At 68.7% G+C, this 57,411-nt stretch carries 47 protein-coding genes and 2 pseudogenes (2 of these 49 cut by a window edge); 28 read left to right on the forward strand and 21 right to left on the reverse strand.

Annotation, left to right across the window (positions count from 1 at the left end; translation table 11 throughout):
• Both ACXIZN_RS10370 and ACXIZN_RS10375 read right to left on the reverse strand, forming a co-directional pair.
• Positions 1-273, reverse strand: the 5' portion of a protein-coding gene (locus ACXIZN_RS10370) for a response regulator (RefSeq protein WP_457953940.1). Its footprint begins 132 nt before the window's first position; 273 of the gene's 405 nt are visible here — the first part of the coding sequence; it begins with the start codon at positions 271-273; its stop codon lies beyond the left edge, outside the window.
• Positions 274-344: 71 nt separating this feature from the next.
• Positions 345-650, reverse strand: coding sequence for an ANTAR domain-containing protein (locus tag ACXIZN_RS10375; protein WP_457953941.1), 306 nt, complete (start codon positions 648-650; stop codon positions 345-347).
• 190 nt (positions 651-840) lie between these two features.
• Between ACXIZN_RS10375 and ACXIZN_RS10380 the strand changes: the two genes are divergently transcribed.
• Positions 841-1,473, forward strand: coding sequence for a response regulator (locus ACXIZN_RS10380; RefSeq protein WP_457953943.1), 633 nt, complete (start codon positions 841-843; stop codon positions 1,471-1,473).
• A 134-nt stretch (positions 1,474-1,607) separates the two neighbouring features.
• Here the strand turns inward: ACXIZN_RS10380 and ACXIZN_RS10385 are convergent, their stop codons facing one another.
• A complete protein-coding gene (locus ACXIZN_RS10385; RefSeq protein ID WP_457953945.1) occupies positions 1,608-2,585 on the reverse strand; it encodes an Acg family FMN-binding oxidoreductase in 978 nt (325 codons plus the stop codon).
• A gap of 130 nt (positions 2,586-2,715) precedes the next feature.
• On the opposite strand from ACXIZN_RS10385, the gene ACXIZN_RS10390 reads away from it, so the two are divergent.
• Positions 2,716-4,458 (forward strand): GAF domain-containing sensor histidine kinase, encoded by a 1,743-nt coding sequence (locus ACXIZN_RS10390; protein WP_457953946.1) that lies wholly within the window; start codon positions 2,716-2,718, stop codon positions 4,456-4,458.
• A gap of 6 nt (positions 4,459-4,464) precedes the next feature.
• On the opposite strand, the gene ACXIZN_RS10395 is transcribed toward ACXIZN_RS10390, so the two are convergent.
• Positions 4,465-4,761, reverse strand: coding sequence for a dsRBD fold-containing protein (locus ACXIZN_RS10395; protein ID WP_192742150.1), 297 nt, complete (start codon positions 4,759-4,761; stop codon positions 4,465-4,467).
• A gap of 138 nt (positions 4,762-4,899) precedes the next feature.
• Here ACXIZN_RS10395 and ACXIZN_RS10400 point away from each other — a divergent pair, with 138 nt between their 5' ends.
• Both ACXIZN_RS10400 and ACXIZN_RS10405 read left to right on the forward strand, forming a co-directional pair.
• Positions 4,900-5,877, forward strand: coding sequence for an Acg family FMN-binding oxidoreductase (locus tag ACXIZN_RS10400; RefSeq protein ID WP_457953948.1), 978 nt, complete (start codon positions 4,900-4,902; stop codon positions 5,875-5,877).
• A 77-nt stretch (positions 5,878-5,954) separates the two neighbouring features.
• Positions 5,955-6,908: a DUF6528 family protein gene (locus ACXIZN_RS10405; RefSeq protein ID WP_457953949.1), complete on the forward strand. Its 954-nt coding sequence runs from the start codon at positions 5,955-5,957 to the stop codon at positions 6,906-6,908.
• A gap of 168 nt (positions 6,909-7,076) precedes the next feature.
• Here ACXIZN_RS10405 and ACXIZN_RS10410 read toward each other — a convergent pair whose 3' ends face one another.
• Together ACXIZN_RS10410 and ACXIZN_RS10415 are read right to left on the reverse strand one after the other, a co-directional pair.
• Positions 7,077-8,066, reverse strand: coding sequence for an alpha/beta fold hydrolase (locus tag ACXIZN_RS10410; protein WP_457953950.1), 990 nt, complete (start codon positions 8,064-8,066; stop codon positions 7,077-7,079).
• Between the two features lie 78 nt (positions 8,067-8,144).
• A complete protein-coding gene (locus ACXIZN_RS10415) occupies positions 8,145-9,122 on the reverse strand; it encodes a GlxA family transcriptional regulator (protein ID WP_457953951.1) in 978 nt (325 codons plus the stop codon).
• A 150-nt stretch (positions 9,123-9,272) separates the two neighbouring features.
• Between ACXIZN_RS10415 and ACXIZN_RS10420 the strand changes: the two genes are divergently transcribed.
• Entirely contained in the window at positions 9,273-9,872 is a 600-nt protein-coding gene (locus tag ACXIZN_RS10420) for a hypothetical protein (protein ID WP_457953952.1), read from the forward strand.
• A 1-nt stretch (position 9,873) separates the two neighbouring features.
• On the opposite strand, the gene ACXIZN_RS10425 is transcribed toward ACXIZN_RS10420, so the two are convergent.
• Positions 9,874-10,689 carry a LuxR C-terminal-related transcriptional regulator gene (locus ACXIZN_RS10425; RefSeq protein WP_457953953.1) on the reverse strand — a complete coding sequence of 272 codons (816 nt, stop codon included), beginning with the start codon at positions 10,687-10,689 and terminating at the stop codon, positions 9,874-9,876.
• Positions 10,690-10,797: 108 nt separating this feature from the next.
• Here ACXIZN_RS10425 and ACXIZN_RS10430 point away from each other — a divergent pair, with 108 nt between their 5' ends.
• Positions 10,798-12,447, forward strand: coding sequence for an AMP-binding protein (locus ACXIZN_RS10430; RefSeq protein WP_457953955.1), 1,650 nt, complete (start codon positions 10,798-10,800; stop codon positions 12,445-12,447).
• On the opposite strand, the gene ACXIZN_RS10435 is transcribed toward ACXIZN_RS10430, so the two are convergent.
• Complete coding sequence (locus ACXIZN_RS10435) at positions 12,404-14,473, reverse strand: AMP-binding protein (protein ID WP_457953957.1); 2,070 nt, start codon at positions 14,471-14,473, stop codon at positions 12,404-12,406. The two genes, ACXIZN_RS10430 and ACXIZN_RS10435, sit on opposite strands and share 44 nt — an antisense overlap.
• A gap of 256 nt (positions 14,474-14,729) precedes the next feature.
• Here ACXIZN_RS10435 and ACXIZN_RS10440 point away from each other — a divergent pair, with 256 nt between their 5' ends.
• Positions 14,730-15,455, forward strand: coding sequence for a flavin reductase family protein (locus ACXIZN_RS10440; protein ID WP_457953959.1), 726 nt, complete (start codon positions 14,730-14,732; stop codon positions 15,453-15,455).
• Here the strand turns inward: ACXIZN_RS10440 and ACXIZN_RS10445 are convergent.
• Complete coding sequence (locus ACXIZN_RS10445) at positions 15,386-16,630, reverse strand: P-loop NTPase fold protein (protein WP_457953960.1); 1,245 nt, start codon at positions 16,628-16,630, stop codon at positions 15,386-15,388. The genes ACXIZN_RS10440 and ACXIZN_RS10445 overlap by 70 nt on opposite strands.
• On the opposite strand from ACXIZN_RS10445, the gene ACXIZN_RS10450 reads away from it, so the two are divergent.
• Complete coding sequence (locus ACXIZN_RS10450) at positions 16,623-17,108, forward strand: hypothetical protein (RefSeq protein WP_457953961.1); 486 nt, start codon at positions 16,623-16,625, stop codon at positions 17,106-17,108. The two genes, ACXIZN_RS10445 and ACXIZN_RS10450, sit on opposite strands and share 8 nt — an antisense overlap.
• Here the strand turns inward: ACXIZN_RS10450 and ACXIZN_RS10455 are convergent.
• Positions 17,031-17,261: pseudogene (locus tag ACXIZN_RS10455) on the reverse strand (P-loop NTPase fold protein); the annotation flags it as partial. The gene ACXIZN_RS10450 and the pseudogene ACXIZN_RS10455 sit on opposite strands and share 78 nt — an antisense overlap.
• On the opposite strand from ACXIZN_RS10455, the gene ACXIZN_RS10460 reads away from it, so the two are divergent.
• Together ACXIZN_RS10460 and ACXIZN_RS10465 are read left to right on the forward strand one after the other, a co-directional pair.
• Complete coding sequence (locus ACXIZN_RS10460; protein ID WP_457953963.1) at positions 17,197-17,346, forward strand: hypothetical protein; 150 nt, start codon at positions 17,197-17,199, stop codon at positions 17,344-17,346. The pseudogene ACXIZN_RS10455 and the gene ACXIZN_RS10460 sit on opposite strands and share 65 nt — an antisense overlap.
• 702 nt (positions 17,347-18,048) lie before the next feature.
• Positions 18,049-19,287, forward strand: a complete 1,239-nt coding sequence (locus ACXIZN_RS10465) for an MFS transporter (protein ID WP_457953964.1) — start codon at positions 18,049-18,051, stop codon at positions 19,285-19,287.
• Here ACXIZN_RS10465 and folE read toward each other — a convergent pair.
• Positions 19,277-19,873 (reverse strand): GTP cyclohydrolase I FolE, encoded by a 597-nt coding sequence (gene folE / locus ACXIZN_RS10470; protein WP_257486309.1) that lies wholly within the window; start codon positions 19,871-19,873, stop codon positions 19,277-19,279. The two genes, ACXIZN_RS10465 and folE, sit on opposite strands and share 11 nt — an antisense overlap.
• 134 nt (positions 19,874-20,007) lie before the next feature.
• Here folE and ACXIZN_RS10475 point away from each other — a divergent pair, with 134 nt between their 5' ends.
• Positions 20,008-20,733 (forward strand): helix-turn-helix transcriptional regulator, encoded by a 726-nt coding sequence (locus ACXIZN_RS10475; protein WP_457960493.1) that lies wholly within the window; start codon positions 20,008-20,010, stop codon positions 20,731-20,733.
• A gap of 5 nt (positions 20,734-20,738) precedes the next feature.
• Here the strand turns inward: ACXIZN_RS10475 and ACXIZN_RS10480 are convergent, their stop codons facing one another.
• Positions 20,739-21,191: a carboxymuconolactone decarboxylase family protein gene (locus tag ACXIZN_RS10480; protein WP_457953966.1), complete on the reverse strand. Its 453-nt coding sequence runs from the start codon at positions 21,189-21,191 to the stop codon at positions 20,739-20,741.
• 87 nt (positions 21,192-21,278) lie between these two features.
• The gene (locus tag ACXIZN_RS10485) at positions 21,279-22,661 is read right to left on the reverse strand and encodes a cytochrome P450 (RefSeq protein ID WP_457953967.1); all 1,383 of its coding nucleotides are present in this window, start codon (positions 22,659-22,661) and stop codon (positions 21,279-21,281) included.
• 99 nt (positions 22,662-22,760) lie between these two features.
• Between ACXIZN_RS10485 and ACXIZN_RS10490 the strand changes: the two genes are divergently transcribed.
• The gene (locus ACXIZN_RS10490; protein ID WP_457953969.1) at positions 22,761-23,357 is read left to right on the forward strand and encodes a TetR/AcrR family transcriptional regulator; all 597 of its coding nucleotides are present in this window, start codon (positions 22,761-22,763) and stop codon (positions 23,355-23,357) included.
• On the opposite strand, the gene ACXIZN_RS10495 is transcribed toward ACXIZN_RS10490, so the two are convergent.
• Positions 23,275-24,069, reverse strand: a complete 795-nt coding sequence (locus ACXIZN_RS10495) for a glycosyltransferase family 2 protein (protein WP_457953970.1) — start codon at positions 24,067-24,069, stop codon at positions 23,275-23,277. The genes ACXIZN_RS10490 and ACXIZN_RS10495 overlap by 83 nt on opposite strands.
• Before the next feature lie 2 nt (positions 24,070-24,071).
• Complete coding sequence (locus tag ACXIZN_RS10500; protein WP_457953971.1) at positions 24,072-24,701, reverse strand: class I SAM-dependent DNA methyltransferase; 630 nt, start codon at positions 24,699-24,701, stop codon at positions 24,072-24,074.
• A 122-nt stretch (positions 24,702-24,823) separates the two neighbouring features.
• On the opposite strand from ACXIZN_RS10500, the gene ACXIZN_RS10505 reads away from it, so the two are divergent.
• A complete protein-coding gene (locus tag ACXIZN_RS10505) occupies positions 24,824-25,168 on the forward strand; it encodes an MmcQ/YjbR family DNA-binding protein (protein ID WP_457953973.1) in 345 nt (114 codons plus the stop codon).
• A 1,123-nt stretch (positions 25,169-26,291) separates the two neighbouring features.
• On the opposite strand, the pseudogene ACXIZN_RS10510 reads toward ACXIZN_RS10505, so the two are convergent.
• The 6 genes and pseudogenes from ACXIZN_RS10510 to ACXIZN_RS10535 all read right to left on the reverse strand — a co-directional run bounded on the left by ACXIZN_RS10510 (position 26,292) and on the right by ACXIZN_RS10535 (position 34,304).
• Positions 26,292-27,546 (reverse strand): annotated as a pseudogene (locus tag ACXIZN_RS10510) (DUF222 domain-containing protein).
• Between the two features lie 348 nt (positions 27,547-27,894).
• The gene (abc-f, locus tag ACXIZN_RS10515; protein ID WP_457953974.1) at positions 27,895-29,514 is read right to left on the reverse strand and encodes a ribosomal protection-like ABC-F family protein; all 1,620 of its coding nucleotides are present in this window, start codon (positions 29,512-29,514) and stop codon (positions 27,895-27,897) included.
• Between the two features lie 244 nt (positions 29,515-29,758).
• Entirely contained in the window at positions 29,759-31,168 is a 1,410-nt protein-coding gene (locus ACXIZN_RS10520; RefSeq protein ID WP_457953975.1) for a GH1 family beta-glucosidase, read from the reverse strand.
• Positions 31,165-32,022 carry a carbohydrate ABC transporter permease gene (locus ACXIZN_RS10525; RefSeq protein WP_034323760.1) on the reverse strand — a complete coding sequence of 286 codons (858 nt, stop codon included), beginning with the start codon at positions 32,020-32,022 and terminating at the stop codon, positions 31,165-31,167. Before ACXIZN_RS10525 ends, ACXIZN_RS10520 begins: the two co-directional genes overlap by 4 nt.
• Positions 32,019-32,999 carry a carbohydrate ABC transporter permease gene (locus ACXIZN_RS10530; protein ID WP_457953977.1) on the reverse strand — a complete coding sequence of 327 codons (981 nt, stop codon included), beginning with the start codon at positions 32,997-32,999 and terminating at the stop codon, positions 32,019-32,021. The genes ACXIZN_RS10525 and ACXIZN_RS10530 overlap by 4 nt, the downstream gene beginning before the upstream one ends.
• A 3-nt stretch (positions 33,000-33,002) precedes the next feature.
• The gene (locus ACXIZN_RS10535; protein WP_457953978.1) at positions 33,003-34,304 is read right to left on the reverse strand and encodes an ABC transporter substrate-binding protein; all 1,302 of its coding nucleotides are present in this window, start codon (positions 34,302-34,304) and stop codon (positions 33,003-33,005) included.
• A gap of 227 nt (positions 34,305-34,531) precedes the next feature.
• Here ACXIZN_RS10535 and ACXIZN_RS10540 point away from each other — a divergent pair, with 227 nt between their 5' ends.
• The 15 genes from ACXIZN_RS10540 to ACXIZN_RS10610 form a co-directional block, all read left to right on the forward strand.
• Positions 34,532-35,578 (forward strand): LacI family DNA-binding transcriptional regulator, encoded by a 1,047-nt coding sequence (locus ACXIZN_RS10540; RefSeq protein ID WP_185927236.1) that lies wholly within the window; start codon positions 34,532-34,534, stop codon positions 35,576-35,578.
• 384 nt (positions 35,579-35,962) lie between these two features.
• On the forward strand, positions 35,963-36,976 hold the full coding sequence (locus ACXIZN_RS10545) for a LacI family DNA-binding transcriptional regulator (RefSeq protein WP_457953980.1): 1,014 nt from the start codon (positions 35,963-35,965) through the stop codon (positions 36,974-36,976).
• 77 nt (positions 36,977-37,053) lie between these two features.
• Positions 37,054-38,025, forward strand: coding sequence for an ABC transporter substrate-binding protein (locus ACXIZN_RS10550; protein ID WP_457953982.1), 972 nt, complete (start codon positions 37,054-37,056; stop codon positions 38,023-38,025).
• 39 nt (positions 38,026-38,064) lie between these two features.
• On the forward strand, positions 38,065-39,585 hold the full coding sequence (locus tag ACXIZN_RS10555) for a sugar ABC transporter ATP-binding protein (protein WP_457953984.1): 1,521 nt from the start codon (positions 38,065-38,067) through the stop codon (positions 39,583-39,585).
• Positions 39,582-40,619 carry an ABC transporter permease gene (locus tag ACXIZN_RS10560; protein ID WP_457953985.1) on the forward strand — a complete coding sequence of 346 codons (1,038 nt, stop codon included), beginning with the start codon at positions 39,582-39,584 and terminating at the stop codon, positions 40,617-40,619. The genes ACXIZN_RS10555 and ACXIZN_RS10560 overlap by 4 nt, the downstream gene beginning before the upstream one ends.
• The gene (yjfF, locus tag ACXIZN_RS10565; protein ID WP_457953987.1) at positions 40,616-41,599 is read left to right on the forward strand and encodes a galactofuranose ABC transporter, permease protein YjfF; all 984 of its coding nucleotides are present in this window, start codon (positions 40,616-40,618) and stop codon (positions 41,597-41,599) included. The genes ACXIZN_RS10560 and yjfF overlap by 4 nt, the downstream gene beginning before the upstream one ends.
• Positions 41,600-41,750: 151 nt before the next feature.
• Positions 41,751-43,424: a ribulokinase gene (gene araB / locus ACXIZN_RS10570; RefSeq protein ID WP_457953988.1), complete on the forward strand. Its 1,674-nt coding sequence runs from the start codon at positions 41,751-41,753 to the stop codon at positions 43,422-43,424.
• Positions 43,421-44,107 (forward strand): L-ribulose-5-phosphate 4-epimerase, encoded by a 687-nt coding sequence (locus ACXIZN_RS10575; protein WP_126735004.1) that lies wholly within the window; start codon positions 43,421-43,423, stop codon positions 44,105-44,107. The genes araB and ACXIZN_RS10575 overlap by 4 nt, the downstream gene beginning before the upstream one ends.
• Positions 44,104-45,609, forward strand: coding sequence for an L-arabinose isomerase (araA, locus tag ACXIZN_RS10580; RefSeq protein WP_257486325.1), 1,506 nt, complete (start codon positions 44,104-44,106; stop codon positions 45,607-45,609). The genes ACXIZN_RS10575 and araA overlap by 4 nt, the downstream gene beginning before the upstream one ends.
• A 26-nt stretch (positions 45,610-45,635) precedes the next feature.
• The gene (gene chvE / locus ACXIZN_RS10585) at positions 45,636-46,763 is read left to right on the forward strand and encodes a multiple monosaccharide ABC transporter substrate-binding protein (RefSeq protein WP_457953990.1); all 1,128 of its coding nucleotides are present in this window, start codon (positions 45,636-45,638) and stop codon (positions 46,761-46,763) included.
• A gap of 4 nt (positions 46,764-46,767) precedes the next feature.
• Positions 46,768-48,291: a multiple monosaccharide ABC transporter ATP-binding protein gene (mmsA, locus tag ACXIZN_RS10590; RefSeq protein ID WP_007032200.1), complete on the forward strand. Its 1,524-nt coding sequence runs from the start codon at positions 46,768-46,770 to the stop codon at positions 48,289-48,291.
• A gap of 3 nt (positions 48,292-48,294) precedes the next feature.
• A complete protein-coding gene (mmsB, locus tag ACXIZN_RS10595) occupies positions 48,295-49,542 on the forward strand; it encodes a multiple monosaccharide ABC transporter permease (protein WP_457953991.1) in 1,248 nt (415 codons plus the stop codon).
• Positions 49,543-49,741: 199 nt separating this feature from the next.
• A complete protein-coding gene (locus ACXIZN_RS10600) occupies positions 49,742-52,276 on the forward strand; it encodes an alpha-L-arabinofuranosidase C-terminal domain-containing protein (protein WP_457953993.1) in 2,535 nt (844 codons plus the stop codon).
• A 2-nt stretch (positions 52,277-52,278) separates the two neighbouring features.
• Positions 52,279-53,736, forward strand: coding sequence for a family 43 glycosylhydrolase (locus tag ACXIZN_RS10605; RefSeq protein WP_457953995.1), 1,458 nt, complete (start codon positions 52,279-52,281; stop codon positions 53,734-53,736).
• A 22-nt stretch (positions 53,737-53,758) separates the two neighbouring features.
• A protein-coding gene (locus ACXIZN_RS10610; protein WP_457953997.1) for a glycoside hydrolase family 2 TIM barrel-domain containing protein crosses the window boundary here: on the forward strand, positions 53,759-57,411 show its 5' portion. The gene runs 82 nt beyond the window's last position; only the first 3,653 of its 3,735 coding nucleotides appear in the window; the start codon lies at positions 53,759-53,761; the stop codon falls past the right edge of the window.

The raw sequence follows: 57,411 nt of genomic DNA on the forward strand, positions 1-57,411 counted from the left end.
GTGCGCGGAGAACGCCATCAGCCGCGTATGGGGCACCCGCCGGCGGATCTCCCGCGCCATCCACGCGCCGCCTCCGCCGGGGATCCGCACGTCCAGCAGCGCGACCTCCGGGACCAGCAGCTCCGCGAGCGCGACCGCTTCACCGGCCTCGACCGCGACGGCGACCACCTCGATGTCCGGTTCGGATTCCAGGAGGGCCCGCAGGGCGTCCCCGATGACCGGGTTGTCGTCCGCGACGAGCACCCGGAGCCTGGAGGGCGGCGTTCGGTTCATCACCCGGTCCGAGCCCGCGCGGTCTGTGGCGCCGGTGGTGGTCGCGGGCCCCCCGCCGAACTTGGCGTGACTCAGCAAGAGATCCGGCGGTCGCCCTCGCTCGGCTGCTCGATGAGCGTCCTGGCGACGTCGTGGATCTTCATGTTGTTGTTGCGGCAGAAGGAGCGCAGCAGTTCGAACGCCGCGTCGACGTCGATCTGGTAACGCTCGGCGAGGATCCCCTTCGCCTGCTCGATGGGAAGCCGGTTGTCGAGCGCGTACTGGAGCTGCTCGGCGCGGGCACGGTAGAAGCGGATGCGGTCGCGCATGGCCACGAGGTCGTCGGCCGGGTCGGGAGATCCGGCCGAAGGGGCCGTCGAAAGCGTGGTCTCGGACATGAGGTCGATCGTCGCAGCGGCCGGACTGCTCCGGAAGAAGAGAACGTCCTGACTCGAATGATGCAAATGGACCTGGTCCGGCCGGTGGCAGCCACTCGAACGGGCGCCGAACAGGGCCCTTTGGCCTGTCGCAGTGACCGGCCGTGCGCCGTACGCTCATATCCGAGGAGGGGAAACCGTGGAGGTCGGAATGCTCCGGGTGTTTCTGGTCGACGATCACGAGGTGGTCCGCCGCGGCGTCGCGGACATGCTCGAGGAGGACGGCAGCCTGTGCGTCGTCGGTCAGGCCGCCACGTTTTCCCAAGCACTGGCGAGGATTCCGGCGTTGCGGCCGGATGTCGCCGTGCTCGACGTGCGGCTGCCGGACGGCAACGGTGTCGAGCTCGCCCGCGAACTGCGCTCCAAGATGCCCGAGCTGAAATGCCTGATGCTGACGTCCTACACCGACGAGCAGGCGATGCTGGACGCGATCATGGCGGGCGCGAGCGGATACGTCATCAAGGACATCCGGGGGATGGACCTGGTGGCGGCGGTCAAGGAGGTCGGCCTCGGCCGGTCGTTGCTGGACACGCGGGCCGCCGCGACGCTGATGGCGAAGTTCCGCGACGACGCGGTCAAGAAGGGGCCGCTCGCCGGGCTTTCCGACCAGGAACGCACCCTGCTGGAACTGATCGGCGAGGGACTGACCAACCGGCAGATCGCCGAGCGGATGTTCCTCGCGGAAAAGACCGTCAAGAACTACGTGTCCCGGCTGCTGACGAAACTAGGGATGCAGCGGCGGACCCAGGCGGCCGTGCTGGCCACGGAACTTCGGCGGCAGTAAGCCCACGTGCTTGGCGGGACGACACAGCGCCCGGCCGGAGCGGCCTCGTGCCGTCCGGCTGAACACGCGTGTCGTCCGTTCAATCACGCGAGATCGCCGTTCACGCGAGGTTGATGGTCGTGACGGAACCTGGCTCAAGCGGAGATGAGCGTGTCGAGCAGCATGTCCTCCAGCGGGCGCCGCGGCGTCCACGGCAGCTGCGACCCGTAGCCGACCCGCAGGAGCACCTGCGGCCACACCCCGCAGCCGAGGAGCCGCCGGAGTTCGGCGCGCGCCCCGCGGACCATGATCGGCGGCGAGATGAACGACGCGTCGAGGCCCGCTGAGGTCGCGGTCAGCAGAACCCGTTGCAGCGCCTGGCCTGCTTGCAGCCGGTCGAGCCGTTCGTCGGTCAGCGATCCGATCACCACCACGAGCGGAAGTGGCAGCGTGCCGCTGTGGTCTTCGCCGAATTCGGCGAGGAGCCAGCCTTCGTCGGCGGGGGAGCCTTCTGTGGCGTAGAACGGCACTCCGTCGCGAGTGCCCGGGCCCAGCCCGGTCCATCGGCCGAGTTCGGCGAGGAACGCGGGGTCGGAGAGCTGCTCCCGCCGGGCGCGGGAGGTGAGGTCGTGCAGGAGGCGGCATTGGTCGGCGTCGAGGCTCGACATCCACGCGTGCTCGAGCTCGGTCGCGTGGCGGAGTGCGGTGAGCGTGGGCTTCGGGACGGCGTTGGACAGGAACGGCCGCCGGTTGGTCCGGCGGCGGGGGATCGCGCGGGCGAGCCGGACGACCTTCGGATCCGGTGTGCGCTCGGCGAGCGGGCGGACGACGGCCAGCAGATCGGGATCGGCGCGGCTCGGCATCAGCGTCGTCGCCGGATGGAAGCCCAGTGCGTGAATCGCCGTCCGGAGGGTGAACAGGGCCGCACCGCACGAGAGAACGATTTCCCGGCCGTCCGGATCAGTGGCGGGCAGGAGCCGGCGCGGATCGGCGTGGACTTCGATCCCGGTGGCGGTGCACCGGAAGAGCCACGGCTGGGTGTTGTGCGTCGACGGGGCCAGCGTCGCCGACCGGAGCACCGAATTCACCTGTTCGGAGTTCAAACGTCCGACCCTGGTGACTTGTATGGTCATGGTTTCCCCCGCCGCCGCGCCACGGGCAATAAGGTTGTCTCGTGAAACGGTCCCCGCCCGCGGTGCGGGGCCGAAAGAGGAGAAAGTCACCGCGGCAGCGAGTCGTCCCGATCTTCGGAGGCGCGGCAGGATGTCGGCTCATGACCGGCTGGACGGAAACGACGACCGGATCACCGGCGCTCTCTCCCAGCTGCGGATTCGTGAGGTGCTGCGGGATCTGCAGGACCGCATCGAACGGCTCGTCGGCACCCGCGACAAGATGGACGGCCTGCTCGAAGCGGTGCTCGCGGTCGCCTCGGGGCTCGAGCTGGACGCGACACTGCGCCGGATCGTGCAGGCGGCCATCGATCTCGGCGAAGCCACTTATGGCGCGCTGGGGGTGATAGCGGACGACGGTTCCCTCGCCGAATTCGTCTATCTCGGTATCGACGGCGAGACGAAGGAACAGATCGGGCATCTCCCGAAGGGGCACGGACTGCTGGGTTTCGTCATCGACGAGGCGAAACCGGTGCGGCTGGCCGACATCTCGCGGCATCCCGCGTCGGCCGGGTTCCCGCCGCGACATCCGCCGATGCGCTCGTTCCTCGGCGTGCCGATCCGGGTGCGCGACGAAGTGTTCGGGAATCTCTACCTCACCGAGAAACGCGGGGAGAATTTCACCGAGGACGACGAGGTGGTCGTCCAGGCCCTCGCCGCCGCGGCCGGGATCGCGATCGAGAACGCCCATCTCTACGAGCGGGCGCGGATCCGCCAGCAGTGGCAGGCCGCCACCAGCGAGGTGACCACGGAACTGCTGGGCGGCACCGATCCGGTCGACGCGCTCAACCTGATCGCGGGCCGGGCCTTGGAACTGACCGGTTCCGACCTCACTTTGCTGGCACTGCCCGGTTCCGGCAGGCTCGACGTCAGCCCGGACGAGGAGGACGAGGCCGACGAACTCACGATCGCCGTCTGCGCGGGCGCGCGGGCGGCGGAGCTGACCGGGACGCGGATCGGGGTCGCCACCTCGTTGCCGGGGGCGGTCTACCGCGACCGGACTCCGCGCAGCGTGCCCGAACTCCTCCTCGGCGCCGAGGAGGAGTTGCGCCTCGGGCCGACGCTCGTGGTGCCGCTCCGGGCGCGGGAGCGGACCTCCGGCGTGCTGATGGCGATCCGGAATCCGGGTGCCGTCCCGTTCGAGCTCTCCCAGTTGCCGGTGGTGGCCTCGTTCGCCGACCAGGCCGCGCTGGCGCTGCAACTGGCCGCGCGGCAGCGCACCGCCAGGGAACTCGACGTGCTCGCCGACCGCGACCGGATCGCCAGGGAACTGCACGACCACGTGATCCAGCGGCTGTTCGCGGTCGGGCTCGCCATGCAGAGCACCCACCGCCGGGCGGACTCGCCGGAACTGCGGCGGCGGATCGGCGAGAGCATCGACCAGATGCACGAGATCGTGCACGAGATCCGCACGGCGATCTTCGATCTCCACGGCGGCGAGGCCGGCCAGCAGGGCGTGCGGCTGCGGCACCGGCTCTACGACTCGATCACCGAACTCACCGATGGCACCCCCATCCACCCCACGGTCAGCCTGTCCGGGCCGCTCGACTCCATTCCGCTCGCCTTCGCCGAACACGCCGAAGCGGTGGTGCGGGAAACGGTCGGCAACGCGGTCCGGCACGCGCGGGCGAGCGGGGTTTCGGTGAGCGTGGCGGTGAAGGAGGACGTTCTGCGGATCGTCGTCACCGACGACGGCACCGGTATCGGCGGTGAGCCCCTCGAGCCCGGCGGGCTGCGGAACCTGCGCGATCGCGCGGAGAAGGCGGGCGGAGCTTTCCGGGCGGAGACGCGGAAAGGGGGCGGAACCAGGATCGAGTGGTCCGCCCCCTTGCGCTGATCGGGGTCAGTTCGTCGACTGCGTGGTGAGGACCCCGTCGACTTCGACCGAGCGGGCGACGTCGGAGGCGACGGTCTCCAGCAGTTCGGCGGTGAGGTCCGAGAGCGCCCGCGTCACCGCGAGGTACGAGCCGATCTGCGAGGCCGAACCGTTTCTCAGCCCGGCCTCCGCGATTCCGACACCGACGAACTCGCCGCCGTCTTCGAGCCGGAGCAGCGCTTCCGCGCGCACCCGGTACGGCTCGTGCTGCAGGGAAACATCGATCGTCCACTTGTCCGTCATCGTCGGCTCCGTTCCGGTCATCGAGACTCCCATCACCGCCGTTCGTGGCACAGGGTCCTTGGTCCTCGTTCCCCGGAATCGGGGGCGAAAGTCCTCGGAAGTCGTGACCGGCGGCCGCTGCGGTCGCCGGGTACCCCGGCCGAAGGTGGACCAACCCTCGTGTTCCGGAGAGAGGCCACGATGAAGATCCCGCTGCCGACCCATGTCGACCAGGCGGTGGCGGCCGCCGTCCGCGCGCCGTCCCCGCTCAACACCCAGCCGTGGCGGTTTGTCGCCGACCGGGACCGGATCGAGGTGTGGCTCGACCGTACGAGGGTGCTCCGGATCGCCGACCCGGACGCCCGCGAGGCGCGGCTGTCGTGCGGCGGGGCGATGTTCAATCTGATGATTTCGTTGCGGTCCAACGGCAAGACCCTTTCGCTGCGGGCGATGCCGAAGCCGGACGAGCCGGATCTGCTCGCCGAACTCGAGATCGACGGCGACCGGTTCTCCTCGCCGGAGGAGCGGAGGCTGGCCGAAGCCGTCTTCCGCCGTCACACGAACCGCCGTCCGTTCCTGGACCGGCCGGTGCCCCTGTGGGCGCGGACGACGCTGCGTGCGGCCGCGCTCGTGGAAGGCGGGCTGCTGGAGCTGTTCGGGCGTGGTGACCGGGCGAACGCGGTCGTGCACGTCCTGCATCGGGCCGAAGCCGCGCAGGCACGCAACGGAGCGTTCCAGGCGGAGGTCGCGTTGTGGACAAGGCGGACGCCGCACGCGCCGGACGGCGTCCCGGCTCCGACCAGGCCGCCGTCGCCCCATCCCATTCCCGCACAGGAGCCCTTCTTCACCGCCGAGCCCGAGGGAGGTGAGCCGGTGCTCGGCGCGGTGCTGACCGCGGACGGCGGGCCTGCCGCGGATCTGCGGGCGGGGATGGTGCTGCAGCGGGTACTGCTGACGGCGACGGCCGCCGGGCTCGCGACGTCGTTCGTCGGCAGGGCGTTCGAAACCCCCGAGACGCGGGCCGCGATGGACCGGATCTTCGCCGACCTCGGCCGGCCGCACGCCGTGGTGCGCTTCGGGTACGGCCGCCCGGTGCCGATGACGGCCCGCCGCGAGGTCGGTGAAGTCCTGCTCCGGCGGTCCGAAGCGAGCCTCTGATCGGGGTCATCTCGCCGACATCCACGTTTCGGGCCGCCGCCACCCACCCGTCACCCGGGGCGGGTTCGGTCTCCCTTATGAAGATCATGCGGAAATCCTGGGTGGCGCTGGTCATCGCGGGCCTCTCGGTCGCGGCGTCCGCGCCGGCGGTGGCGGAGGCACGCGATCGCGGTTCGATCGTCATCACCGAGCAGGCGTCCAAGCGGATCCTGGTCCTGCCCGCCGACCGGGCCTCCTGGCAGAACCGGAAGGTGAGCTGGGCGTGGGCCCCGAACGCCGCCAACGGCCTGGCGGACCTCACGGGTTCGTGGAGCAACCCGAGCGACGCGAAGCTCGCCGAGCGAGGCGGCGAGAAGTACCTGCTGACGTCGGCATCGGGCGGTTTCGCCGCCGTCGTGCCGTATCCGGCGGGCGACCGGGCGTACTGGGCGGCGAACGTCGGCGGGCCCGCCAACCCGCACAGCATCGAGCTGCTGCCGGACGGGAACGTCGCCGTGGCGGCCAGCACCGGTGGCTGGGTGCGGATCTACACCGCTTCGCAGGGGCAGCGTTCGACGACCTACACCGAGTACCGGCTGGTGGGGGCGCACGGCGTGGCGTGGGACGCCGGCCGGAACGTGTTGTGGGCGCTGGGCACGGACGCGCTCGTCGCGTTGACCGTCGGCGGCACGCCGGCCGCGCCGGTGCTCACCGAACAGCGCTCCGTGTCGGTGCCGACGAAGGGCGGGCACGATCTTCAGCCCGTCCCGGCACGGCCGGATCTGCTGTGGGTGACCACGGAAACGGGGGTCTACCAGTTCTCGAAGACGAGCGGCGGGTTCACCCAGCGCTACGCGGGCGCGCGGGAGATCGACCGGCCGCATGTGAAGAGCGTGTCGACGAACCAGCGGACCGGGCAGGTCGTGACCGCCTCGGTGCAGGACGGGCACCTGTGCACGTGGTGCACGGACACCGTCCGGCTGGCCTTTCCACGCGCCGAGCTGGCGCTGCACGGCGCGTGGATCTACAAGGCCCGCTGGTGGATCGGTTGAGCTGAACTTCCATGTCGGTACCGGCCGTTCGGGGGGCTGCCCGGCCGGTACCGACACACCAGGGAAGAGGGGACCCCGTCGCGAGAATGACGCGCGGCCGCGTCTTTCACCTGACCGAGTGAATCGGTCCGTTCGGCGGGCGGCATTGACCCATTCGGGGTATACGGCTCACCCGAGGAAGGTGCGCAGCTCGTCGATGACCGCCCGCGGCTGTTCTTCGGCGACGAAGTGCCCGGAACCGGAGATCTTCCGCACCCGGACGTCGGCCGCCTTCGACGGCAGGACCGCGGCGAGGTAGTCGTAGTTGAACTCCGAACCCAGCCCCAGCATCGGGGCGGTGATCTTCGCGTAGGCCTTCTGGTCCTCGATGTCCGCTCCGAACGCCTGGTACCAGCCGTTCCCCGCGCGGATCGCGTCCGGCCGGTCGTACGCGGCGGCATAGATCGCCCGGTCCCGGGCACCGATCGAGGCCGGATCGGCCGCGAGATGGTCGAACATCCAGTCGACGAGGAAACGCGACCGGCCGGCCAGCAGCTGTTCGGGCAGGATCGCCACCTGGTTGAAGGCGAACCACCAGACGTTCACCGGTTGTCCGGGCGGAGCCAGCATGGGGAGCTGGTACAGGCTTTCGTCGGGATGCGAGACGTCCATGAGCGTGACGGTCTTCGTCGCCTCGGGGTGGTTGGCGGCGAAGGCGAACGCGACCATGGCGCCGATGTCGTGCCCGGCGATATGCGCCTGCCGGAGACCCAGCGTGCGCAGGAGTTCGAAGATGTCGCGGGCCATCGTCTTCTTGTCGTACCCGCCTTGCGGTTTGCCTGAGCCGCCCATGCCCCGCAGGTCGACGGCGATGACGCGGTACCGCTTCGCCAGCTCCGGCATGACCTTGCGGTACTGCCACCACGTCTCCGGCCAGCCAGGCAGCAGGATCAGCGGCTCGCCCCGGCCACCGGCGACGTAGTGCAGCCGCGTCCCGTTGACGTGGGCGTACTCGCTGCGGAAACCGCCGGAGAGGGACCGGGCGAGTGCCGCGTCGTCGGGAGCGCCGGACTGGCCGGCCTCGGCGAGGCCACCCGAGGCCACCAGCGCGGCCGCGGCACCCGCGCCGAGGGTGAGCATGGACCGGCGGTTGAGGAAGGAACGGCTGTCTTCGGTCATGCCTCGATCGTGGCCTGGCCGAGGTGCCGGCCGTGAGCGGTGTTTTCGCCAACCGGGGTCTGTTTTGAGACAGCCCGGTCAAGACAGCATGGGTTCGGGCACGCTCAGCCTGGTCCCGAACGTCTCGCGGTAGGACACCGGCGTGACCCCGACCTGCCGGCGGAAATGCGGGCGGAGCGCGGCGGACGAGGAGAACCCGCAGTACCTGGCGATCTCGTCGACCGGGAGGTCGGTGGATTCGAGCAGTTGCTGCGCGCGGATGACACGCTGATGGGTGAGCCACGTGCCGGGCGCGGCACCGGTGATCTCGCGGAACCGGCGGTCGTAGTTGCGCCTGCTCATATGCGCCCGCCTGGCGAGTTCGTCGACCGGGAGCACCGTGTCGAGCCGGGTCAGCGCCCAGGCCATCGTCTCCGACACCGGGTCGCCCTCGTCGAGTTCCGGCATCGGCGACTCGATGTACTGCGCCTGCCCGCCGGGCCGGTGCGGCGGGACGACCATGCCCTTCGCCAGCCGGTTCGCCACCTCCGCGCCGCACCATGAGCGGATCAGGTGCAGGCCGAGATCCATCCCCGCCGCGCCGCCGCCCGCGGTCAGGATGTCGCCGTCGTCGATGTACAGCACCGATTCGTCGAGGAGGACGGCCGGGAACCGGGCGGCGAGCAGCGGGGCCATCGCCCAGTGCGTGGTCGCGGGGCGCCCGTCGAGCAGGCCGGCCGCGGCCAGGACGAAGGCGCCGCTGCACAGCCCGGCCACCCGGGCTCCCCGGTCGTGTGCCGCGCGGAGCGCCTCCAGGGCGGCTTCCGGCGGATCCTCCATCGGCGACCGCCAGTTCGGGACCAGCACCAGATCGGCGTCCCGGACCGCGGCGAGGTCTTCGGGGACCGGCACGGTCAGCCCGCCGCCACGCAGCGCGGTCCCCGGTTCGCCGCCGACGACCTTGAGGTCGAGGTCGGGCAACTCCCCGAAGGCCGAAGCCATCTCGAACACGCCGAACGCGAAGGACATCGCGCCGAGCGACGCCCCGTTGAAGACCACCACGGCCAGCCGTCTCATGGGGCGATTCTAGAGACTCGTGAGTGGTGAGGACGGTTCTAACCGTCATTACCGCTCACGAGACCTGACCTGCGGCGGAGCCGGTGATCGACTGTCCGAAGGGGACGGTAGATTCCTCGCGCACAGGTTGCCAGGGGGAAGGAAGCATCGATGTCGTACCCACAGGGACCGCAAGGGCCGCAGTGGCAGCAGTACCCCCAGCAGCAGGGCTATCCCCAGCAGCAGTACCCGCAGCAGGGCTACCCGCCGCCGGGCTACGGCGGGCCACAGTACCCGGGACAGCAGCCGCCGAAGAAGGGCAACGGCCTGCTGATCGGGCTGATCGCCGGAGGCGGCGCGCTCGTGGTGGTCGTCTTCGTGATCCTCGCGTTCGTCGCGCCCGGATTCCTGCTGAGCGACAGCAAATCCTCGAGTTCGGCGAGCGCGACGCAGGCCCCGCTGCACCTCGATTGGGGCCCGGTGCTGGCGGGCAAGTTCATCCTCGCGGTGTTCGGCGACGAGCCGGCCAAGGCCGCCGAGTCGGCCTGCGCGGACGCCAAGGACGACGTCCGCAAGGCTGCGAAGGAGTACGGCGACCGCAACGCGTCGCTCACCGCGCAAGAACCGCGCGCGGCAGGCCCGGACCTGATCGTGGTGACCATGACCGGCACCCTGAACTACAGCGAGAACTTCACCGGGACGATGGAGGTGCGGCGAGAGGCAGGCGACAAGTACTGCATCTCCTCGGTCTCGCCGGTGCCCGCGGGCTGAGTCAGGGGAGCAGGCCGATCCGCCGCGCGCGCGTGACGGCTTGCAGCCGGGAGGTCGCGTCGAGCTTGCGCATCGCGTCCCGCAGGTAACTCTTGACCGTCTCCGCGGTCAGCCCCAGCCGGTGCGCGATCTCGGCGTTCGTCAGGCCGAGCGCGACGAGCGCGACGGTGTCCAGTTCCCTCGGCGCCAGGCGCACCACGGGGGAAGAGGCGCCGGTGAGGTTGGCGCACACCTCGTCGAGGCGGTCACGGAGAACGCCGTCGGCGATCTGACCGGAGAGCGCCCGGAGCTCGCCGTAGACCTCACGCAGCCGTTCCCTCGGCGCGGCGTCCTCGCGATGCTCCGCCAGCGGCCGTGCTTCCGCCAGGCGGCGCTCGATCTCGTCCTCCACGGCCAAGGTCTGTTCGAGATCGCGCGCCGCGTGCAGGGCGGCGGTGATCGTCCGGTCGGAGAGGGTGGCCTCGTCGCGCAGGCCGCCGTAGAGCACGGCGCGGACCCGGCGGCGCACGACGACGGGGATCGCGACCACCGAGTGGATGCCCTCATCGCGGACCGGCTCGTCGTAGTCGTGACTGATCGTGGTCGCGCTGTGGTAGTCGTTGGCGACCACCGGCCGGGTCAGCGCGAACGCCTTGCCGCCGAGGCCGCGGCCCGCGCGGACGGACAGGCCGTTCAACGCGGTGCCGCGATTGCCGAGGAACGCGGTCAGCCGCATCCGCGGTGAGGTGCCGGCGACCCCGGCGAAGCCGACCGGCAGGCCGGTGTCGCGGCGCAGGTCCGAGACCGCGCCGAGGAGCTGGGCGTCGTCGACCGGCATCGGCTCACCCTCCTTGGTGATCCCCCTCGATCGGGGGTGGTGGACGGATCGGGTCCGCCCGCACGATTCCCGGAACTGTACGCCTTCGCCAACGTCCCGGGAGAAACGATGACCGAAGCTCACGTCCGGCGGTTGCTCGAGGTCTACGACGACGAGCGGGCCGGCGCGGCGACGCTGTTGTGCGACCGGCATCCGGCGGAGGCGGTCGCGTTCACCGTGGTCGAAGCGGATCTGACCAGCCACGATCTCACCTACGGCGAGCTGCGCGAGCAGTCGGAACGATTCGCCGGGGCGCTGCTCGGCCTCGGGGTCGGGCCGGGGGACCGCGTCGCGACGCTGATGGGCAAGTCGGCGGAGCTGGTCGTGGCGCTGCTGGCGATCTGGCGGCTGGGCGCGGTGCACGTCCCGCTGTTCACCGCGTTCGCGCCGCCCGCCATCGCGTTGCGCGTCACCGGCAACGACACGAAGGTCGTCATCGCCGACGCCGGCCAGCGCTCGAAGCTGACGCCGTCCGCTGATCTGCCGGTCGACCCCTCGCGGCGGATCGTGGTCGTCGGTGACGGCGAGCCGGGCGATCTGTCGTTCCGGGAGATGCTGGCCGACGCCGCGCCGCTGCGGGGAGCCGCGGTGACCGGTGGGGCCGGGGTCCTGGTCGAGCTGTTCACCTCCGGGACCACGGGAACGCCCAAGGCCGTCCCGATTCCGCTCCGCGCGCTCGCGGGTTTCCAGGCGTACCAGGACTTCGCGCTCGACGTTCGCGCCGACGACGTCTTCTGGAACGCCGCCGACCCCGGCTGGGCCTACGGGCTGTACTACGCGATCATGACGCCGATGGCGACCGGCAGGCGGAGTCTGTTGCTGCACGCGGGTTTCTCGGCCGAACTGACGTGGGCGGTACTGGAGCGGTTCGGTGTCACCAACTTCGCGGCCGCTCCGACGGTGTATCGCGCGCTCCGGAACTCGGCCGCCCCGGTGCCGGACGGTCTCCGCCTCCGGCACTGTTCTTCGGCGGGGGAACCGTTGACCCCGGACGTCCTGGAGTGGGCGTCGTCGAAGCTCGGCGTCGGCGTTTACGACCACTATGGACAGACGGAACTCGGCATGGTGGTGGGCAACGCGTGGCATCCGGACCTCCGCTCGGAGGTCAAACCCGGCTCGATGGGACGGGTCCTGCCCGGCTTCGCGGTCGAGGTCCTCCGTGAAGACGCCGACGTGGTGGCCGAGCCGGGAGAGCGGGGACGCGTCGCCGTGGACCTCCCGGCGAGCCCGCTGGTGTGGTTCCGGGGCTACCGCGACGCGCCCGAGCGCACCGCCGCGCGCTTCAGCCCCGACGGCCGCTGGTACTACACCGGCGACGTCGCCGCCAAGGACGCCGACGGCTACTTGACCTTCGCTTCGCGGGACGACGACGTCATCCTGATGGCTGGCTACCGGATCGGCCCGTTCGACGTGGAAAGCGTTCTGCAGCAGCATTCCGCGGTGGCCGAATGCGCCGTCGTCGGTGTCCCGGACGCGTTGCGCGGCGAGGTGATCGTGGCGTACGTGGTCGCGCGGGACGGTGCCTCCGCCGACACCGCGTTGGTGGCCGAGTTGCAGCGGCTGGTCAAGACCCGCTTCGCCGCGCACGCCTACCCGCGTGAGGTGCACTTCGTGACGGAGCTGCCCAAGACACCCAGCGGGAAGATCCAGCGGTTTCTCCTACGGGAGCGGCATTCTACTGATCGATCGGCCAGGTCTCGTCCCGAAGGAGCCGCTTGAGTACCTTGCCGGTCGCGTTTCGTGGCAGTTCCTCGACGAAGTACACGTCCCGCGGCACCGCGAAGCGCGCCAGCCGGTGATGGATGTAGGCGCGGACGTCGTCCGCGCTCATGCGGGCACCGCGTTTCGGCACGATGTACGCCGCGAATCGTTGCCCGAACTCACGATCCGGCACGCCGATCACCGCGGCCTCATGGACGCCGGGCAGGGCGGCGATGGCTTCCTCGACCGGGCGAGGGGACACGTTCTCCCCACCGGACACGATCATTTCGTCCGCCCGGCCGGTGACGAAGAGCCGTCCGGCGGCGTCCTGGTAGCCGACGTCGCCGGTCGCCATCAGGTTCTCCGCGCGGGGCACGCTGGCGCCGTCGGTGTAGCCGTCGAAAAGCATGTCGTTGCCGACGAAGATCTGTCCCTCCCAGCCCGGCGGGACCCGATTGTGGTCGTCGTCGAGGATGGCGACACGGGTGCCGGGCGGGCACCGGCCTGCCGTCGTCGGCGCGGCGCGCAGGTCCTCGGGCGTGGCGATGCTGGCCCACGAAACCTCGGTGGAGCCGTAGAAGTTGTAGAGCACGTCGCCGAAGGTGTCCATGAACTCGGTGACGATCGTGCCCGGCAGCGCGGATCCGCTGCTGGCCACGATCCGCAGCGACGAGAGGTCGTAGCGGGCGCGGACCCGTTCCGGCAGGTCGAGGATGCGCTGCAACATGATGGGCACGGCGAACAGCACACCGCAGCGGTGTTCGGCGATGGTCCGCAGGATCTCCTCGGCGTCGAACCGGCGGATCAGCGACAAGGACGCGCGCACGGCCATCCCGATCTGCATGCCGGCGAGGCCCCAGCTGTGGAACAACGGCGCGGCCACCACGAACCGGTCCCCGGAGTGGAGCGGGATGCGGTCGAGCATGGCGGCCGACGTCGACAATCCCTTCGGGGTCGGGCGGCGCGCGCCCTTGGGGGTTCCCGTGGTGCCCGAAGTGAGGACGACGAGCCTGCCGATCCGGTCCACCGGTTTGAGTTTGGTGGCGGGCACCCCGGCGATCAGCTGATCGATGGTCGGGTAGCCGTTCTCGGTCTCCGGCCAGGTGGACAGCCGCAGGAAATCGCCGGGGATGCCGGCGATGATCTGCGAGAACTCGTCGTCGGCAAGCACCGCGACCGGTTTGTGCAGCCCGATCACGTCCGCGACCGCGCCGGCGGAAAGCCCGGTGTTGAGCAGGATCGCGTCCACGCCGAGTTTGCTGCACGCGATCAGTGACTCGACCATCGCGGCGTGGTTGCGGCACAGCAAGGCGATCCGGTCACGGGCGCGCACGCCGCGGGCCGCGAGCGCGTTCGCGAGCTGGTTGCTGCGATCGGCCGTCTGCTTGAACGTCCGGACGTTGCGTTCGTCGCGCAACGCGACGTCGTCCGGCACGCGGGCGGCGTTGGCCGTGTAGCCGCCGGCGACGGTGGCGCCCCATTGCGACAACGACGTGAGCTGCCGGGCGATCTTGTCCGGACGCGCGGCCGCGAGCACCCCGGCCTTGATCAGCGTGCTCGCCGTGTGCAGCGTGGTGGCCTTGGTGTGCGCCGGTTCCTCCTGGGGCGACGCCGCCCGGCCCGAAAGGTGCAGATCGATCCGGCGGGCCGTGGCGCGGACGGTGCGCTTGAAGGACGCGGCGGACACCAGATTGGCGTGCGGTGCCGGAAGCATCAGCTGGGCGGTGAGTTCCGTGCCGCCGTCGGGAGCCTGGCGCAGCTCGACCGAGACCCAGTTCCCGTCGTCCTCGACACCGCACCAGACGACGTGCTCGCCCGGCCGCCAGACGCGGGCTTCGATGTCACCGACGACGAGTGCGCCCGGCCGCGGCTCCAGCCGGACGAGGCATTTCGGACCGCGCCCGCGTTCGGCGGGGCGCTGGATCTCGCACCAGCTGATCTCCGCGACGAACCTCGAGTAGGACTCGGGATCGCCGATCACTTCCCAAACCTGGCCGGGGGAATGCCCGAGAATCGAGCTCGCCTGGACCACATCGTCTCGCATGCGATTCGCCTCACCACGCGCGTTCGGGTGTTGACCGGGCCGCTGCCGGCGCCTCCTTCGTCGTTCAAGTCCGGCGAACCTACCAGCAATCGGCCGAACGCAATACTCCGAACGACCGCGGGTTCGCGTTCGTTCAAGGGGAACCACCACGGAAAGGGTAGATGTTCGCGTGGCGCGGTGCCGTCCGCCGACGGTGCCGATCGCGACGTCCGATTTACGCCGGTCTCCCGCGCGCGAGGCGGCGAAGCTGGCGAACGTGACAGCTTCCACGACGGCGGCCGAGGCCGCGCACACCCGTATCGAGCCGGGAATCCTCTACTTCGGCACCCCGGTGGTGCTCATTTCCACGGTCGACCAGGCCGGCGCCCCGAACCTGGCGCCGATGTCGTCGGCGTTCTGGCTCGGCTGGCGGGGGATGCTCGGCTTGGGCGCGAAATCCAAGACTGCGCAGAATCTCATGCGTAACCGTGAATGTGTTCTGAATCTCCCTTCCGACGCGCTGGCCGCCGCCGTCGACAGGCTGGCCCTGACCACCGGATCGGATCCGGTCCCCGCCCGCAAGCACGAACGCGGTTACCGGCACGAACCCGACAAGTTCGCCCGGGCGGGCCTCACCCCGGTGGATTCGGAGACGGTCCGGCCGCCGCGGGTCGCGGAATGCCCGGTGACGATGGAGGCCGTCGTCGAGGCCGTCCACCCGCTCGCGGAGGACGACCCGAAACAGCGCGGCGGCGTCCTCGTGTTCGAGGTGCGCGTGCAGCGCGTGCACGTCCACGACGACGTGCGGATGCCGGGCACCGAAGACCGGATCGACCCCGACCGGTGGCGGCCGCTGATCATGAGTTTCCAGAAGCTCTACGGCCTCGGCCCGCAGGTCCATCCGTCGACACTGGCGCGGATCCCGGAACGGCTCTACCGCGGACCGGACATCGAGCGATCGCGGGCGAACGAGAACCGGTTCACCAGCGGCAGCCAGCGCTGATAGGACGCGGCCAGCTGTGGCCACATTTCGCCGGACAGGCCGCGTTCGAGCTTCGGCCGCAGTTCGTGGTCGTTCATCGACGACACGATCTCGACGGCCTTGTCTTCGGGGTCCGTCCCTTCGAGGCTCGAGAACCACCGGACGGCGTCCGGATGCCCGACGTGGACCGCGAGCAGCACCAGCACCGCGCGGAACGGTGCCTCGCGGTCGCCGTCAGCGAGGAACTCGGCCAGTTCTTCACCGGCGAAACGCGCCCGCAGCAGGCGATACAGGTTCAGCAGTCGCTTCGCGGCCCTTGGGGACCGGATGAGCGGGGCGAGCGTCGGCAGGAAGTCCAGTTCCGCCCGTGAGATCACCAGTCGAGGAGGTCGTACGTCTATTGTGGACTGTTCGGACGACGGTTTCGGTGCTTCCGCGCGAGGAGCCGGAGCGGCCGCGGCCAGGAGAGGACGGTCGCCGGTGGCCGGATCCGTTCCGGCGGGAGCGGGCGCCGGGCCCGCCTCCGGGACTTCGGTATCGGCGAGCCCGCGCACGAGCCCCGCGAACCCTGGATCGTCCATGGGGGACAACGTGAACGGCACCTGGAAGATCTTCTCGAGGTAGCTCTCGGCGAAGGATTCGGGGTCGTCGCCGAGCATCTCCTCGTAGTGCTGTTCGACGGCCTTCTTGAGCCAGCGGGAGTCGACGCCGACCACGACGACGAACACCGGCAGCGCCAGCAGGAGATGGATGGCTTCGAGGACCTGGACGACGACCGTGGGCGGGCAGCGATCGAGGTCGTCGACGTACAACACGGTCCGTTCGATCTTCCCCGAACCGTGCGGCACCTCGGCGAGCATGGTCGCGAACGTCTCGAGATCCTTGCGCAGCAAGGAGACCACGCCCAGATGCTCGACGTAGTCCGAAATCCGGGACTCGGCGAACGACACGAGATCCAACCCGGGCGCGAGTTCGGCGACCGCCTTCTCCAGCCGGTCGGATTCGGCGTCCAGTTCGGCGAGCCGCCGCTCGGTCTCTTCGTCCTCTTCGGACGGTCCGCCGAGTTTGCCGAGCGCCTCGTGGATCCGGCCCGCGCTGGCGCGCATCCGCAGGACGACGGTCAGCACGGAGCTCACCGCGGTGAGCCCGCCGAGCACGCCGGACACCTGCGACCGGCCGACGAGCAACGTGACCACCAGGACCGTGACCAGCCCGCCGATCAGGACCAGCAGCGGGACCGGATCCTGCCGCAGGCGTCGCCAGAACTCGGCGACGTCCGACCGCAGCCCGCCGGTTTCCTGGGCCAGCCGTTCGAGGTCTTCGGCGGTCGGCCGGTCGACGCCGATCCTGGACGCGATCCACGCTTTGTCCGCCCTCGGTGAGGCTGTCGAACACCGCGCGGACGTACTCGCGCGGCTTCCGGCGCCTCCGCTTCGCTTGTTTCTGTTGAGCGGTCAAGGTTCTGCGTTCGAGGCGGACCGCACTGAGCCTGCCGAGCAGGGTCTTCTCGGCCTTGCGGCGTTCGGCGAGCAGGTCGGCCTGACGCTGAAGGTCGTTCTCGGCGCCGCTCGCGGCGAGGTTGTCGAAGATGTGCGTGGCGAGGCTGGCGAGGAGGTTCGCTTCGCTGTAGTGCCAGGCGTTGAAGCTGATCTGACGAACGCTCGAACAGTATGAGGACACGGACTTCCCGTGCGCGCCTGCCTCGGTTTCGGCCACTCGCGCGGAATCGGCGAGCTCGCGGACGCGTAGTTGCATCTGGCGCATGAAGAAGCTCTTGCCCGAACCCCAGCTGCCGAACAGGCCGATCGACAGGGGAGGGGTGATCATCCGGGAGACGACGAGGTCGGCGAGCATGCGCACGTCGGGACCGATGCCGAGGCGGTCGACGCCGTCGTCGGTGTCGGGGCGGTAGTCCGCGACGTGGGCGGCGAACGGATCGGGCTCCCCGCTTCCGGAACTCACCGGGTTTCGTGCGACGGCGATCTCGTCGATCGTGCGGATGGGCCCCGAGCCGGGGAACATCGCCTTGGCTTCCTCGCGTTCGACGGCGGAGAGCGCCGGGCCGATACGGAGGACGGTCGGTCCGAGGCGATCGATGGCGGCACGCAGTTCGGGATGATCGTATTGGCTTTCGCCGACCAGCCCCAGAAGGCGGCGCCGAGGATCCTTGTCGAGCCACTTGGCCACCGCGGCGGGGTCGCGTCCGAGGGTCTGGGGCAGTTTCCGGTCGAGCCAGAGCACCGCGTCGCTGTCGTGCCGGTCCGTCGCGAGCTCGTCGAGTTCCGGCTCGATGACCAGTTCCGTTCCGGCGTGCATCGTCGTCAAGGCTTCCAGGGCCGAACGCCTCGCACCCGAGTAGACCTCGTGGACGAGGAGGGTGAACGGCGTGGTCGCGAGCGCCGACCTGAGCGGACCGTCTACATCCCTGGGCAGATAGGGTCCCGGTTTCGTGCCCGGCGCCTTGTTCATCAGCAGAACCGACGGATCGACATCGCGCACCAGCACCATCCGTGCTCCCCTCCCAAGGCCGAACGGAAGGGCAGTCTAGGGGGCAGTCGCTCAGCTGTGGGTGAAACTCCGCATCCGCTCGGTCACCGGTGGCTACGTTGGCCCCATGACTGGGGAGAGGCTCGACGGAAGGTACGCGAAGCTCTGGGCGGCGAGCACGACGTCCGCGCTGGGCAGCGGTCTCGCGACGGTGGCGGCGCCGTTGCTGATCGCTTCCCGCACCGACGAGCCGCTCGTGGTCTCGGGCGGGTTCGCGGTGGCGTGGCTGCCTTGGCTGCTCTTCTCGCTGCCCGGCGGAGTGCTGGCCGACCGGGTGGACCGGCGCAAGCTGATGATCACCCTCGACTGGATCCGCGTGCCCGCCGTCGCGCTGCTGGCCGTCGCGATCTCGATGGGCGACGTCAGCATCGCCTTGCTGTACGCCGTGCTCTTCGTGATCAACGCGTGCGAGGTCGTCTTCCGGACGTCGAGCGGGGCGATGCTGCCCGCGATCGTGCCGAAGTCGTTGCTGGAACGGGCGAACGGGCGGCTGTACGCCGGGACGACGCTCGCCCACGGCATGCTTTCCGGTCCGCTGAGCGGATTCCTGTTCGGCGTCGCGGCGAGCATCCCGTTCTACGTCAACGCCGGCACGTACGCGGTCAGCGCGCTGCTGCTCGGATTGATCGCCGGCGCGTACCGGTCACGGGCCGTCGAGCCGGTCGAGCGCCGGTCGATGCGATCGGAAGTGGCCGAGGGGTTCCGCTGGCTCGCCGGCCAGCGCCTGCTGCGGACCATGATCGGCTTGATCGGGATGCTGAACCTGACGCTCGTCGCGGCCACCTCGGTCCTGGTACTGCTCGCGAGGGAGCGGCTCCAGCTGGGTTCCGTCGGGTACGGCCTGCTCTTCACCTGCATGGCGGTGGGCGGGCTGCTCGGCTCGGTCATGGGCGCCCGGCTGATCGCCTGGTGCACGCCGACCTGGACGTTGCGGATCGGGCTGCTGATCGAGGCCGGGACCCATCTGGTGCTCGCGACGAGCACGAGCGCGCCGGTCGTCGGGGTGACGTTGTTCCTCTTCGGGGTGCACGGCGCCCTGTGGGGAATCGTCGGGAGTTCCCTGCGCCAGCGGCTCACCCCGCCCGGCATGCTGGGCCGGGTCGGCAGTACCAGTCTGTTCGTCATCGCCGGCGGCAACTGCGTCGGTGCGCTGCTCGGCGGGGCGGTGGCGTCGAAGTTCGGGCTGACGACGCCGTACTGGGCCGGTTTCGTGGTGGCGGTGATCGTTTCCGCCCTCACCTGGCGGGTGTTCGATCGCGAGGTCGTCTCCGCGGCCTACGCGCAAGAGCCCGCTGTCAGCCGTTGATCCCGGTGAGCGCGAAGAACTCCTGGCGCGAACGAGCGTCTTCGCGCAGCGTGCCGAGCAGGGTCGAGGTGACGGTGCTCGACCCGACGGCCTGGACCCCGCGCAACGTCATGCACGAGTGCTCCGCTTCGATCACCACGCCGACGCCGCGCGGTTCGAGCTGTTCTTCGAGCCAGTCGGCGACCTGTTTCGTGAGCCGTTCCTGAACCTGCGGACGGCAGGCGAAATGCTCGACGATCCTGGCCAGCTTCGACAGGCCGAGGATCCGGTCTCCCGGCAGGTAGCCCACGTGCGCGACCCCGACGAACGGCAGCAGGTGGTGCTCGCAGACCGACCGGACCGGGATCCCCCTGGCGAGCACGAGCTCGTCGTAGCCCTCGTCGTTGGGGAAGGTCGTGAGATCGAACGGCCGGGGGGTGAACAGCTCGGCGTACGCGCGCGCCATCCGGCCGGGCGTGCCGCGGAGGCTCTCGGAGTCCAGCGAGATGCCCAGTGCGGTGAGGAGATCGGCGGCCGCGGTCTCGGCAGCCGCCAGGTCCGGCCCCGGCCCGGATTCGTGCACGACGCGCAAGGCAGGAGTGGACATTGGGCCTCCTAGGCTGAACCGATCCCCCGGTGGATTAAACCAAGACTTTTGGGTGTTTTGCCACCCGGCGGCTCATCTTACATGGTAGATCGACACTCCAGAATGTTCCGCCGGTTGAGATAGGCGATATCGTGGTGAACGTGACAGTGTCCGACCCGCTAGACCCGGACGGCCTCGACGCCCCCTCCATCGCCGCGGTGGCGGCGCTCGACGACGACCTCCGTCGCGGCATGTACGCCTACGCCCGGCGCGCGAGGCGGCCGGTCACGCGTGACGAAGCCGCGGCGGCGGTCGGGATCTCCCGCAAGCTCGCCGCCTTCCATCTCGACAAGCTCGTGGCGGCGGGGTTGCTCAGATTCGGCTTCGCGGCAGGCCCGGTGGTGAAGGTGGGGCGCAGGCCGAAGGTCTACGAACCCGTCGACGAGACCATCCAGGTGCAGCTTCCCGCCCGGCGGCACGAGATCCTGGCGGGCATCCTCGCCGAGGCCGTGCTCGCCGAAGGGAGCGGTGAGACAGCGCGGGAAGCGGTACTGCGGGTCGCGGGGGAGCGCGGTCTCGCGGCGGGTGAAGAGGAACGCGCGCGAACCCGTCCGGGCAGGCTCGGCGCGGAACGCGCGCTCACCGTCGCCGAAGGGGTGCTTCGCCGCTACGGCTTCGAGCCGAGCCGGGACAGCAGGACCTGTGTCCGGCTGCGGAACTGCCCGTTCCATCCGCTGGCCGCCGAGGCTCCGGAGCTGGTCTGCGGGATCAATCAGGCCTTCCTGGCCGGTTTCCTGAACGGCGTGCGCGCCGGGAACGTGGAGGCGGCCCTCGTTCCCGGCGCGGCGGAGTGCTGTGTGGAGCTACGGCAGGCCGAGTAGGCCGATCAGGCGGCGCCGGCGATCTGCCGCGTGGCGACGTTGAGCCGGTTCCAGGTGTTGATGGCGGCGATGGAGAGGACCAGGCTCGACAGCTGCGCTTCGTCGTAGTGCCGGGCCGCCTCGTTCCAGACCTCGTCGTCGACCGGGTCGGCCCGGTCCGCGATCCGGGTGATGGCCTCGGCCAGCGCGAGCGCCGCCCGTTCGGCGTCGGTGAAGTAGGCAGTGTCGCGCCATGCCGCCACGGTGAAGATCCGCTCGTCGGACTCGCCTGCCTTGCGCAGCTCCTTGGTGTGCATCTCCAGGCAGCCGCTGCATCCGTTGATCTGGCTCGCGCGGACGTGCATCAGGTAGTGCGTGGTCTTCGGGACACCGGTGTCGCCGATCGACTCCGCCAGCGCGATCAAGGCCTTCAACGTGGCGGGGTTCGCGAGGGCGGGATTCGGGATGCGGGTTTCCATGTTCGTTCTCCTTCGGGGTTTCCGTCTTGCTTTCACCGCACTGACGGATCCCGGCACGGAGATGTGACCGGTGTGCGTAACCCCGCGTTAGGCGGGCGCGGACACCGTGGCGCGGTCGCGGAGCGACACCTCCAGTTTGAAGCCCTCTGGCTTGAGGGTCAGCAGTTCCTGCACCTTCAGCCGATAAGACGGGTCACCGCGCAGCTCGTACCGGCTCAGCAGCATCCCGAGCACCAGCGTCGCCTCGTGCAGGGCGAACTGCCGCCCGATGCAGGCGCGCTCGCCGGTGCCGAAGGGTTTGTAGACGTGCGCCGGACGGGCACGGTTGCGTTCCGGGGAGAAGCGGTCCGGATCGAACGACTCGGGATCGTCTCCCCACACGGGATCACGGTGCAGTGCCGGGATGAGGACCAGCGCCCACTGTCCCTTCCGCATCGGGTATTCACCGCCGACGACGGTGTCCACCTGGGCCTGGCGTGCGAACGCGGGCGCCGTCGGCCAGAGCCGGAGCGCTTCGTCGAGCACTCGCCGGACGTAACGGAGCTTCGCGACTTCCTCGTAGGACGGGTCCGGATTCCCGCCCCAGACCTTGTCCACTTCGGACCGTGCGCGGGCCAGGACGTCCGGATTCCTGGCGAGGTAGTAAAGGGCGAACGACAGCGCGCCCGACGTGGTCTCGTGCCCGGCCACGAGGAAGGTGATGATCTGGTGCCGGATGTTGTCCTCGTCCAGCGCCTCACCGGTGCTCGGCTGCGTGGTGTTCAGCATGAGCCCGAGCAGGTCTTCGGTGCTCGTGTCGTTCCGGCGCGCCTCGATGACGTCGGCGACGACGGAGTGGAGGAACGCCAGGTCGGCTTCGTTGCGCGCGTTCGCCTTGCGGCTGAGGAGTGGTCCGATGACCGGCGGCTGGATGGCCATCCGCTGCGCGTGACGCAGCGTGCGGACCATCGCGGCGACGAACGGATGCGGCTCGGCGCGTTCGAACGAAGAGAAGCTGTAACCGAATCCGGTCCGGCCGATGGTCTCCAGCGTCAGCTTGGTCATGTCGTCCGCGACGTCGACCTCGCCGCCCTTGTCCCACGTGTCCAGCAGCTCGCGGGTGATCGCCAGCATCGTCGGGTGGTAGCGCCGCATGGCGTTGCGGCTGAACGCGGGCGCGAGGATCTCGTGCGCGCGCCGCCAGTTCGGCTCTTCGTTGTGTGCGGTGAACAGACCGTCGCCGCCGAGCGGGCGCAGGTTCGAAATCGCGGGCGTGACGTGCTTCGCGAAGCGCTTCTCGTCGGAGAGGTCGGCGACCGTCTCGGCACCGTTGACGAACACGATGCTCCGGCCGAACACCTTGCGCTCGAAGACGGGGCCCAGCTCGGCCGCGTGCCGCATCGAGTCCTGGACCGGCGTCTTCGGCGATACGCCGAGCACGTCGCCGATCAGCGGGATCCGTCGCGGGGGATGGGGGAGAGCGGTGGCCATCGAGCCCCTCCTGATGAGCACTGTGAGCACTGTTGAACCGGCATCCAATAGCGAGCCTGGCCTGTTACTGAACTCGTGTCAAGTAAGTACGATGCCCAGATGGCGCCGAGTACCTCCGGGAAACCCCGCAGCAGGCTGAGCACCGCCGAGCGACGGGAACAGCTGCTGCGGATCGGCGCCCGCCTGTTCGCGGAGCGGCCGTACGACGACGTGTGGATCGAGCAGGTCGCGGATATCGCCGAGGTGTCCCGGGGGCTGCTGTACCACTACTTCCCGACCAAACGGGACTTCGTCACCGAGGTCATCAAGGCGCAGGGCGAACGCCTGCTCGAGATGACCAAGTCCGATCCCACGCTCCCCGTCGCGGAACAGTTGACCGCAGGCCTCGACGCGTACCTGCGCTACGTCGAAGCCAACGAGGACGGCTACCGGGCGCTGCACTCGGGCACGTCGATCGCCGTCGACGGCGTGCGCGAAGTCCTGGACAACAACTTCGCCGAGCAGGGACGCCGGATCCTGGAGGTGCTGTGCCCGGACGGCGAGCCGCCGGAGACCCTGCGGGTGCTCGTCCGCGGGTGGCTGGCCTTCGTCGTCGCGGTCTGCCTCGACTGGCTCAAGTACCGGAAGCTGACCCGGGACCAGATCCGGGATCTGTGCGCGAAGGCGTTGCTCGACCTCGTCGACGTGCCAGCATGACCTCGGCGCGCTCCTCGATCAGCTTCATCCGCGCGAGCCGCTCGCCGTCGTCGTTGTGCGCCGCGGACCGGGTGACCTGACCGGCCCACTTCCGGTAGAACATGCCGCACGTGGAGACGAAGTAGCCGTCGGAGCAGGCGTTCGCGGCGAGGACCAGCCCGGTGTCCTCCGACGCGGGCAACGCCATCCAGCCGCCGAGCTCCAGCAACAGCTCACGCCGGATGCACAGCGTCCCGGCCACCACCGACGACACGTACCCGTTGCGCCGCCAGTGGCGCAGGATCGCGCCGCGCTCGATCCTTCCCTCGTCCGGGTCGCTGTCGACGCCGGCCGTGGTCCCGTCGGGAAAGAGGTCGAGCACCCGGCAGGTCGTCCAGCCGACCTCGGGATCCTCCAGCGCCGCGATGTCCCGCGCGAGCGCGCCGGGTGCCAAGAGGTCGTCCGCGTCGAGTGCCTTGATCAGCTCGCCGGTGGAGCGCGACAAGGCCAGCATCCGTGCGACCCCGGGGCCGCCCCGCCGCCCCGAGCCGGGCAGTACGCGCTCGTCCGCCGGGAGGACGCCGTCGAGCAGACCGGTCTCACCGTCCTCCTGTACCAGCCATTCCCAGGCCCACCCCGGCGGGAGTTCCTGCGCGGCGAGGGATTCGTAGGCCTCGGCCAGATACGGCAGGCTCGGCGGGTGGACCGGGGTGATCACGCTGACGACGCGCATGATCAGGCCGGGCGACGAGCCGTGATCAGGAGGTGTTCCTCCGGCGGTGTCCCCGGTTCGTCCGCGGTGAAGACCTCCGTATGGGTGCCGGTGACCTCCATCCCGGCCGCCTCGACCCGCCGGACGAGGTCGTCCGGGGCGAAACTGGTCACGCGGAAGGTGCGGCCGAAGAACTCCGCGGGCGCGTCCTCGGCGTCACGCGGAACGGTGACGAGCGCGAAGAGCCCGCCCGGTACCAGCCAGCGCGCTATGTCGGCGAGCACGGCTTCGGTGTCCTTGCGTGGCATCTGGAGGAACGGGAAGAAGGCGCAGACGGCCTCCCACGACCCGGGCGGCGAGGTCCAGTCACGCACGTCGGCGTGGACGAAGGTGGCGGCGGGAACCTGCTCACGCGCGAGCTCGACCATCACCGGCGACACGTCGAGCCCGGTCACCCGGTGGCCCGCGGCGGACAGCTCCTCGGCCACCGGCCTGCCGGTGCCGCTGCCGAGGTCGAGCACCCTCGATGACGGCGGCAGGCCGTCCAGCAGCTGCCGCACCGCCCTGTCGACCACCGGCGCCCGCCCGAAGACGTCTTCGTAGGCGGAACCGATGGCGTCGAACAACTCCGCCGCCGTGGCCGGACGGTCCATCGCACAGCTCCCCGGATCGAGTGGATCTCCCTTGTCGAATCTACCGATCGACGTCCTCAAAGGACGGGCGGCCTGGGCCCCTAGACTGGAGCCGACGGAGTTACTGGGGTTTGGGGTTCACGATGAGCGTGTCGAGTGACGAGTTCCACCGGATGCTGAAGACGCTCGCCGAGGTCGAGCGATCCGACGCGAAGGAGTGGGAGTCGTTCAGTGTGCGCGGGAAGCGGTTCGGCTACTACTGGCCGCGGACCCAGACCGTCGGCCTGAAGCAGACGCTCTCGGAACAGGAAGCCCTCGTGGCCGAGCGGCCGGACGTCTTCGAGGTGCAGTTCACGGCCGGGGGATTCGGCTGGGTCGTGGTGTACCTCGACGGCATCGAATCCGACGAGCTGAACGAATTGGTCTACGAGGCATGGCGGCTGTCCGCTCCCGAAGAACTGGTCGATCAGGTTCCGCCGCCCTGCTGAGGGTTACCGCATTCGGGTGTTGACGCGCGTCACTTCTTTCGCGGGGAACGTTTTCCGGGCCGTGGCGTTGTAGAGGATGTCGGTACGGATGGTGCCCCCGGGCCTCAACCTCCGCCTTCATGGAATACCGGTCCGGCCGGAGCCATGTCGTGCATTTCGCCGAGAGGCGGCCCACCGTATCGGCCTTCGCTCCCGCTTCCGCTCGCAGGTGACCCCCAGACCTTCGCTGAGCGGGAGCGGGTCTTTTTCGTCCGGCGGTTTTCGGCTTGACCCAGGTCACTCGCTCGATGGGAACATTTCGGTGTGTCGCCGCGTTATGACAAATGTTCGCTTCCGCTCGCAGGTAACCCCCAGGCCTTCGCTGAGCGGAGGCGGACGTTTTGGCGCATTCGAGTGTAGACGCGGGTCACACCTATTCGGGATCGGCGCCGGGGAACATTTCGAACGGTGGTGCGTTGTAGAGAGTGTCGGTACGGATGGTGCCCCCGGGCCTCACCCTTCGCCTTCACGGAATACCGGTCCGGCCGGAGCCGTGTTGAGCCTTTCGCCGAGAGGCGGCCCCCGTACCGGCCACAAACTCCCGCTTCCTGCTCGCAGGAACCCCCAGCCTTCGCTGAGCGGAAGCGGGACCTTTTCTTTTCCCTCGCCCGTCGCCGGTCCGGCGGCGGGCTATTTCGTGGTCGGTGCTTTCGAAGCGGTGGTCCTTGGGCCGTTGTCCGACCTTGGATGTCGGGAGGGAGTCTCTCTTTGCTCGAGTGGTTGTATGTCGCGGCAGGAGAACTAGCGTCGTCCGGCTGCGGGCGCGCGTGTACGGTCCGGCTTCGGAGGATTAAACGGCACGTCACGCTTTAGCCGGCACCGCCGCCTCAGGATCGGGTGTGATCGCGTCGTGGCGGTCAGGCCGAGGGTCCGTCGCTGGGGCCGGCTGGCGGTTTCTCGGGTTCAGTGGTGTCTTCCGCTGTCGCACGACTGTGTGGATTTCGGGACGTCAGATGTCCCGAATCCACACAGTCGTGCGTGATCCGTCCGATCAGCAGGGGCCCGTGAACGGCGTGACCTGGGTGGCGGCCCGTGGGCATGCCGAAGGGCCCGTCGCCGGTGTGGCCGGCGGGCTCCTCGGTGCTCAGACGCGGTGCAGGGTGTTGCGCCGGGGTTGTCGGAGCGGATCCCGATATTGGGGCGGGACGAACTCGGGTAACCCATCAGCCGCCATCCGGACTTCCCAGTCACCGTGATGAATCAGCCGATGGTGGAACCCGCACAACAGCACCAGATTCCGAAGATCCGTCGGCCCGCCGTCCACCCAGTGCTCAATATGATGGGCGTGACAGTTCTTCGGCTTCCGATGGCAGCCAGGAAAGGCGCAACCGCCATCGCGGATGTTCAACGCGCGCCTTTGCCCTGGGGTGACGAACCGTCGTAGCCGGCCCACGTCGAGGGGTTCTCCGGCCGCGCTCATCACGACCGGCAGCATCAGGCAGTCGCAGGCGGCCAGGCGGGCTTCCCTCGCGGTCATCGTTCCGACGAAGTCGAGACAGGCGGTGCCGAGGCCGGATTTCAGCTCGTCGAGTCCGATGGTGACGTGCACCAAGGTCCGGTAGCCGCTGGTGCCCGGCTGGTCCGGGCACGCGATGGCTAGGTCGAGGAGTTCGGCCCAGGCGTCGCCCAGGCGTTCGCATTTCATCCGCAGGTCGGCTTGGCCGAACTCGTCGACCGGCCGCGGCTGGGCGTAGGCCTCGAGTGCGGCGGCGGTGCGGGCGCCGGTCTCGTCATCGAGCAGCCCGGTGAGTTTCCAGAAGCCGTCCCTGCGGCGCTCCAGGGTGAGTTCCCGGCGTGGTTGTTTGGGTTCGGGGTCTTGGGGTTCGGTGCCGTCGGGGTCCAGCCACCCCCAGGAGGTTCGCTTCGGCCTTGGCGAGCTGCTGCGGACCGGCGGTCGGGGCCAGGTCGGCGAGGATCTTCTCCGCGACCGCCCGATCCTCGGCGGAGGTGTCGGCAGGGAGTCTCTTCAAGATCTCCAGGATCTGGTCGATCCGTTCATCCCCGACCAGCCCCTCCGCGGCGACCGCGGCCGTCTCGGGTGCCACGGCCGGGGCTTCGGTGCCATCCAGGTTCCGCGTCGGGTTCAAAGCGACCGCCCGCTTCACCACCGCCCCCGCCTCAGCACGCGACAACCCCGCCAACTCCGCGAACCAGCTCGCCGTACTGCCATACCCGAACAAATCCTTGGCGCCCCGAGACTCGACCTCCGCCAAGAACCGCCCCAAACCCGCGGTGGCCATCCGAATCACCCGCAACGACTGCTGCACACCATGCGCAAGCTCCAGCTTGCCGGCACGCCACAACTCCTGCGGCAACTCAGGAAGGAAGGTCTCGGACACGCCTCCATAATACCGAAAGTCATCGAACAGATGTTCGTAATTTTAAGCAACAAGCGAAACGTGCAAACAACACTGACGAGTGATTTGGTGGCGAAGCAACGGTTACCCTAAAGCAATTAGCCGACTAATTGCGCGTATTCCAGGAAGCCGCGGTGTCCCGGGAGAAGCCCATGCAGAGCAAGGAGAGTCTCGCCGCGATCTTTGCGTTCGAGTGACCGGCCGGGTGCCATGCCGGATCCGCAGGCAGGAAAGGGTCCCGATCTGCAGGCCGGAACACCGGACCTGCTCGCGCAGCCAAGGAAACGCCTCAAGACACGAGCAGATCCGGTGTGAGAGGGAACGCGAGCCTCAGGACTCCACGAGCGCTCCATCGGTCAACCGCACCCGCCGGTCCACCTTGATCTCCCGGAGGAACCGCTCGTCGTGGCTCACGACCACGAAAGCCCCTTGATACGCCCCCAGCGCGCTCTCCAACTGCCCGACGCTGACCAGGTCGAGGTTGTTGGTCGGCTCGTCGAGCAGCAGGAGTTGCGGCGCGGGTTCGGCGAACAAGACGCACGCCAGGGTCGCTCGCAGACGTTCGCCTCCGGAGAGCACGCCGACGGGAAGCTGGCTTCGCGCGCCTCGGAACAGGAAGCGTGCGAGCAGGGTCATCCGTTGCGATTCGGGGAGGCTCGGGGCGAACGCGGCGAAGTTCTCGGCGATCGTCCGGTCGAGGTCCAGCAGGTCGAGCCGCTGGGAGAGGTACGCGATCCGGCCTTCGGCGCGTTTCACCACGCCGCTGTCCGGCGTGAGGTCTCCCTTGAGCACCCGCAAGAGGGTCGACTTGCCGGTGCCGTTCCCGCCGGTCAGCGCGATCCGTTCGGGGCCGCGGATCGTCAGGTCGACGCCGTCGCCCGCGAAGACGTTCCGGTCGCCGTAGCGGACTTGGATGTGCTCGCCCTGGAACATCGTGCGCCCGGCGGGGACGTTGGTGCCCGGCAGGATCAGCGCGATCTTCTGGTCGTCGCGGAGTGAGCGTTCGGCCTCGTCCAGCCGGCTCTTCGCCTCGCTGACCCGGGCGGCGTGCGTCTCGTTCGCCTTGCCCGCGGACTCCTGGGCGTTGCGTTTCATGGTGCCGGCGAAGATCTTCGGCAGGCCGGCGTTGCCGAGGTTCCTGGCGGCGTTGCCCGCGCGGCGCGCCGCCCGCTCGCGGGCCTGCTGCATCTCCCGCTTCTCCCGCTTGACCTCTTGTTCGGCGCTGCGGACGTTGCGCTCGGCGGCCTCTTGCTCGGCCTTGACCGCCGCTTCGTACTGGCTGAAGTTCCCGCCGTGGTACCGGAGATCGCCTCGGTCGAGTTCGGCGATCCGGTCCATCCGGTCGAGCAGTTCCCGGTCGTGACTCACCAGCAGCAGGCAGCCGGACCAGTCTTCGAGCACCCCGTAGAGCTTGCGGCGGGCGTCGAGGTCGAGGTTGTTGGTCGGCTCGTCCAGCAGCAGGATGTCCGGCCGCTTCAGCAACTGCGCGGCCAGGCCGAGGGAGATGATCTGCCCGCCGCTCAACGTGCGCAGGCTCCGGTCCAGCGAGATGCCGTCGAGGCCGAGCCGGTCGAGCTGGGCGCGGATGCGTTCCTCGATGTCCCAGTCGGTCCCGATGGTGGTGAAGTGCTCTTCGCTCGCGTCGCCGGACTCGATCGCGCTCAGCGCCGCGAGCTGCGGCGCGATGCCCAGCACCTCGGCCACGGTCAGGTCGGCGGTGAGCGGCAGCGACTGCGGCAGGTAGCCGAGCACGCCCTGGGCGGAGACGGACCCGGACGTCGGACGCAGTTCGCCGGCGATCAGTTTGAGGAGCGTGCTCTTGCCCGCCCCGTTCGGCGCGACCAGTCCGGTGCGGCCACCGGGCACGGTGAAGGACAGGTCGCCGAAGACCGGGGTGTCGTCCGGCCAGGAGAAGGAGAGGGCGGACACGACGACGAAGGCGTCTGACATGGAAATGACCTCGTGGAAGACAGCGGGCGCCTTGAGGCCGCACCGCGGTGGACGTGGCTTGAGGTGACGACAAAGAGGCCACCTCGGCGTCGACGCCGGTGGCCTGCCTGCTCCGGCTCACCCGGAGATGTCGTCTTCACCTGCCACGTCTGGTCTCCACTGCTCGTTGATCAGGTCCGTATCCACGATAACAAGACCCGCCGGGATGCGGCCACCGCAATCCCGGCGGGTGACGGCGATGCCGTCAGCTCAGCCCGTTGAGACTGATCGCCCGGGCGTACCAGAGCGCGCTCTGTTTCGGCGTCCGCCGCTGCGTCGCGTAATCGACGTGGACGAGCCCGAACCGCTTGCCGTACCCCTCGGCCCATTCGAAGTTGTCGAGCAATGACCAGTAGAAGTAGCCGCGCAGGTCGACGCCCGCCTCGATCGCCTCGTACGCGGCGCGCAGATGCGAGTCCAGGAAGGCGATCCGGTCGGTGTCCGCGATGGCCCCGCCGATCAACGCGTCCGGATAGGACGCGCCGTTTTCGGTGATGTACAACGGGATCGGCCGATAGTCGCGATGGACCTGTAGGAGGCACTCGGTGAGCCGCGAGGGCTGGACCTCCCAGCCGGAGTCGGTGCGGGGCGCGGCTTCATCGGGCACGAAATGGACGTCGGGGGAGCCGAGCCAGTCGGCACCCGCCGGTTCGCTGCCGGGCATCGGGGTGCCCGCGACCTGGTAGCCGCGGTAGTAGTTGATGCCCAGCCAGTCGATCGGAGCGGCGATGGTCGCGAGGTCGCCGTCCCGCACCAGCTCTCCGATGCCTAGCGGCGCCAGGTCGGTCAGCAGATCTTCGGGGTAGGAGCCCCGGAGCACCGGGTCCAGGAACAGCCGGTTCTGCAGGCCGTCGATCCGGCGCGCGGCTTCGGAGTCCACCGTGGACGACGGATCGACCGCCGACACCGGGTACAGGTTCAGCGTGATCCCCGATGACGCGGCCGGCGCGTGCCGCCGCAGGACGTCCATCGCCAGCCCGTGTCCGAGCAGCAGGTGGTGCGCGGCCGCGACGGCGGCGCGGGGTTCCTGCCTGCCGGGCGCGTGGATCCCGCGCGCGTAACCCAGCATCGCGGCGCACCACGGCTCGTTCAGGGTGGACCAGCGCGGCACCCGGTCACCCAGGCGCGCCACGACCGTTTCCGCGTATTCGGCGAACCGGAAGGCGGTCTCGCGCGCCGCCCAGCCGCCGTCGTCTTCCAGCGACTGGGGGAGATCCCAGTGATACAGCGTCGCCCACGGCTCCACTCCGGCTTCGAGCAGGTTGTCGACGAGCCGGTCGTAGAACGCGAGACCCCGGGGATTCGGAGCGCCGCCGTCGGGCCGGATCCGCGGCCACGACAGGGAGAAGCGGTACGCGCCGAGCCCGAGCCGCCGCATGAGGTCGACGTCTTCGGCGTAGCGCCGGTAGTGATCGGCGCCCGGCTCCCCGGTGTCGCCGTCGACGACGGCGCCGGGGCGGCGGGCGAAGACGTCCCAGATCGAGTCGGTCCGGCCGTCGGCGGTCGTCGCCCCTTCGACCTGGAAGGCGGCGGTGGCGGCGCCCCACACGAATCCAGGCGGGAACAGCAGCGCGGTCTTCGCCCGGACACTGTCGGGATGAGCGGACATGGTCACCCTTTCACGGCACCTTGCATGATCCCGGCCACGATCTGACGGCCGAGGAGGAGGAAGACGATGAGGATCGGGATGGTGGCCAGGGTCGTTCCGGCCAGCACCAGCGAATAGTCGACGTAGTAGCCGCTCTGCAGCTTCTCCAGAGCCAGCTGGACGGTGGGGTTGCCGGCATCCAGCACCACGAGCGGCCACAGGAAGTCGTTCCACGACGTCATGAACGTGAACATCGCCAGGATCGCCGCCGCCGGGCGGACCGCGGGCAGGCAGACGTTCCAGAAGATCCGGATCATGCTGCAGCCGTCGACCCGCGCCGCCTCGATCAGTTCGTACGGCACGGCGTCCACTGTGTACTGACGCATCCAGAAGACACCGAACGCCGTCACCAGATTGGGCACGATCACCGACTGCAACCCGCCCGCCCAGCCGAACTCCGACATCGCCATGAACAGCGGGATGATGCCGAGCTGGGTCGGTACGGCGAGGGTGATCACGATGAACACGAACAAGCCGTTCCGCCCGCGGAACCGCAGTTTGGCGAAGGCGAACCCGGCCAGCGACGAGAACAGCACCGTGGTGAGGGTGACCGTGCCGGACACGATCAGGCTGTTCGCGAGCGCCTTCCAGAACGGCACCGTGTCGAACACCCTCGCCGCGTTGGCGAAGAAGTTCCCGCCGGGCAGGAAGGGCGGGACCCGTTCGGTGAGCATCCCGCTGTCCCGGCTGGCGACCAGGAACGACCAGTAGAACGGGAAGAGCGAGCCCAGCACGAAGATCGTGAGCACGACATACGTCGCCCTGCGCGGCTTGCCCAGCGCCGAAACGCCTCGCTTGAGTCCACTGTGGATAACCGTCATTTCTTCTTCACCGCCGTGAGCCTGCCGGTGAGGAAGAAGTTCACCAGCGCGATCAGCACGATGATCACGAACAGCACCCACGCGATCGCCGAGGCATAACCGAGTTCGTAGTTCTCGAAGGCCGTTTGGTACAGGTACAGCGTCACGGTCTGGAACTGGTTGGACGAACCACCATTGTTCGACCCGGGCATCGCGTCGAACAGCTTGGGCTCGGTGAAGATCTGCAGGCCGCCGATCGTCGAGGTGATCGTGACGAAGATCAGCGTCGGCTTCAGCAAGGGGAGCGTGATGCTGAAGAACCGGCGTGCGGCGCCCGCCCCGTCGATCAGCGCGGCCTCGTGCAGTTCCTTCGGGATGGCCTGCATCGCCGCGAGCACGATCAGCGCGTTGTACCCGGTCCAGCGCCAGTTCACCATGATCGCGATCGCGGCGTGACTGCTGAACCGGCCGGCCTGCCAGTCGACCGGATCCAGCCCGATCGTCTGCAGCAGGCCGTTGACCAGCCCGTACTTCGGCCCGAACAGGTTCGCGAAGATGATCCCGAGCGCCACCAGACTGGCGGCGTAGGGGAGCAGGACGCCGACGCGCCAGCCGGTCGCCCCACGGAGCCTGGCGCTGAGCAGCGCCGCCAGGAGCACCGCGATGATCAGCTGCGGAACGCTGGAGAGCAGGAAGATGCTGACCGTGTTCTCGAGCGCGTTCCAGAACTGGGTGTCGGCGAACAGCTCCTTGAAGTTGTCCAGCCCGATGAAGACGGGGTTGTCGTCACCCGCCTCCCAGCTGAACAGGGAGACGTACGCCGTGTAGAGCAGCGGGAACAGCCCGACGATCCCGAACACGACGAAGAAAGGGGCGATGTAGAGGTACGGCGAGACCTTGACGTCCCACCGGCTCAGCCGATGGCGGAGGGTGGGCCGGGGCGACGTGCGCACCCCGGCCTTCTCCTCGTCCGGCGCGACCTTGTCGACGACGGTCATCGGTCAGCGCGTGATCTTCTTCGCGGCGTCGAGCAGTTGCGTCCAGCCCTCGTCCGCGGACTTGCCCTGTTCGACGGCCTGCAGCGCCGGGCTCGACGCGTTCTCCTGGATCTGGCCGTCACCGGGGCCCTTGTACTGGGGCTTCGCGACCTTCTTCGCCTGCTCGGCGAACAGCTGGCCGATCTTGGCGCCGCCGAAGTAGGCGTCGGTCTCGCTCAGCAGCGCCTGGTCCTCCAGCGCCTTGACCTGGCTGGGGAAGGTGCCCTTCGCCTTGAACGCCTTGATCTGCTGCTCGGGCGCGGTCAGCCAGGCGGCGAGTTCCGCAGCCTCCTTCGGGTGCTTCGACTGCGTGGGCACGGTCAGATACGAGCCGCCCCAGTTCCCGCCGCCACCGGGGAAGGCCGCGGTGACCGCCCACTTGCCGGCGTTCTCGGGGCCGGAGTGCTCCTCGATCACGCCGAGCATCCACGCGGGGCACACCTTCGTGGCGAACGCGCCCTGTTTGAAACCGGAGTTCCACTCGTTGCTGAACGCGGTCAGCTTGGCCGACTGTCCTTTCGCGACGGCGCCGGTCACCTTGGTCCAGGCTTCCTTGATGCCCTGGTTCGATTCCAGCGTCGGCTTGTCGTCGTTGCCGATGTACCCGGTGGGGAGCTGGTTGACCATGGAGTTGAAGTTCTGCGCGGCCGAGTCGAACCACGCCTTCCCGCCGGTCTTGGCGACGTACTGGTCACCGGCGGCGAAGTAGCTGTCCCAGGTCGCGAACAGCGGTTTGACCGCTTCGGGGTCGGACGGCAGCCCCGCCGCCTCGAGCATATCCTTGCGGTAGCACATCGCCAGCGGGCCGATATCCGTCCCGTAGCCGATGATCTTGCCGTCCTTGGTCTTCGCCGCTTCGTACTTCCAGCCGAGCCAGCGGTCGGGCGACGCCTCCGCCGGGCCGATCTTGGTCAGGTCGTTGAACTTCGAGCCCTTGTCGAGAACGTTCGACAGGTGCCCTTCCTCGACGGCGGTGACGTCGGCGAGGCCGGACCCCGCGGCCAGCTTCGTGATCAGATCCTGGTGGTACGGCCCGCCCTGACCGGTCTTGCGGTGGGTGATCTTGATGTTCGGATGCAGCCGTTCGTACTCGGGGATCAGCTCCTCGTAGCCGAATTCGGTGAACGTCGCCAGCGACAGCTCGACCTTCGCGTTCGGGTCCGACGCGGCGGGGGCGCCGCCGTCGTCACCGCCGCACGCCGCCAGGCCGAACGCCGTCATCGTGATACCCAGTGCCAGCACCAGGCCGTTCCGGATGCTCTTCACGGTTCTTAACCCCTTGCGCCGATGGGTTGGTGGACTCTTTTCACGCTCTTGCGTCCCTTGCTGATGGGGGTGAGGAGAAAATGGGAGCGCTCCCAGGATGCGCCGAGTCTGTCGCCAAGGTATGGCGGTGTCAAGGGCTTGTAATGAGAGTGTTTCCATCAGGGGAGCGCTCTCAGTGTCGCCGCCCGCCGAGCATTAAGCTGTCGGTGTCCGGATGGAGCTGAAGAGTGAAGGTGGCGCGGGTGGGGCCTCGACCAGAGGAAGACGGCAGGCCGACGCTGGAGGACGTCGCCGCGTCCGCCGGGGTCAGCCGGTCGACGGCGTCCCGTGCGCTGAACGACGACGGCTACGTCAGCGCGCGCTCCCGTGAGAAGGTCCAGGCCGCGGCGCGCGAACTCGGCTATTCCCCGAACCAGGCGGCCAGGTCGCTGGTGACGAGGCGGACCGGTGCGGTCGCGGTCGTGCTGTCGGAGCCGGAGGCGCGGCTGCTCGACGACCCGTACCGCACCGCGGTCATGCGCGCGGGCTACCGCGAACTCGCCGACGTCGGCTGCCAGATGGTCTTGATCTTCAGTGACACCCGCGAGGATCTCGACCGCACGGTCCGGTTCCTCGACGGTGGGCACGTCGATGGCGCGCTGGTCTTCGCGCCGCACCGGACAGATCCGCTGCCCAAGGCGCTGCGGCAGCTGAGGATCCCGGTGGTGTACGGCGGGCAGGCGGCCGGGCTGAAACGCGGTGTCCACGTCGTCGACTTCGACAACGAGGGCGGCGCGAAGCTCGCGGTCGCACATCTGGTCGAGGCCGGCCATCGCCGGATCGCCACGATCGCCGGTCCGCAGGACCAGAGCGCGGCGATCGACCGGCTCTCCGGCTGGCGCAAAACCCTCCTCGACGCCGGGCTCGACCCGGCGGACCTGATGGAGGAAGGCGACTTCACCCTGACCGGCGGGGCGAAGGCGATGTCGAACCTGCTCGCCCGGCGCCCCGACCTCGACGCCGTCTTCGTGGCCAGCGACATGATGGCCCTCGGCGCGCTCCGCACCCTGCATTCCGCCGGACGGCGGATCCCGTCGGACGTCGCCGTCGTCAGTTTCGATGACAACGCGACCCTCGCGCCGGAGATGGACCCGCCGCTGACCTCGGTCCACCAGGATCCGCGCGAACAGGTGCGCGTGATGGTCGAGACCCTGCTCGCGGTGATGGACGACCGGGAACTCAAGCCCCGCCAGCGGATCTTGCCGGTCTCGCTCACGCATCGCGCCTCCAGCTGAGGCCGCACCGCGTCCGCGCCGGACGTGACAGCCCAGGGGGCGGCGTGGGGGGGGGGGGGGGGGGGGGGGGCGGCCGGCGCNAGCGGATCTTGCCGGTCTCGCTCACGCATCGCGCCTCCAGCTGAGGCCGCACCGCGTCCGCGCCGGACGTGACAGCCCAGGGGGCGGCGTCGCGAAAGCCACTTTCGGGACATCAGACGTCCGGAAAGTGGCTTTCGCGACACGCCACATTCGACGCATCTCTCCGTAAGCCGGATCGCCGCCAGCGGCCACGCGACCCCGGCTCCGTGACCCGACTGTGACTCGGTGAGCGCTTGACCCGGCTCGTGTTATCGCTAACACTTGCGGCACTCGTCACACGGTACCGGGATTGGGAGACAGGCGATGGCGCGCGACACCACCGAGAGCAAGCAGGCCAGTCTCACCGACGTGGCCGCGCTCGCGGGTGTTTCGCATATGACGGTCTCGCGGGTCATCAACGGCACCGGGCCGGTCCGCGCCGAGACGCGCGTCCGGGTCAACGCCGCCATCGAGCAGCTGGACTACCGGCCGAACTCGGTCGCCCGCGCCCTGGTCACCGGTCGTTCGGGCACGCTCGGTGTGGTCGCGCTGGAGGCCAACCTCTACGGTCCGGCCAGTACCTTGAGCGGGATCGAGCACGCGGCCCGCGAAGCCGGCTACGCGACGACCATAACCAGCATCAGCCGTCCTGGCCGCTCGTCCATCGCGGACGCGGTGGAGCGCCTGCGCCGCCAGGCCGTCGAGGGCATCGTCGTGATCGCGCCGCACGTCACCGCCGCACGCGCGCTGGAGGCGGCGCCCAGCGACGTGCCGCTCGTCGCGGTCGGCGGCGGGCAGAAGGCGCCGGTCCCGGTGATCTCGGTGGACCAGTACGACGGCGCGCGGCGCGCCACCGAGCACCTGCTCGGCCTCGGCCACGAGACGGTCTGGCATGTGGCCGGGCCCGAAGACTGGCTGGAGGCGCTCGACCGCGAACGTGGCTGGCGCGAGACCCTGCAGCGGCACGGAGCACGGATCCCGCCCGTCATCCGCGGCGACTGGAGCGCGCGTTCCGGGTACGCGGCGGGGCGATCCCTCGTCGGCGAACGGGGGCTGGACGCGGTGTTCGTGGCGAACGACCAGATGGCCCTCGGTTTTCTCCGTGCCTGCACCGAAGCCGGGGTGAACGTGCCGGGGGAGATGCGGATCGTCGGTTTCGACGACGTTCCCGAGGCGGCCTACTACACACCGCCGCTGACGACGGTGCGCCAGGACTTCGTCGAAGTCGGGAGGCGCACGTTCGACCTGCTCCGCCGCCGGATGAACGGCGGTGAGAACCGTGACCGCGACCTGGTGGTCCCCGAACTGATCGTGCGGGAGAGCACCGGTCTTTCGTAGCACCGGAGCCGTTTTCGAGGCTCAAGGTGTGAGTGTTAACGCTAACTCAACTGATCAGTGCGGATCTAGGAGTCGATGTGGCAAGAAAACCGTGGACGGCGATCGTGGCCGGAGTGGCCGGGCTGCTCCTGCTCTCCGCGTGCGGCGGTGGCGGTGGAACTGGTGGCGGCGGCGCCCTCACCCTCGGCTTCGCCCAGGTGGGCGCGGAGAGCGGCTGGCGCACGGCGAACACGAAGTCGATCCAGGAGTCCGCGAAGGCGGCCGGGATCGAGCTGAAGTTCTCCGACGCGCAGCAGAAGCAGGAGAACCAGATCGCCGCGATCCGGTCCTACATCCAGCAGAAGGTCAAGGTGATCGCCTTCTCGCCGGTCGTGGAATCCGGCTGGGACACCGTGCTGAAAGAGGCGAAGACGGCGAACATCCCGGTGATCCTGACCGACCGCGCCGTCGACTCGCCGGACAAGTCGCTGTACAAGACCTTCCTCGGTTCGGACTTCGTCGCCGAGGGCAGGAAGGCGGGCGAGTGGCTGGCCAAGGAGTTCGGCTCCGCGGCGGGCGACGTCAGCATCGTGGAACTGCAGGGCACCACCGGCTCGGCGCCGGCGAACGACCGCAAGAAGGGCTTCGCGGACGTCATCGCCTCGAACCCGAAGTTCAAGGTCGTCGCTTCGCAGACCGGTGAGTTCACCCGGGCCAAGGGCAAGGAGGTCATGGAGGCCTTCTTGAAGTCCCAGCCCAAGATCGACGTGCTCTACGCGCACAACGACGACATGGCCCTCGGTGCCATCGAGGCGATCGAGGCGGCCGGGAAGGTGCCCGGCAAGGACATCAAGATCGTCTCGGTCGACGGTGTCCGCGACGCCCTGCAGGCCTTGGCCGACGGCAAGATCAACCACGTCGTCGAATGCAACCCGCTGCTCGGCCCGCAGCTGATGGAGCTGGTGAAGAAGGTTGCCGCCGGTGAGCAGGTGCCCCCGCGCATCGAGACCACCGAGACCGAATTCGACCAGGCCGCCGCGAAGGCCGCCCTGCCGCAACGCCAGTACTGATCCCGGACCCGCGTCCCCCCCCCGAGAACAAGGTCAGCGATGACAGAACCCCCTGCGATTCTGCGGATGAGCCATATCCGGAAGGAATTCCCCGGCGTGGTCGCCCTCGACGACGTCTCCTTCCGGATGTTCCCCGGCGAAGTGCACGCACTGATGGGTGAGAACGGCGCCGGCAAGTCCACTCTGATCAAGGTGCTCACCGGCGTGTACGGGGTGGACGCGGGCACGATCGAACTCGACGGCTCCCCGGTCGCGTTCAGCGGCCCGGGAGAAGCGCAGCGCTCCGGCGTGAGCACCGTCTACCAGGAAGTGAACCTGTGCCCGAACCTGTCGGTGGCGGAGAACATCTGCCTCGGCAAGGAGCCGCGACGGCGCGGCCGCATCGACTGGCGTGAGACGCGCCGCCGGGCGGCCGCGCTGCTGGCCAGGCTGGACGTCGAAGTGGACGTTTCGGCCGAGCTGAGCAGCTGCTCGATCGCGGTGCAGCAACTGGTCGCGATCGCCAGGGCGCTCGACGTCGACGCGAGGGTCCTCGTGCTCGACGAACCGACGTCCAGTTTGGACGCCGGGGAGGTCGAGCAACTGCTGAACGTGGTGCGTTCACTGCGGGAGCAGGGGATGGCGATCCTTTTCGTCTCCCACTTCATCGAGCAGGTCTTCGCCGTCGCGGACCGGATGACGGTGCTGCGCAACGGGAAGCTGATCGGCGAGTACCGCACCGAGGAGATCACCCCGGTCGACCTGGTCACCAGGATGATCGGCAAGGAACTCGAAGCACTCGAAGGCATCGAGGACGCGGGCCACAGCCGGCACGACCTCGCCGGAGCGCCGGTGTTCCTCGAAGCGGGCGACGTCGGCCGCAAGGGCGGTGTCGCGCCGTTCTCGCTCGACATCCGGGCGGGCGAGGTCGTCGGCCTCGCCGGGTTGCTCGGTTCGGGCCGCACCGAACTGGCGCGGCTGCTGTTCGGCGCCGATCACGCGGACAGCGGTTCCGTGCGGATCGACGGTGAGCCGGTGTCGCTGAAGACGCCGCGGACCGGGCTCGACCACCGCATCGCGTTCTGCTCGGAGAACCGCAAGACCGAGGGGCTCGTCGAAGAGCTCACGGTGCGGGAGAACATCGTGCTCGCGCTGCAGGCCTCACGGGGCTGGGCACGGCCGATCCCGCGGAAGCGGCAGGAAGAGATCGCCGAGCGCTACATCGAAATGCTCGACATCCGGCCCGCGAACGCGGAGGCGAAGGTCGGCGACCTGAGCGGTGGCAACCAGCAGAAGGTGCTGCTGGCGAGGTGGCTCATCACCGAGCCCCGGCTGCTGATCCTCGACGAGCCGACGCGCGGTATCGACATCGGGGCCAAGACCGAGATCCAGCGGCTGGTCGCCCGGCTTTCGAGTGAGGGGATGGCCGTCGTGTTCATCTCCGCCGAACTCGAGGAGGTGCTGCGGCTGAGCCACCGGGTCGTCGTGCTGCGCGACCGCGCGGTGGTCGCCGTACTGGACAACGAATCGCTGACCGCTGACCGCGTCATGGCGACGATGGCCGAAGGAGTCGCACGATGACCAAGCATCGTCTGTTCTGGCCCGTCGTCGCGCTGCTGGCGCTGCTGCTCGGCGACCTCATCGTCCATCCGGCGTTCTTCGCGATCGAGTTCCGCGACGGGCACCTCTACGGGAACCTGATCGACATCCTCAAGAACGGCGCCCCGCTGATCCTCATCGCGATCGGCATGACGCTGGTGGTGGCGACGCGGGGGATCGACCTCTCCGTCGGCGCGGTCGTGGCGATCAGCGGCGCGCTCGCCTGCCTGCACATCAGCGGACTCGGTGATCAGAACAGCCTCGGCGGCACGCTCGCCGCGGTCGGGATGGCGTTGGGGCTGGCGCTCGCGCTCGGGGTGTGGAACGGCTGGCTCGTGGCGGTGCTGGGCATCCAGCCGATCATCGCCACGCTGATCCTCATGGTCGCGGGCCGCGGTATCGCCCAGCTGATCACCGGCGGCCAGATCATCACCGTCAATTCGCATCCTTACGAATGGATCGGCAGCGGGTTCACTTTCGGCCTGCCCAGCGCGATCCTCATCGCGCTCGCGGTGTTCGCCATCGCCGCGGTGCTGGTCCGCCGGTCGGCGCTGGGGCTGCTGGTCGAATCGGTGGGCGGGAACCCGGAGGCCGGTAGGCTCGCCGGTCTCCGCTCGGCCCGGCTGATCTGGCTCACCTACGTCTTCTGCGCGCTCTGTGCCGGCATCGCCGGACTGATGATCAGCGCGAACGTGCACAGCGCCGACGGCAACAACGCCGGGCAGTTCATCGAACTGGACGCGATCCTCGCCGTCGTGATCGGCGGGACGCTGCTGACCGGCGGCCGGTTCTCGCTCACCGGCTCGGTGATCGGCGCGCTGCTCATCCAGACGTTGACGACGACCGTGTACGCGCTCGGGATCGCACCGCAGGCGATCATGCTGTTCAAGGCCGTCGTCGTGCTGGCGGTCTGCCTGCTGCAGTCGCCGGTGTTCCGCAAGAAGCTCGCCCGGCGGCGAAAGGCGGCCCCGCCGTCGCCCGCCGTGCGGCCGGAGAAGGTGGAGGCCGGGGTATGACGACACTCGACCGCATCAAGGGCTATCGGCCGAGGCAGCGGCATCTGCCGATCCTGGCGACGATGGCGATGCTCGTCGCTGCGTACATCTACGGCGCGTCGAGCTACACGGCGTTCGGCTCCGGGCAGGTCGTGCTGGACCTGTTCATCAACAACGCGTTCCTGCTGGTCGTCGCCGTGGGGATGACATTCGTGATCCTCACCGGCGGGATCGACCTGTCGGTCGGTTCGGTGGTGGCGCTGTCCACTGTGGTCTCCGCCGACCTGCTGCAGAACCAGGGCTGGCCGGTTTTCGCGGTGATCCCCGCGGTTCTGGCGATCGGCGCGGCGCTGGGCTTCGGGATGGGCGTGCTGATCCAGGTCTTCGAGATCCAGCCGTTCATCGCCACGCTCATCGGGATGTTCTTCGCCAGGGGGCTCTGCTACACGATCAGCACCCAGGCGTACTCGATCGACGACCCGACGGTCGCGAGCCTCGCGCAGACGCAGATCCCGCTCGGCGGGGAACTGCACATCTCGATCGGCGTGGTCGTCGCGCTGGTCGTGGTCGCGGCCGCCGCGTATGTCCTTTACGGAACGCGGTTCGGCCGGACGGTGTACGCGATCGGCGGGAATCCGAAGTCGGCGCTATTGATGGGTCTGAACGTCGGCCGCACGCGGATCTCGGTGTACACGCTCAGCGGGTTCTGCTCGGCGCTCGGCGGTCTGCTCCTGGTGCTGTACAAGTCCTCCGGCGATCCGCTCAACGGCGTCGGACTGGAACTGACCGCGATCGCGGCCGTCGTCATCGGCGGCACGTTGCTCACCGGCGGCTCCGGTTACGTCCTCGGGACGGTGCTCGGGATCATGGTGCTGGGCATCATCCAGACCCTGATCACCTTCGACGGCACGCTGAACTCGTGGTGGACCTCGATCATCACCGGTGCGCTGCTGTTCGCCTTCATCGTCCTGCAGCGCCTCGTCGGCAGGCGGACCACGTGACTCGCGTGATCGGAGCCGTAACTCGCGTGATCGGAGCCGGATCGCCTTCAAACACGTGAGTTACGCCTTCAAGCACGCGAGTTACGGCTTAAAGCACGCGTGATCGTGGTTTTCGACCAGAAATGTGAACGCTAACAATGCGGGAGAAGAAGTGAGTACAGGGGAGCCGCTGGTCGTCGGCGTCGACTTCGGGACGCTGTCCGGCCGGGCCGTCGTGGTCCGCGTCCGTGACGGCGCGGAACTGGGCAGCGCGGTTTCGGAGTACCGGCACGGCGTGATCGACCGGATCCTGCCCGAGAGCGGTCACGGTCTGCCGCCGGACTGGGCGCTGCAGGTGCCGTCGGACTACGTCGACGTCCTCCGGACCGCCGTGCCGGAAGCCATCCGGGCCGCCGGCGCGGATCCCGCCGACGTGATCGGCATCGGCACCGACTTCACCGCTTGCACGATGGTGCCGACCACGGCCGAGGGCACACCGCTGTGCGAGCTGCCGGAGTTCGCCGGGAACCCGCACGCTTACGTGAAGCTGTGGCGGCACCATTCCGCGCAGCCGCAGGCGGACCGGATCAACGCGCTGGCGCGCAAGCGTGGCGAATCCTGGCTCCCGCGCTACGGCGGGCTGATCTCGTCGGAGTGGGAGTTCGCCAAGGCGCTGGAGGTCTTCGAAGAGGCGCCCGAGGTCTACGACCGGATGCGGCACTGGGTCGAACTCGCCGACTGGATCGTCTGGCAGCTCACCGGGACCTACGTCCGCAACGCGTGCACCGCCGGCTACAAGGGCATTCTCCAGGACGGTCACTACCCGAGCGCCGAGTTCCTGGAAGAGCTCGCGCCCGGCTTCGGGTCCTTTGTGGACGACAAGCTCATCCATCCGCTGGGCGCTCTCGGCGCCAAGGCGGGAAGCCTCAGCGCCCAGGCGGCGGAATGGACCGGGCTGCCGGAAGGGATCGCGGTCGCGGTCGGCAACGTCGACGCGCATGTCACCGCGCCCGCCGTCCAGGCCGTGGAGCCGGGCCAGATGGTCGCGATCATGGGCACGTCCACCTGTCACGTGATGAACGGTGCCGAACTGCGCGAGGTGCCGGGGATGTGCGGCGTCGTCGACGGCGGGATCGTGTCCGGGAAATGGGGATACGAGGCCGGGCAGAGCGGGGTCGGCGACATCTTCGCGTGGTTCGTCGAACACGGCGTCCCGGCGTCCTATGTGGACGACGCCAGGGAAGCGGGGATCTCCGTCCACGAACTGCTCACCCGTCTCGCCTCGGTGCAGGAGATCGGCGAGCACGGACTCGTCGCACTCGACTGGCACAGCGGGAACCGGTCGGTGCTGGTCGACCACGAGCTTTCCGGTGTGATCGTCGGGCAGACACTCGCGACCCGCGCCGAGGACACCTACCGCGCACTGCTGGAAGCGACCGCGTTCGGCACCAGGACGATCATCGAGACCTTCGACCGCGCCGGGGTGCCGGTCACCGAACTGATCGTCGCCGGCGGCCTGGTCAAGAACCCGCTGCTGATGCAGATCTACGCCGACGTCACGAACCTGCCGCTGTCCGTGGCGGGCTCGGCGCAGAGTCCCGCGCTGGGCTCGGCGATCCACGCCGCCGTCGCCGCCGGAGCGCACGCAGACGTCCCGGCCGCCGCGCTCGCGATGGGCTCGGTCCGCCGGGCGGTCCACCGGCCGATCCCCGAGAACGTCAAGGCCTACAACGACCTTTACGCCGAGTACGCCGCGCTGCACGACTACTTCGGCCGCGGGACGAACGACGTCATGCACCGGCTCGCCGCCCGCCGCCGCGCCGTCAGGAAAGGACAGCACCGATGAGCCTCGCCGTGGAGATCACGGACACCTTCGAAGAACTGCGGGAGACCGTCGCGCGGCTGCACAGCGAGCTGACCCGCTACGAACTGGTCATCTGGACCGCGGGCAACGTCTCGGCGCGCGTCCCCGGGCACGACCTGATGGTGATCAAGCCGTCCGGGGTGTCCTACGGCGACCTGACCGCCGACACGATGGTCGTCACCGACCTGTACGGCGAAGTCGTCCACGGTGACCTGGCGCCGTCTTCGGACACGGCTGCGCACGCCTACGTCTACCGGCACATGCCCGAGGTCGGCGGTGTCGTCCACACGCATTCGACGTATGCCACCGCCTGGGCGGCGCGCGGGGAGCCCATCCCGTGCGTGCTCACGATGATCGCGGACGAGTTCGGCGGCGAGATCCCGGTCGGGCCGTTCGCGCTGATCGGTGACGACTCGATCGGCCGGGGCATCGTCGAGACGCTGCGGTCCAGCCGCTCGCCCGCGGTGCTGATGCGCAACCACGGCCCGTTCACCGTCGGCCGCACCGCACGGGACGCGGTCAAGGCCGCGGTGATGGTCGAGGACGTCGCGAAGACCGTCCACATCGCTTCCGCGCTGGGAACGCCGGAACCACTGTCCGAACAGGACGTGGACCGGCTCTACGCGCGCTACCAGAACGTCTACGGCCAGCAGGGAGAGAAGTGAGCACACAGCGGAAGACCGAGGTCTGGTTCCTCACCGGGAGTCAGGCGCTGTACGGCGAGGAAACCCTCGAACAGGTCGCGGGCCAGTCGTTGCAGATCCAGCGGATGCTGGCCGACACCGGCCGCATCTCGGCCGGGATCGTCGCGAAGCCGGTGCTGACCGAGCCGTCGGCGATCCGGCGCGTGATGCTCGAGGCGAACGCGGACGACGCCTGTGTCGGCGTGATCGCGTGGATGCACACGTTCTCGCCGGCGAAGATGTGGATCACCGGGCTCGACGCGCTGCGGAAACCCTTGCTGCATCTGCACACCCAGCTCAACGAGGCGCTGCCGTGGCAGTCCATCGACATGGACTTCATGAACCTGAACCAGGCCGCGCACGGCGACCGCGAGTTCGGCTACATCCAGACCCGGCTCGGGGTGCCGCGCAAGACCATCGCCGGGCACGCGGCGGATCCATCGGTCGCCGACCGGATCGACGCCTGGGTCCGTGCCGCGGTCGGCCGCCAGACGATCGGCTCGCTCAAGCTCGCGCGGTTCGGTGACAACATGCGCGACGTCGCGGTCACCGACGGGGACAAGGTCGAGGCGGAGTTGAAGTTCGGCGTCTCGGTGAACACCTACGGCGTCAACGAACTCGTCGCGCTGGTCGACGCGGTGCCCGACGCCGAGGTCGACAAGCTCGTCGAGGAGTACGCCGAGACGTACGCGCTCGCGCCGGAGCTGACCAAGGCGGGGGAGCGGCACGAGTCGCTGCGGTACGCCGCCCGGATCGAGAAGGGGCTCCGCACGTTCCTGACGGACGGCGGCTTCGGAGCGTTCACCACGAACTTCGAGGACCTCGGCGGCCTGCGGCAGCTCCCGGGTCTCGCTGTGCAGCGCCTCATGGCCGACGGCTACGGCTTCGGCGGCGAGGGGGACTGGAAGACGTCCGCACTGCTGACCGCGGTGAAGGCGATGGGCCGCGACTCCGAACGCGGAACGTCCTTCATGGAGGACTACACCTACCACTTCGGGCCCGGCGAACCGAAGATCCTCGGCGCGCACATGCTCGAGGTCTGTCCGAGCATCGCCGCCGCCAAACCTTCGTGCGAGATCCACCCCCTCGGGATCGGTGGCCGCGAGGACCCCGTCCGGCTGGTGTTCGACGCCGCCGCCGGTGACGCCGTCGTGATCGGCCTCGCCGACCTCGGCGACCGATTCCGCTTGGTGGCCAACGAAGTCGAGGTCGTCGCTCCGGACGAGCCGCTGCCGAATCTGCCGGTGGCGCGCGCGGTGTGGAAGCCTGCGCCGTCGTTGGCGACGTCCGCCGAAGCGTGGATCACCGCGGGCGGGCCGCACCACACGGTGCTCACGCAGGCCGTCGGCGCCGAAACGATCCGGGATTTCGCCACCATGCTCGACGTCGAACTGCTGGTGATCGACCAGACCACGACCCCTGCCTCGATCGCTGACCGGATGCGCTGGAACCAGGCCTACTACCGGCTCGCACAAGGATTCTGATCGGTCCCCACCGGAGAGAAGGAACAATGAAGTTCACGAAACTGGCCACACTGGCCGTGACGGTCGGCCTCGGTGCCGCGCTCACGGCCTGCGGTTCGAGTGAGAAGACCGTCGATCAGCAGGCGGCCACGAGCGGTGCCGCGGGCGGCCTGGTCGGCGTCACCATGCCGACCAAATCGTCGGAGCGCTGGATCCACGACGGCGACAACATCAAGGCGGCGCTGGAGAAGCTGGGCTACCAGGTCGACCTGCAGTACGCCGAGGACGACATCCCCACCCAGGTGAACCAGATCGAGAACCAGATCACCAAGGGCGCCAAGCTGCTCGTGATCGCCTCGATCGACGGCACCGCGATCACCACCCAGCTGCAGGAGGCCGCGGACAAGAAGATCCCGGTCATCGCCTACGACCGGCTGATCCGCAACACCCCGAACGTCGACTACTACGCGACCTTCGACAACTTCAAGGTCGGCGTGCAGCAGGCGACGTCGCTGCTCACCGGGCTCAAGGTGCTCAAGGAGGACGGTTCGCCCGGCGAGGGCAAGGGACCGTTCAACGTCGAACTCTTCGCCGGTTCGCCGGACGACAACAATGCGACGTTCTTCTTCAACGGCGCCATGTCGGTGCTGAAGCCGTACCTCGACAACGGGACGCTGGTCGTCAAGAGCGGCCAGACGGCGTTCAACGTCGCCGCGATCCTGCGCTGGCAGGCGGCGACCGCGCAGCGGCGGATGGAAGACCTCCTGACCAAGACCTACAGCTCCGGCGACAAGGTGCAGGGCGTGCTCTCGCCGTACGACGGGCTCTCGATCGGCATCCTCTCGGCGCTGAAGAGCAACGGCTACGGCACCCCGGGCCAGCCGTACCCCGTGGTCACCGGCCAGGACGCCGAGGTCGCGTCGGTGAAGTCGATCATCGCGAACGAGCAGTACTCGACGATCTTCAAGGACACCCGCAAACTCGCCGAGACCACGGTCAAGATGGCCGACGCGGTGCTCAAGGGCGGCAAGGCCGAGACCAACAACACCACCGACTACAACAACGGCCAGAAGGTCGTCCCGGCGTTCCTGCTGGAGTCGGTGATCCTCAACAAGGGGAACTACCAGAAGGAACTCATCGACTCGGGCTACTACAAAGCGGAACAGCTGAGGTAGCGACGTGACCGACGAAATCCTTCGGATGCGGGGGATCACCAAGACCTTCCCCGGCGTCAAGGCGCTGCAGGACGTCAACCTGTCGGTGCGCCGGGGAGAGATCCACGCGATCTGCGGCGAGAACGGCGCGGGCAAGTCCACGCTGATGAAGGTGCTCTCGGGCGTCTACGCGCACGGCTCGTACGACGGCGAGATCGTCTTCGACGGCGAGCCGTGCGCGTTCTCCGCGATCCGCGACAGCGAACGCCGCGGGATCGTGATCATCCACCAGGAACTCGCGCTGTGCCAGCAGCTGTCCATCGCGGAGAACATCTTCCTCGGCAACGAGAAGGCGCGCGGCGGGCTGATCGACTGGAACCGGACCAACTCCGAGGCCGGCGAGCTGCTGCGGCGCGTCGGCCTGCGGGAAAACCCGGTGACGCCGGTGCTCGACATCGGTGTGGGCAAACAGCAGCTGGTGGAGATCGCCAAGGCACTGTCCAAAGAGGTCAAACTGCTGATTCTGGACGAGCCGACGGCGGCGCTGAACGACGACGATTCGGCGCATCTGCTCGAACTGCTGCGCGGCCTGCGCGACGACGGCGTCACCTGCGTCCTGATCTCGCACAAGCTCAACGAGATCGCCGCGATCGCCGACTCGATCACGATCCTGCGGGACGGCAGGACGATCGAGACGCTCGACGCGAGCACGGTGACCGAAGACCGGATCATCGCCGGGATGGTCGGCCGGAAGCTGGAGAACCGGTTCCCGCCGAGGGAACCGCGGATCGGCGACGAGGTCCTCCGGATCGAGGACTGGACCGTGCACAGCCCGACGCAGCACGGCCGGGTGGTCGTGGACGGCGCGAGCCTGACGTTGCGGCGCGGCGAGATCGTCGGCCTGGCGGGGCTGATGGGCGCCGGGCGGACCGAGCTCGCGATGAGCGTGTTCGGCCGCTCGTACGGCAAGGACATCTCCGGTCGTCTGGTCAAGGACGGCAAGGAGATCGAGGTGCGCACGGTCGGCGACGCCGTCGCCAACGGGATCGCGTACGCCACCGAGGACCGTAAACGCTACGGGCTCAACCTCATCGAAGACATCCAGCGCAACATCTCCGGCGCGGCACTGGGCAAACTCGCCAGGCGCGGCTGGGTGGACGAGAACGAAGAACATCGTGTCGCGGAGGAATTCCGCAAGAGCATGAACATCAAGGCACCGGACGTGCGGAGCGTGACCGGCACGCTCTCCGGCGGCAACCAGCAGAAGGTCGTGCTGTCCAAATGGATCCTCACCGATCCGGACGTGCTGATCCTCGACGAGCCCACCCGCGGCATCGACGTCGGCGCGAAGTACGAGATCTACACGATCGTCAACCGGCTCGCCGACGAGGGGAAGGCCGTCCTGGTCATCTCCTCCGAGCTGCCGGAGCTGCTCGGTCTGTGCGACCGGATCTACACGCTGTCGGCGGGCCGGATCACCGGTGAGGTCGGCCGGGCCGAGGCCACCCAAGAGGTCCTCATGCGGGCGATGACCAGGGAACAGGAGTAAGACATGAGCACCGCCTCCGCCGACACCGTCACCGGTGTCGGTGACCAGCAGGGAGCCGGGCCGGCCAGGGCGCCGCGCCGGATCTCGTTCAACCCGCGCGAGAGCGGCATCTACGTCGCGTTCGCGCTGATCGTCGTGTTGTTCTCGATCCTCACCGGCGGCGCGCTGCTGGAACCGCAGAACATCTCGAACCTGATCGTGCAGAACTCGTACGTGCTGATCCTCGCGATCGGCATGATCCTGATCATCATCGCCGGGCACATCGACCTGTCGGTGGGTTCCGTGGTGGCGCTGACCGGCGCGATCTCGGCCGTGCTGATGGTGAACATGGGCATGGCGTGGCCGCTGGCGCTGCTGATCACGCTGGCCGTCGGCGCGGTGATCGGGGCGTGGCAAGGGTATTGGGTCGCCTACTTCGGCATCCCCGCGTTCATCGTGACGCTGGCGGGGATGCTGATCTTCCGCGCCCTGACGCTCACCGTGCTCGGCAACCAGGGGATCGGCCCGTTCCCGGACGAGGTGCGGACGCTGGCGAACGGGTTCACCGGCGGCTACCTCGGCAACATCGGGCTCGGCCCGCTCGGCGGCGCCGATGTGGTCAGCCTGCTGGTGGGCGCGCTGGCCATCGCGGGCGCGGTGGTCTCACGGTGGCGCAAGCGGACGGCCCGGCTGAACTACCTGCAGGAGGTGGACCCGCTGCCGATGTTCCTGCTGAAGATCGTCGCGGCGGCCGCCGTCGTGCTGTTCGTGGTGGTGCAGCTGGCGCGGTACAAGAACCTGCCGTGGGTGCTGATCCTGCTGTCGGTGCTGGTGATCGGCTACTCGCTGGTGACGACGCGGGCGGTGTTCGGCCGCCACATCTACGCCATCGGCGGGAACCTCCAGGCCGCGACGTTGTCCGGGGTGAAGGTCAAGTCCGTGACGTTCTGGATCTTCGTCAACATGGGCGTGCTGTCCGCCCTGGCGGGGATCATCGTGGCCGGACGGCTCAACCAGGCCGGGCCGACCGCGGGCAACATGTTCGAACTCGACGCGATCGCCGCGGCGTTCATCGGCGGCGCCGCGGTGCAGGGCGGGGTCGGCAAGGTGGTCGGCGCGATCACCGGCGGCCTGATCATGGGCGTGATCAACAACGGTATGTCCCTCATCGGCGCGCCGACCGAGAGCGTGAACCTGGTCAAGGGTTTCGTGCTGCTCGCCGCCGTCGCCTACGACATCTGGACGAAACGGCGGGCCCGGACCGCCGCCTGACGGTCGCCCCCGCGTCGCGAAAGCCACTTTCGCGACGCGGGATGTCCCGAAAGTGGCTTTCGGGACATCCCGCCCGGTCATCCGTACCGATGCTCACCCCGATCGTGGCCTCACTGGACACGTTGCGAAAGCCACTTTCGCAACGCCGCTACTCACGTCTCACCCCCGGATTCCTCGCAACGTCGCGAAAGGAAGTGCTGTGCGCAGCAGGTCAACCCGGATCAGTGTGCTGTCCCTGACCATCGCCGCCGGTGTCCTCGTGCCCGTCCAGACCGCTTCGGGCCAGACACCGACGACCGACTACAGCCTCGCCGTGGACGCGGCGGGACGCGGTGCCACGATCGACCGTTCGATGTACGGCGTCTTCTTCGAGGACATCAACCGCGCGGCGGACGGCGGGCTGTACGCCGAACTCGTGCAGAACCGGTCCTTCGAGTACGACAAGGCCGACAACGCGTCGTACACGCCGCTGACCTCGTGGGCGCCCACGTCGCTCAACGGCGGGACCGGTACGGCGACGGTGGCCGACGACGACCGGCGGCTCAACGAGCGGAACCGCCGCTATCTCAAGCTCGACCTCGCCGGCGGTGAGTACGGCGTCGCGAACTCCGGCTACAACTCGGGCATCCGGGTCGAGAAGGGCAAGCAGTACGACTTCTCGGTGTTCGCACGGACAGATCGCGCGGCGGGCACCCCGCTCACGGCCGCCGTCACCGATCCGGCGGGCAAGGCGCTCGCCGATCCCTTGCGGGTGCAGGTCCGCGGCGACGGCTGGGTGAAGTACACCGGCGCCTTCCGGGCGCGGGAGTCGAGTGCGCTGGGCAGGCTCGCGCTGACCGCGTCCGGCGGTGGCACGTTGCGGCTGGACATGGTGTCGCTGTTCCCGCGTGACACCTACAAGAACCGGCCCAACGGTATGCGGGCCGACCTCGCGGAGAAGATCGCCGCGCTCAAGCCCGGTTTCGTGCGCTTCCCCGGCGGCTGCCTGGTCAACACCGGCAGCCACCATGGCTACGAGGCGCCGAATTGGGAACGGAAGCGTTCGTACCAGTGGAAGGACACCATCGGCCCGGTCGAGCAGCGGGCCACGAACGCTAATTTCTGGGGCTACAACCAGTCCTACGGCATCGGCTACTACGAATACTTCCAGTTCTCCGAGGACATCGGCGCGATGCCGCTGCCCGTGGTGCCGGCGCTGGTCACCGGCTGCGGGCAGAACAAGGCGACCGACGACCCGGCGCTGCTGCGGCGGCACATCCAGGACACCCTCGACCTGATCGAGTTCGCGAACGGGCCGGTCACCTCGACCTGGGGCAAGAAGCGGGCCGAGATGGGGCATCCGGCGCCGTTCAACCTGACGCATGTCGGCGTCGGCAACGAGGAGAACCTGCCCGACGAGTTCTTCACCCGCTTCACCGAGTTCCGCAAGGCGATCGCGGCGAAGTACCCGGGGATCACGGTGATCAGCAACTCGGGACCGGACGACACCGGCACGACGTTCGACCGGCTGTGGGACCTGAACCGGAACGCGAAGGTCTCGATGGTCGACGAGCATTACTACAACAGCCCGCAGTGGTTCCTGCAGAACAACCAGCGGTACGACACCTACGATCGCAACGGCCCGAAGGTGTTCCTCGGCGAGTACGCGTCGCTGGACAACAAGTTCGGCAACGCGCTGGCCGAAGCCGCGTACATGACCGGGCTGGAGCGGAACGCCGACGTCGTCAAGCTCGCGTCGTACGCGCCGCTGCTGGCGAACACCGACTACGTGCAGTGGAAACCGGACATGATCTGGTTCGACAACCAGCGCTCGTGGGGGTCGGCCAGCTACGAGACGCAGAAGCTGTTCATGACCAACGTGGGTGACCACGTCGTCCCGAGCAAGGCGTCGGCCACGCCCGCCACGGTCGCGCCGATCTCGGGCGCGATCGGACTGTCCACCTGGGCGACGAGCGCGGCCTACGACGACGTCAAGGTCACGTCGGCCGACGGTGCACAGTTGTTCTCGGACGACTTCTCCGGTGACGACTCGCGCTGGTCGAAGGTGGCCGGACGGGGCTCCTGGGCGGTGTCGAACGGGGCCTACGTCCAGTCGGACCAGGCCGCCGAGAACACCCTGGTGACCGCGGGTGATCCCTCGTGGAGCAACTACGACTTCTCGGTGAAGGCGACCAAGACCGGTGGCAGGGAAGGCTTCCTGGTCGCGTTCGGCGTCAAGGACACCGGCAACAACTACTGGTGGAACCTCGGCGGCTGGAACAACACCGTCTCCGCCGTCGAGAAGACCGAGGGTGGCGGCAAGACGACCCTGCTCCAGAACGACACCAAGATCGAGACCGGCAGGCAGTACGACCTGCGGGTCGAGGTCCGCGGCCGTCAGGTGACGCTGTTCCTCGACGGACAGAAGTGGGGCTCGTTCACCGACGACAAGGTCGCCGAACCGTTCCGCCAGGTCGTCACCCGCGACGTCAAGACCGGCGAACTCGTGGTCAAGGTCGTCAACGCCCAGGCCGCCGCCGCCCGAACCCGGGTCGATCTCGGCACCCGCGTCCAGCCGGGTTCCACCGCCCGCGTAACGGCGCTCCAAGGCTCGCCGGACGACGTCAACACCGCTTTCAGCACGCCGATCGCGCCACGCGAATCACGGTTCTCCGGGGTGTCGAACACCTTCACCTACACCTTCCCACCGAACTCCGTGACCTTCCTGCGGTTCCCGGCCCGAGTGAGGGGATGACCATGACCATCGACCGTCGTGACCTGTTCAAAGCCGGAGGCGGGCTCCTGGCCGTCACCGCCGTCAGCAGCCTGGTGCCGGGTACGGCCCAAGCCGCCGAGGCCGCTCCCGCGTCGTTGACCACCCGGAATCCGCTGGTCGAGCAGCGGGCCGACCCGTTCATCACCCGGCCGGTGAACGGGATGTACTACCTGACCGGTTCGGTGCCGGAGTACGACCGCATCGTCGTGCGTGGCGCCGCCACGATCGACGGCCTGGCCACCGCCAGGGAGACGACGATCTGGCGACGTCCGTCGTCGGGGAAGATGGGCGGTCACATCTGGGCGCCGGAACTGCACCGGATCGACGGGCGCTGGTACGTGTACTTCGCCGCGGGTGACTCCGACGACGTGTTCCGCATCCGGACCTACGTGCTGGAGTCCACTTCGGACGATCCGCGGGCGGGCACGTGGGTGCTGCGCGGGCAGATGGTGACCAAATGGGACACCTTCACGCTCGATTCGACGACGTTCGAGCATCGCGGCAAACGGTACTTCGCCTGGGCGCAGAGCGAACCCGGGATCGCGACCAACAGCAACCTGTACCTCGCCGAGATGGCCTCGCCGCTGGCCCTCAAAGGCGATCCCGTCCGGCTCGCGGTGCCGACCCTGCCTTGGGAGATCCAGGGCTTCAAGGTCAACGAGGGGCCGGCGGTGCTCATCCGTAACGGGCGGGTGTTCATGACCTACTCGGCGAGCGCCACCGACGCCCGCTACTGCATGGGGTTGCTCACCGCGGACGAGCGTTCGGACCTGCTCGACCCGCGTTCGTGGACGAAGTCACCGCAGCCGGTGTTCACCACGAACGAGGCCACCCGGCAGTACGGGCCGGGGCACAATTCCTTCACCGTCGCCGAGGACGGGTCCGACGTGCTCGTGTACCACGCCCGCGACTACCGCGACATCACCGGCGATCCGCTGTACGACCCGAACCGGCACACGAGAGTCCAGCGGCTGTACTGGAACGTCGACGGCACGCCGAGCTTCGGTGTCCCCGTGGGCAAAGGCGGCACCTGCGTGCGACTGTCCCCGTTGGACGATCCGGCGTTGTACGTGCGGCACTACGAGTACCGGCTGACCGCCGATGCCAACGTCCGCGAGCTCGCCGACTCGCAGTTCCGGATCGTCGCGGGGTTCCGTGGAGCGGGAACCGTCGCACTGCAGTCGGTGAACTTCCCGGACCGGTACGTCCGGGTCGTGGACCCGGCGACCGTGCGGATCGATCCGTACGAGGAGAGCGACGCGTACGGCCGGGCGGCGAGTTTCACCCAGGTGCCTGGTCTTTCCGACCGGCTGGCGGTGTCGTTCCGCCTCCCGGGGGAACCTGCCACCTATTTGGCCCACGACAAGGGAAGGATCTTGGTCTTCCGCCCCGGTACCGCGGTGCGGGATCGTCAACGGGTCAGCTTCCGGCTCAGCTGAACTCCCTGGGAGGTTGAACGCAGTGCTGCGAACACGCCCCATCGTCCTGGTCCTGGCGATGCTCGCCGGGACCCTCGTCGCGGCCGTCACCCCGGCCGCCGCCGACGTCCAGTCCTATCTCGACGATCCACGCAAAGTCGCCGAAGGCCAGGAGCCACCGCACGCATTCCTTCGTCCCTACGCCGACGTCTCGGCCGCGGCTCGCCGGGACGAACGCAGTCCATACACCCAGTCGCTCGACGGCAAGTGGCGGATCGCGATGGCGGACAACCCGTCGCAGGTCCCGCCTGGATTCCACGAGGACGGCTACGACGCGTCGCGCTGGCGCGAAGTGTCCGTCCCGCACACCTGGCAGACGGACGGTCTGGACCACCCGATCTTCCGCAACATCGCCACCGAGATCCAGCCCGACGACCCGCCGCGCGTCCCGCGTGACGTCAACCCGACCGGCGCCTACGTCCGCGACTTCACCCTGCCCGCGGACTGGACGGAACGCGAGACCTTCCTGCGCTTCGAGGGTGTCACGTCGGCGTACTTCGTCTGGGTCAACGGGAAGTACATCGGCTACGACCAGGGCGGCTACACGCCGGCGGAGTTCGACATCTCCTCCGCGCTGCGCGCTGGCCCGAACCGGATCGCCGTGCAGGTGCACCGCTGGAGCGCGGGCGCTTACCTGGAGGACGTCGACCAGTGGCGATACTCGGGCATCTTCCGCTCGGTGACCCTGCATTCGACGCCAGGGACGTTCATCCAGGACGTCGGGCTGACGACCGACCTCGACGCGACCTACACCGACGCCACCCTCAAGGCCGCGGTCGAGGTCGCCACCAAACCCGGCGGGACCACGGGCAAGCATCGTGTCGGGCTGAGCCTGCGTGACGCCGCGGGCAAGGAGGTCGGGACCGCGAGCGGCGAGGTGGAGGCGGGCGGCAAGACCGCGCTGAACCTGCCCGTCCGCAATCCGGCGAAGTGGACAGATGAGACGCCGAACCTGTACACGGCGGTGCTCACGTTGACCGCGCCCGACGGCCGTCTAACGCACATCACCAGCGAGACGGTGGGGTTCCGTGAGATCGAGATCCGCGACAAACAGTTGCTGGTCAACGGGAAACGGGTGCTCTTCAAGGGCGTCAACCGGGCGGAGACCGACCCCGACCACGGCAGGCACGTGCCCCGGCGCGCGCAGGAACGCGACGTCGAGCTGATGAAGCAGCTCAACGTCAACGCGGTCCGCACTTCGCATTACCCGTCGGACCCGTATTTCTACGAACTGGCCGACCGGCACGGGCTCTGGATCGACGACGAGATCGACATCGAGACCCACAACCACGAGAACTGCGCCCGGTACTGCCAGGCGAACGACCCGGCCTGGCGGGACGCGTTCTTCGACCGCATGATCGGCATGGTCGAGCGGGACAAGAACCACCCGAGCGTCTTCCTGTGGGACACCGGCAACGAGGCAGGCCTCGGCGCGCATCACTTCGCGCTGGCGGAATGGCTGGACGCGAACGAACCGACCCGGCCGATCTACCACCAGTCGAACAGCCCGGACGGGGACGCGCCGTTCGCGGACGTGTGGGGGCCGCGGTATCCGTCTCCGGAGAAGTTCGAGGAGCAGGCGAAGAACACCACCAAACCGCTGATCTTCGGCGAGTACGCCCACGCCATGGGCAACAGCCTCGGCAACTTCCGGGAGTTCTGGGACACGATCAGGGCGAATCCGCAGACCCAGGGCGGGTTCATCTGGGACTGGGCGGAGCAGAACATCCGGCAGCGCATCCGGATCACGCCCGATTCGTCGGGTAACGACATCTCGGCGCATCTCAGCGGGAAGCCGGAGCTGGTCGACGGCCATCGCGGCAAGGCGCTGGCCCTGTCCGGCCTGGACGATTTCGTGGAGGTCTACCGTGACCGGAAGCTCGACATCACCGGTAAGGCGCTGACCCTCGACGCCTGGGTGAAGCCGGGGAAGTGGACCGGCGATTTCCGCATCCTCGGCAAGGGCGACCACCAGTACGCGCTCAAGATGAAGACGCAGGACACGCTGGAGTTCTTCATCCACAGCGGAACGTGGCAGGCGGTGCAGGCGAAGGTGCCCGCCGATTTCTACGGCAACTGGCACCGGGTGAGCGGTACTTACGACGGAACCGCCCTGCGGCTTTATCTCGACGGCAAGGAGATCGCGAGCAAACCGTTCACCGGCGCGATCGACTCGTCTTCGGCCGAGGTCAACATCGGCCGTGACTTCGAGACGTCGTGGAACGACCCGTCGAGTATCGGCTGGATGGGCCGCGGCGCCGTCGACGACGTCCGCATCTACGACAAGCCGCTGTCCGCCGCGGAGCTGTCCGGCTCCACCCCGGCGGGCGGCGCCGTCCTGGCGCTGGACTTCGACAGTGTCGCGGACCGGGGGAGTCACCTGTCCTACGGCTCCAGTCTGTCCGGTGTGGACGGTCTGATCGACTCGGATCGTTCGGCGCAGCCGGAGACCGCGCAGATGGCGTGGGCGCATCAGCCGCTCCGGTTCGCCTACTCGGGTGGTTCGCTGTCGGTGACCAACGAACGGCAGTTCAAGGGCACCGACGAGCTGAACCTGCGGTGGCGGATCCAGGAAGGCTCCCGGATCGTCGCCCGCGGCGAACAGCCGTTGCGAGTCGATGCCGGGACGACCGGGCGGGTCGCCGTACCCGTGCCGCCGAATCCCGCGGACCGGGAGCGGTTCCTCACCGTCGAGGCGGTGACCACCCAGGGCAAGCCGATGCTCGCGCGGGGACACGTCCTGGCACACGACCAGTTCTCCCTCGGCGGGAAGCGGGTTCCGGGCCTGGACCGGTCGCCGCTCGACGGGAAGTCCGTCGACGTCGTCGAGGACGCGGGTTCGGTGACGGCGTCGGCGGCCGGCGTCACATACCGGGTGGACAAGGCCACCGGTGCGCTGGCGTCGATCCGGCACCAGGGCAAGGAGCTGCTGACGGCCGGGCCGAAGCTCGACGCGTGGCGGGCACCCATCAGCAACGAGACCTTCGCCTGGGGCAGGGCCGAGGGCGAGGACTGGCGCAAGGCGGGCCTGGATCGCTTGAAGACCACGGTCACCGGAGTGCGGGTCGAGAAGGACGGCTCGCGCGGCGTGCGGGTGATCGTGGACAGCCGGGTCGCGGCGCCGGACGTCACCGGGGCGTGGTTCGACCAGACGATGACCTACGCCGTCGACCGGTCCGGGACGCTGAGCCTCGGCAACCGAGTGATTCCGCAGGGGAGTGTGCGCACACTCCCGTATCTGCCTCGGATCGGTGTCTCGCTCGCGGTGCCGGACCGATACGACCGGTTCGCCTGGTATGGGCGGAAAGCCGAGAGCTACGTCGACCGGAAGGACGGGACGCCGATCGGCGTGCAGTCGAGCACGGTGGACCAGCAGTACGTCGAGTACCACCGGCCGCAGGACCACGGCAACCACACCGACAGCCGGTGGGCGCTGCTCAGCGACGGCCGGACCGGTGGCCTGCTGGTCGGTGGCGCGAACGACGTCAGCGTGACACCGTTCGACGATCTCGACCGGGCGGGGTATCCGTTCCAGTTGCAGCGCAACAAGGGCTGGTTCACGCTGCACGCGAGCCACGCGGTGACCGGTGTCGGTGACACGCCGAACCCGGTGCGGGAACGCAGCCAGGTCCAACC

This window comes from Amycolatopsis sp. TRM77291 (genome assembly GCF_054166285.1).

Excerpts from the sequence above, each read along its gene's own strand:
- ACXIZN_RS10385 (WP_457953945.1), bottom strand. The coding sequence starts at position 2,585 with ATGACCATACAAGTCACCAGGGTCGGACGTTTGAACTCCGAACAGGTG.
- ACXIZN_RS10405 (WP_457953949.1), top strand. The coding sequence starts at position 5,955 with ATGAAGATCATGCGGAAATCCTGGGTGGCGCTGGTCATCGCGGGCCTC.
- ACXIZN_RS10505 (WP_457953973.1), top strand. The coding sequence starts at position 24,824 with ATGAGCGTGTCGAGTGACGAGTTCCACCGGATGCTGAAGACGCTCGCC.
- ACXIZN_RS10485 (WP_457953967.1), bottom strand. The coding sequence starts at position 22,661 with ATGGCCACCGCTCTCCCCCATCCCCCGCGACGGATCCCGCTGATCGGC.
- ACXIZN_RS10525 (WP_034323760.1), bottom strand. The coding sequence starts at position 32,022 with ATGACGGTTATCCACAGTGGACTCAAGCGAGGCGTTTCGGCGCTGGGC.
- ACXIZN_RS10420 (WP_457953952.1), top strand. The coding sequence starts at position 9,273 with ATGTCGTACCCACAGGGACCGCAAGGGCCGCAGTGGCAGCAGTACCCC.
- ACXIZN_RS10395 (WP_192742150.1), bottom strand. The coding sequence starts at position 4,761 with ATGACCGGAACGGAGCCGACGATGACGGACAAGTGGACGATCGATGTT.
- ACXIZN_RS10375 (WP_457953941.1), bottom strand. The coding sequence starts at position 650 with ATGTCCGAGACCACGCTTTCGACGGCCCCTTCGGCCGGATCTCCCGAC.
- chvE (WP_457953990.1), top strand. The coding sequence starts at position 45,636 with ATGAAGTTCACGAAACTGGCCACACTGGCCGTGACGGTCGGCCTCGGT.
- ACXIZN_RS10555 (WP_457953984.1), top strand. The coding sequence starts at position 38,065 with ATGACAGAACCCCCTGCGATTCTGCGGATGAGCCATATCCGGAAGGAA.
- ACXIZN_RS10500 (WP_457953971.1), bottom strand. The coding sequence starts at position 24,701 with ATGGACCGTCCGGCCACGGCGGCGGAGTTGTTCGACGCCATCGGTTCC.
- ACXIZN_RS10380 (WP_457953943.1), top strand. The coding sequence starts at position 841 with ATGCTCCGGGTGTTTCTGGTCGACGATCACGAGGTGGTCCGCCGCGGC.
- ACXIZN_RS10530 (WP_457953977.1), bottom strand. The coding sequence starts at position 32,999 with ATGACCGTCGTCGACAAGGTCGCGCCGGACGAGGAGAAGGCCGGGGTG.
- mmsB (WP_457953991.1), top strand. The coding sequence starts at position 48,295 with ATGAGCACCGCCTCCGCCGACACCGTCACCGGTGTCGGTGACCAGCAG.
- ACXIZN_RS10480 (WP_457953966.1), bottom strand. The coding sequence starts at position 21,191 with ATGGAAACCCGCATCCCGAATCCCGCCCTCGCGAACCCCGCCACGTTG.
- ACXIZN_RS10605 (WP_457953995.1), top strand. The coding sequence starts at position 52,279 with ATGACCATCGACCGTCGTGACCTGTTCAAAGCCGGAGGCGGGCTCCTG.
- ACXIZN_RS10425 (WP_457953953.1), bottom strand. The coding sequence starts at position 10,689 with ATGCCGGTCGACGACGCCCAGCTCCTCGGCGCGGTCTCGGACCTGCGC.
- ACXIZN_RS10545 (WP_457953980.1), top strand. The coding sequence starts at position 35,963 with ATGGCGCGCGACACCACCGAGAGCAAGCAGGCCAGTCTCACCGACGTG.
- abc-f (WP_457953974.1), bottom strand. The coding sequence starts at position 29,514 with ATGTCAGACGCCTTCGTCGTCGTGTCCGCCCTCTCCTTCTCCTGGCCG.
- ACXIZN_RS10410 (WP_457953950.1), bottom strand. The coding sequence starts at position 8,066 with ATGACCGAAGACAGCCGTTCCTTCCTCAACCGCCGGTCCATGCTCACC.
- folE (WP_257486309.1), bottom strand. The coding sequence starts at position 19,873 with ATGTCCACTCCTGCCTTGCGCGTCGTGCACGAATCCGGGCCGGGGCCG.
- ACXIZN_RS10460 (WP_457953963.1), top strand. The coding sequence starts at position 17,197 with ATGAAGAAGCTCTTGCCCGAACCCCAGCTGCCGAACAGGCCGATCGAC.
- ACXIZN_RS10415 (WP_457953951.1), bottom strand. The coding sequence starts at position 9,122 with ATGAGACGGCTGGCCGTGGTGGTCTTCAACGGGGCGTCGCTCGGCGCG.
- ACXIZN_RS10465 (WP_457953964.1), top strand. The coding sequence starts at position 18,049 with ATGACTGGGGAGAGGCTCGACGGAAGGTACGCGAAGCTCTGGGCGGCG.
- ACXIZN_RS10490 (WP_457953969.1), top strand. The coding sequence starts at position 22,761 with ATGGCGCCGAGTACCTCCGGGAAACCCCGCAGCAGGCTGAGCACCGCC.
- ACXIZN_RS10435 (WP_457953957.1), bottom strand. The coding sequence starts at position 14,473 with ATGCGAGACGATGTGGTCCAGGCGAGCTCGATTCTCGGGCATTCCCCC.
- ACXIZN_RS10430 (WP_457953955.1), top strand. The coding sequence starts at position 10,798 with ATGACCGAAGCTCACGTCCGGCGGTTGCTCGAGGTCTACGACGACGAG.
- yjfF (WP_457953987.1), top strand. The coding sequence starts at position 40,616 with ATGACGACACTCGACCGCATCAAGGGCTATCGGCCGAGGCAGCGGCAT.
- ACXIZN_RS10575 (WP_126735004.1), top strand. The coding sequence starts at position 43,421 with ATGAGCCTCGCCGTGGAGATCACGGACACCTTCGAAGAACTGCGGGAG.
- ACXIZN_RS10560 (WP_457953985.1), top strand. The coding sequence starts at position 39,582 with ATGACCAAGCATCGTCTGTTCTGGCCCGTCGTCGCGCTGCTGGCGCTG.
- ACXIZN_RS10390 (WP_457953946.1), top strand. The coding sequence starts at position 2,716 with ATGTCGGCTCATGACCGGCTGGACGGAAACGACGACCGGATCACCGGC.
- ACXIZN_RS10495 (WP_457953970.1), bottom strand. The coding sequence starts at position 24,069 with ATGCGCGTCGTCAGCGTGATCACCCCGGTCCACCCGCCGAGCCTGCCG.